A 51,980-nucleotide genomic window follows, 5' to 3' on the forward strand; every position below is an offset into this window, starting at 1 on the left:
AAATCAGCAGCTTGAAAGCCATTTTGCGTTCATGGAAGATACTTTGAAAGCGACGGGTTGGTTCGTTGGCGACAGCCTCACGGGCGCTGACATTATGATGAGCTTTCCGGCTGAAGCCGCGGTTAAAATGGGCCGGGCGGCGAACTTACCGAATCTCACTGCTTTCGTCGAAAAAATCCATGCTCGCCCCGCGTATCAGGCCGCTCTGCAAAAGGGCGGACCTTATGCCTATGCGTGATAGCGACCGCAAACTGCACATCCGGCTTGCAGCACGGCGAGTCGTTCCCTAAGTCGCAGTCATTATGACCTCGACCAATGACATTCGCCGTGGCTTCCTCGATTATTTCGGTGGTGCCAATCATGACATAGTGCAGTCTGCACCGCTCGTGCCCTATAATGACCCAACATTGATGTTCGTCAATGCTGGGATGGTGCCGTTCAAGAATGTGTTCACGGGCCTGGAAAGTCGCGAAACGCCGCGTGCAGCCTCAAGCCAGAAATGTGTGCGGGCAGGGGGCAAGCATAACGACCTCGATAATGTGGGCTATACGGCGCGGCACCACACGTTTTTTGAAATGCTCGGCAATTTTTCGTTCGGCGATTATTTCAAAGAGCAGGCGATTACCCATGCATGGACATTGTTGACCAAGGAATGGGGGCTTGACCCAGCGCGGTTGACGACCACCGTCTATCATACCGATGATGAGGCGTTCGACCTGTGGCGCAAGATTGCCGGCCTGCCTGAAGAACGGATCATCCGAATTTCCACCAACGACAATTTCTGGTCGATGGGCGACACTGGGCCATGCGGACCATGCAGCGAAATATTCTACGACCATGGCGACCATATCTTCGGTGGGCCTCCCGGAAGTCCGGACGAAGATGGTGACCGTTTTGTCGAAATCTGGAACCTCGTATTCATGCAGTTTGAACGGCAGGATGACGGCACCGACGTGCCATTGCCAAAGCCGTCTATTGATACGGGCATGGGGCTAGAGCGCATTTCTGCCGTCATGCAGGGCGTAACGGACAATTACGACACCGATACGTTCAAGGCATTGATTAACGCGTCTGAGGAACTCACCAGCACAAAGGCGGTTGGCGAACAAAAAGCCAGCCATCGCGTCATCGCGGATCATCTACGTTCGACCAGCTTTCTGCTCGCCGATGGCGTGATGCCGTCGAATGAAGGTCGCGGCTATGTCTTGCGGCGGATTATGCGTCGCGCCATGCGCCATGCGCATATTCTTGGCGCGAAAGAACCGCTGATGCACCGTCTGGTCGGAAGCCTTGCCGCCGAAATGGGTGCGGCCTACCCCGAATTGCTGCGCGCGCAGCCCATGATTGAGGCGACGCTGAAGCAAGAGGAAACCCAATTCCGCCGGACGCTTGATAAGGGCATTAAGCTGCTCGACGAAGCGACCGCTGGCATGACGCCGGGCGATATTCTGGCGGGCGATACCGCGTTCAAGTTATATGACACATATGGTTTTCCCTATGACCTGACCGAAGACGCATTGCGTGCGCAAGGTTTTGGGATTGATCAGGCGGGTTTTGAAACCGCGATGAACAGTCAAAAAGCGATGGCGCGGGCCGCATGGAAGGGTTCGGGCGCGAAGGCTTCGGACGATGTGTGGTTTGACATTGCTGAACGTGTCGGCAGCACCGAGTTTACAGGCTATGCCGCGAACGAAGGCGAGGGGCAAGTTGTTGCACTCGTCAATGACGGCGTTGAGGTGCAATCGGCGGTCGCCAATGACACTATCACGGTCATTACCAACCAGACGCCATTTTATGGCGAGAGCGGCGGACAGATGGGTGACGCTGGCGTGATTTCTAGTGGTAACATGCGCGGTGAAGTGACCGACACGGCAAAGCCATTGGGCCGTTTGCACGCGCATCAAGTCACGATTGGCGCAGGCGAAATTAAAGTCGGCGATTTCGTCACGCTGAAAATCGACATCCAGCGTCGTGACGCGTTGCGCGCCAACCACAGCGCCACGCACTTGCTGCATGCGTCATTGCGCCACCGTTTAGGTGAGCATGTTAGCCAAAAGGGCAGCATGGTTGCACCAGATCGCTTGCGGTTCGACTTTTCGCATAACCAAGCGGTAACGCCGCAAGAGATTGCGATGATCGAAGCAGATGTAAATGCGCAAATCCGCGGCAATGACGCGGTGACGACGCGGTTGATGACCCCCGATGACGCCGTCGCCGCTGGCGCACTTGCCTTGTTTGGCGAAAAATATGGCGAAGAAGTTCGCGTGCTAACCATGGGCAAGAGCGAGAACACGCATTATTCGTTGGAACTGTGCGGCGGCACCCATGTCAATGCATTGGGCGACATCGCTTTGCTCACGATCATCTCCGAAGGCGCGGTGGCAAGCGGTATCCGCCGCATCGAGGCGCTGACGGGAGAGGCGGCGCGCTTATGGCTTGTTGGCCGTGAGACGCAGTTGAAAAATGTGGCCGCAATGTTGAAGACTGCTCCGGACGAAGTAAGCGTGCGTATCGAAACGCTGATTAACGATCGCAAGCGGTTGGAGAAGGAGCTTTCCGAAGCCAAGACCGCGCTCGCTTTGTCAGGTGGCGGTGGTCCAAAGGCAGAGGCCGAACACATCGGTGATATCACCTTCATGGGGCAAGTTATCGCGGGCATTGAGCCAAAAATGCTGCGCGGCCTTGCCGATGACCAAATGAAGGCCATTGGCACGGGTATCGTGGCCATCATCGCTGCGAATGAAAACAGCAACACGGTGGTGGTTGCCGTTTCGCCTGCCTTGCATGGCACCATAAATGCGCCTGACCTTGTGCGGGCGGCAACAGAGGCCATGGGCGCGCAAGGCGGCGGTGGACGCCCTGACATGGCGCAAGGCGGCGGTCCTGCAGGTGCCGAATTGGCACAGGCGGCGTTGGATGCGATTAAGGCGAAGATTGCTGGTTAAGAGGTAAGTTTCAGCTTGGGGGCCTCATCAAGGCCTCCGGCTTCCTTAATCTGACGCCGGAACTCATCGCGCTTTTCGTGAATCGACGCGATCACTGGGCCCATGGGAACGCCCAAGTCCACCAGAACCGCTTCGGATAACTGGAGCGAGCTTTCCAGCGTTTCGGGTACGGCGTCGGTCGCGCCTGCTTGATAGAGCCGCGCGGCATGATCTGGATCACGGGCGCGCGCCACAATTGTGATATCGGGCAACCATTTACGAACGCGCTTGACGATATGTTCGGCCAATACCGGCTGGTCCATTGTCAGGATCAGCGCCTTGGCATGGCCCAAGTTCAATTTATCCAACGTCTCGGGCCGTGAGATGTCACCATAAACCACCTTGTACCCCGCACGCCGCGCGTCTGTTACTACGTCGACATTGGATTCCACGGCGATATATGGTTGGCCATGCATCGTCAGCATGTCCGCCACCAGTTTTCCTACCCGGCCAAAGCCGATCACGACCGTTCGTGGTTCCTGCGACGTGTCTTGTTCTTGCACCTCTTCATCGCTCTCGCGTAATTCCAGACGGCGGGCCATATCATGACCGATACGCGCCAAAATCGGCGTGATCGTTAGACCAATTGCAGTGGCCACTTGCCAGAAATTAACGGTAGCAGTGTCGATGATCTGCGCTGCGCCCGCGACGCCCAAGACGATGAGGGTCGTTTCGGACGGGCTGCCCATAAGGACGCCTGTTTCGGCCGCGGTGCCGGTGCGTGCCCCGTTCAACTTCAACAAACTTGCGGTCACAGCGGCTTTAACAAGCACCACAGCCGCCACAGCGCCAACCAGAGCGGCCCAATTGGCGGCGACGAAACGCAAGTCGACCTGCATCCCAATGCTGATGAGAAAGACACCCAGCGCCAGCCCTTTGAAGGGTGCAGTCATAACCTCAACTTCTGCATGATAATCGGTCTCGGCGATTAACAGGCCAGCGATCATTGCGCCCACGATGGGCGAAAGGCCGACCGCGCCCGTCGCCAGACTTGCAACAATGACAACGAGCAAGCTGACCGATACAAATAACTCAGGGCTTTTTGTGCGTGCGGCTTGTCCGAATAAGCGGGGCAGGAAGAATCGGCCAAGCACAAGCATGGCGACGATGACAAGGCCACCTTGCCACAATATAGCGACGAGACCTGACCATGAATCCGCGCCGGCTTGTGGCGCCAACGCCCCCAAAACGAATATTATCGGCACAATGGCCAAATCTTCGAACAGCAACATGGCCAAAGCCGACTTACCCACGGCGGAATGCGTGCCGGATATGGGGAGTACCAAAGCCGTCGACGAGAGCGCTAATGCAACCCCAATGCCGATGGCGGCGGTTGCGTCATATCCGAAGGCATACAAACCAGCCGCAATAATCAGGCCAGCGCCAAATAACTGTGCCGCACCGACGCCGAACACCAAGCGTCGCATCTTCCATAATCTGCGGAAGGATAGCTCAAGACCGATGGAGAACAGCAACAATATAATGCCATATTCGCCTATGGGTTGAATAGCCTCCGGATTGGTGATGGTCACCCATTCGAGCATTGGGTAAACTGGCACCAAGGATCCAAGCCCCATCGGGCCAACCATTATCCCGACCAATATAAAACCGATGATAGGCGTGATGCGAAGCCTGGCAAAAGCAGGGATGACTATTCCCGCTGCACCCAAAATGACGAGCAGATCGCTCATGCCTTCGGTTTGTAGTTCACCTGCCATGACCTGCATTTACGCACAGGCGACAGGAGAAAGAAAGGGTAGGGCAATAAAAAAGCGCGGGAGTTGCCCCCCGCGCTCTCACTTATTCAAATGTGTTGGAGTTACATCCAGCTACCCATTTTGACTTCGAGATTGGCACGAACCTGCTCAAAAAACTGTTCTGTGGTCATCCAAGCCTGATCTGGGCCGATGAGGATCGCGAGGTCCTTGGTCATATGGCCATCTTCAACGGTTTGAATGCAGACTTCTTCAAGCGTTTCAGCAAAACGCGTGACGTCGGGCGTATCGTCAAACTTCCCACGGAATTTGAGGCCGCCCGTCCATGCGAAAATGGACGCAATCGGGTTGGTTGAGGTTGCCTTACCTTGCTGATGCTGGCGATAATGGCGCGTAACCGTGCCGTGCGCGGCCTCGGCTTCAACGGTCTTGCCATCTGGTGTCATCAGGATGGAGGTCATCAGGCCAAGCGAGCCAAAACCCTGCGCAACCTGATCAGACTGCACATCGCCGTCATAATTCTTACATGCCCAAATGAACTTGCCCGACCATTTCAACGCCGATGCGACCATGTCGTCGATCAAACGGTGCTCATAGACAATGCCGAGTTCCTTGAACTTTGCGGCAAATTCAGCTTCGTACACTTCTTGGAATAGATCCTTGAAACGGCCGTCGTAATATTTGAGGATCGTGTTCTTGGTCGACAGATAGACTGGCCATTCGCGCGTTACGCCATAGTTCAACGACGCACGGGCAAAGTCGCGGATGGAATCGTCGAGATTGTACATCGCGAGCGCCACGCCGGGTGAAGGGTAACGGAAAACCTCTTCGTCAATTTTCTGGCCATCATCGCCATCCCATACGAGACGCAGTGTTCCGGGACCGGGCACCAAGAAATCCGTAGCGCGATATTGGTCACCAAAAGCATGACGACCGATGACGATGGGGTCCGTCCAGCCCGGAATCAAGCGCGGTACGTTGTCGATGACGATTGGCTCGCGGAAAACTACGCCGCCCAAAATGTTGCGGATGGTGCCATTGGGCGACTTCCACATTTTCTGCAGGCCGAACTCTTCGACGCGCGCTTCATCTGGCGTAATCGTGGCGCACTTTACGCCGACGCCGAATTCGCGGATGGCGTTAGCGGAATCGACAGTGACCTTATCATTGGTCTTGTCGCGATACTCCATCCCAAGGTCGTAATATTTGAGATCGATATCCAAATATGGCAAAATGAGTCGCTCACGGATCCATTCCCAGATGATCCGTGTCATTTCGTCGCCATCAAGCTCGACGACTGGGTTTTTGACCTTAATTTTTGCCATGGCAGAAAGCACTTTCCATTAGGGAGATGGGATGTTTAGCGGTGCCATAGCAAAGTCTGCCATATGTTCAACTGCATCCCCAATATTGTCTGAAAATGGCTGAAATGGCATCTTAGGTTGTAAGATGGTGTCGCATCCCCTAGCTAGACCGGATGAGCAGACAAGAATTGACAAACCGGGGCACCGGGGTTGCGAAATGGTCCTTTCCACCCATCCATCCTGAGGGCCGCAAGTTCGGCCTTATCGCCGCAGGCATAACCCTGTTTTTCGCCTTTATGGCATGGGAAACGCTGGCTTGGCCTATGGCAGCCGTCACCGTGTGGACATTGGCCTTCTTTCGCGATCCTGTGCGTGCGACGCCGATCGACGAGCGATTTATCGTGGCACCTGCCGACGGGCTTGTCACGTTGATCGAACAAGTCCTTCCGCCACTGGAATTGCGCGGACCTGATGGCTTGGGTGACCAGCCCATGACGCGCGTGTCGATTTTCATGAGCGTGTTTGACGTGCACATCAACCGGACACCTATTCGCGGCACTATTAAGCGCGTCGTGTATATCGCGGGCAAATTCCTCAACGCCGACCTTGATAAGGCTAGCGAAGAAAATGAACGCCAACATTTTCTCGTGGAACGCAGCGATGGCGTGCGCATTGGCTTTACGCAAATCGCTGGCTTGGTGGCGCGCCGTATCGTTGCTTTTGTTAAAGAAGGCGACAATGTTGCCAATGGGCAGCGCGTGGGCCTGATCCGCTTTGGCAGCCGCGTTGATGTTTATTTGCCGCATGGCACGTCGTCGCGAGTCATCAAGGGCCAGCGTTGCGTTGCAGGGGAAACGGTTCTCGCCGAAATCGGCGTTGATCAGGACCTGATCGCCGTCGCGCATTGATGGACGCGCATCCCTCCCGTCCCGGCATATCCTTGCGCGCGCTTGCGCCGAACGCGGTCACCGCGCTTGCTTTGTGTACGGGATTGTCGGGTGCGTGGTTTGCCATGCAGGGCCGTTGGGAAAATGCCGTTGCCGCAATTGTTATTGCCGGCGTGCTCGATGCCATAGATGGTCGCATCGCGCGAATGCTGAAGGGGGAAAGCCGGTTCGGTGCTGAACTGGACTCGCTGTCGGATGTGATTGCTTTCGGGGCGACGCCTGCTTTGATAATATATATCTGGGTCATGCAGGATATGCCGCGTTTTGGCTGGACCATATCGGTATTCTTTGTGCTGTGTGCAGCATTACGTCTGGCCAGGTTTAACGCACAGATTGATACCGAGAACCAGCCACATAAATCGGCTGGATTTAATACAGGTGTTCCATCGCCAGCGGGCGCGGCGCTGGCTTTATTGCCCATGATGATCTGGTTTGAAACCGGCGCGGATTGGGTGCGCGATTATCGCTTTCTTGCGCCATGGCTGCTGCTGTGTGCGCTGTTAATGATTTCCAATGTCGCGACGTATAGCTGGTCTTCGATCAAGGTGCGCCGCCGCCTGCGCTTCATGGCGCTGGCGGGCGTGGGTCTGTTTACCGCAACCTTAGTTGCGGCGCCGTGGGTTGCACTCATCGGTGTCGGCGTCATTTATATTGCCCTGCTTCCGCTGAGCATGATGAGCTACGCCCGGGTTACGAAGTCGCGCCGGAGCTTTGCCGAAGCTACTTGACCTCCGCCCAGCATGGGCTATGTTCTATTTTCGTTCTAATTTGGGAGGTGGCCGTTGGAGCCGTTGATTGTCATTGTCGTGGTGATTTTTGCCTTGTTGGGCGGACTAGCGCTTGGCTGGTTGGCGGGCAGCCGCGCTGGCAAAGCAGGGCAGGAAACGACCACACAGTTGCGGGCTATGCTCGATCAGGTGGTGCTCGAACGCGATGGTGCCAAGGACCGCTTGGCGCGGCTTGAAACCAGTTTGGAAGAACGCGAGCGGAGCTTTGCAGAACAGATCGCGGCGTTGGGCGATGCGAAGGAAAACCTGTCCGCCCAATTTGGTGAGATTGGGCAGAAATTATTGGGCGAAGCGCAGGCGGCGTTCCTGCAACGTGCCGATGAACGCTTCCACCAAGCCGGTGAGAAGAATGAGGAGCGGCTGAAGCAATTGCTTGGCCCTGTAGGCGAAAAGCTGAAAGCCTATGAAGAGCAGGTCGGCAAGATCGAGAAGGACCGGACCGAAGCCTATGGCGACCTGAAGGGGTTAATCGGCGAAATGCGATTGGGTCAGGAACGCGTATCGAGCGTCGCGTCGGGCCTGATGAACTCGTTGCGTAATGCGCCCAAGGCGCGGGGTCGCTGGGGTGAGCAGCAGTTGAAAAATGTACTCGAAAGCTGCGGCCTTTCTGAACATGTCGATTTTGATCTGGAAACCAGTATCGATGTTGGCGATGGCTTACGACTGCGGCCCGACGCGGTCATCCATGTCCCCGGCGGCAGGACGTTGGTGATCGACGCAAAAGTGTCGTTGAACGACTATCAGGACGCATTTGATTCGGTGGACGATGATGTGCGTGGGGTTGCCATGGCGCGCCACACGCAATCGATGAAAAACCATATCGATGGCTTGTCACGCAAAGCTTATTGGGATCAATTTTCCGAAGCGCCCGATTATGTCATCATGTTTGTGCCGGGCGAGCATTTCCTCGCGGCCGCGCTGGAGCATGAGCCGCAATTGTGGGACTTTGCCTTTGACAAAAAGGTGTTGTTGGCAACGCCGACAAACTTGGTGGCCATCGCCCGCACTGTTGCCAGCGTCTGGCGGCAAGAAGGGCTAGCGCGCGAGGCGAAGCAAATCGGGGCACTTGGTAAGGAAATGTATGACCGTATTGCTGTTGCAGCACAGCATCTGAAATCGGTCGGCAGCGGTCTGTCGTCGGCGGTGAATAACTATAATAAATTCGTCGGCAGCTTCGAACGCAATGTCATTTCAACGGGCCGAAAATTTGCCGATCTGAACATCGAAACCGGCAAGCGTGAATTGGAAGACATTCCTATGGTCGAGGCTTTGCCCCGTTATGGCGAAGGTGAGACGCCGTCGCCACCGATTGAGGATCAACGCGAAGCTACTGTCTGAGGCCTAGCGGGCTTCGGAATGCCTAAACTGGTTCAGGACCTCATAAGCCATAACGGCGGTCGCGACAGCCGCGTTTAAGCTGTCCGCCTTGCCACGCATCGGCATTTTGACGCGTAGGTCGCATTCGGCTTCATAATCGTCGGGCAGGCCCTGCGCCTCATTCCCAGTCAGGATGAAGCATGGCGCGCTGTAGCGGGCGGCTTGATAGTCGGTATCGGTTTGCAGGCTGGTGCCGACCAATTGCCCTTCGCCCGCCCGCAACCATGCGGTGAATTCCTCCCACCGGCATTGCACGACCTTTTGCGTGAAAATGGCCCCCATGCTCGCGCGGACGGACTCAACAGAAAATGGATCCGTGCAATCATCAATCAGGATCAGCCCGCCAGCCCCCACCGCATCGCCGGTGCGCAGCATCGTACCAAGATTACCCGGATCACGCATGGATTGTGCTACAAGCCAGATCGGCGCTGCCGTGCGGTCCACGTCCGCCAAAGCAGTTCCATGGTCCCGATAGACGCCAACTACGGTCTGGGCGTTGTCCTTGCCCGACAGTTTCGCCATAATCTCGGCGCTGGTTTCGATAACGTCGCCACCATGCGCCAGAACATCGGCCTCTAAAGCCACCTCAAGCTCGTGTAAGGGCCGATCTTTAACGCGGAACAGCATTTCGGGAAGAAATCCCGCCTCACGCGCTTCGGTCATGATGCGCAGCCCTTCGGCAAGGAACATCTCGGCGCGCTTTCGGAGCTTCTTTTCACGAAGCCCGCGTATTTCCTTTAGCAGCGGATTGGAAAATCCGGTGATTTCACGGCGCATCAATCTTCGCCAAAACCGTCGACAACCAACCCGACCAGCTTTTCAATGGCGAGTTCGGCCTGTTCACCTTCGGCATGAATGATGATTTCGCTACCCTTGGCCGCGCCCAGCATCATGAGGCCCATGATGGACGTGCCAGCCACGGATTGACCATCTTTCTCGACTTCAACTTTGCCCCCTTCGGGCAAGCGGGACACGAACGTCACAAATTTGGCGCTGGCGCGGGCGTGGAGGCCCTTTACGTTTACTATCGTGACGGTGCGGCTAATCCGCGTCATCGTGAAGCTTCAAGCACTTCAGAAGCAACGCTGATATATTTGCGTCCAGCTTCACGCGCAGCAGCGACCGCCTCTTTCACGTCTAGGTTTTTGCGCGCGCTATCAAGCCGGATGAGCATGGGTAGGTTGACGCCCGCGATCACCTCGACACGCCCGCTGTCGAGTAAGGAAATGGACAGATTTGACGGCGTTCCACCGAACAGATCGGATAAGATGATGACGCCTTTGCCGGTATCGACCTTTTTGATGGCAGCCGCGATTTCATTGCGTCGCGCTTCCATATCATCATGCGGACCGATGCAGATGGTCGCAACGTCCTTTTGTGGCCCCACAACATGTTCAAGCGCAACAAGAAACTCGTTCGCCAGCTTGCCATGGGTGACTAAAATCAAACCGATCATGTGATATTGCTGCCCTGTCGCGACGTTAAACTGTCTGCGCCGTTAGCAGGCTCTTCCAGCGCGTCAATTGGTCTTGATGCCAGATCGCGATGTGCAACCGTTAAGGCAAAGCCATCTGCACGCAACCAAGTGCCAAAAGTTTCCGCAACATGCACAGACCGGTGATGCCCACCCGTGCACCCAAAGGCGATGTTGATATACGCCTTTCCCTGCGCGTCGTAGAGTGGCACTAGGAACCGCAGCAGGTCGCGGATTTTCTGCATGGCTTCATCATATTTCGGATCGGCGGCAACATAATCGGCAACCGCCATATCCAACCCCGTCATGGGCCGTAAATTGCTGTCCCAATGCGGGTTCCGTAAAAAACGCACGTCGAATACCAGGTCGGCATTGTGCGGGACTCCGCGCGAAAAGCCAAAGCTTGATACCGTGATATTAGCGTGCGGTGACGTATCGCTGCTGAACCGTTCGCGGATGACAACTTGCAAATCATGCGCGGACAGCTTGCTTGTATCAATCACGGCCTCCGCCCATCGCCGAAATGGCTCCATCACAGCCCGGTCAATGGCGATGCCGTCCAGCGCGGGCCGGTCTTGGGCCATGGGGTGACGGCGGCGGGTTTCCGCGTAGCGACGTTCAATTTCGGCGCCCGCGCAATCCAAAAACAGCGTCATTATTTCGAGATTAGGTTGGGTCTGCAGTTTCCTGATTTGCCGAATCAGCGCCTCGGCATCAAAACCGCGTGTCCGGCTATCAAAGCCCAGCGCCAGCGGAATATTGGGCCCATTCTCACCACCCGACGCAGGAATTTTAAGTAACTGGCCCGCCAGCTTAATCGGAAAATTGTCGACCGTTTCCCAGCCGAGGTCTTCAAGCGTTTTCAGCGCGGTTGTCTTTCCGGCCCCAGACACACCGGTAATAAGCAGAATTTTCTGAGGTTCGGATGCTGTGTTCTGGGTCACATTGTTACGCTTTCATTAGACGCGGCAATCGGGTTTGCCACTGGGTGCAATGCAGCGTCAATCACCGAGCGGAGCGCCCATTCCACCTTTAATGCACTGCTCGCCTGAAATGGGTCCAGCTTGAACATGGGCACCGAGAAACGAGCTATGGTCATGCTCTGATGCTCCGGCGGCATGCGCTCTACATCTTGCGCCAATTGCACTACAAGGCGCAGCGGTGCGGATTGGACGAAATCGATTGGGCATATCCCAATGCCACGCACTTCTATTTTTCCGGCTATATTCGGCGCAATGGTCAGTTGCGGCAGGCCATATCCGTTTTCGATGTTTAATATGTCGTCGCAAATAAGCTTTGCTCCGCGGTCAATCAGGCGAAGCGCTAGGTCCGATTTTCCACTGCCGGACGGCCCAAGCAACAGCACCCCATTCCCGTCAATTGCAACGGCGCTACCATGCACGATGTCCGACATTAGCGTGTTACCGCAGCAGCGCAGGGCAGCGCGATTTCGAAGCATGCCCCGCCTTTGCCATCGACGCGGTCGCGAACCCCAATACGTCCATGATGCCCCTCGATAATGGTTCGCGCTATGGCGAGGCCAAGCCCGCTATGCTTCCCAAAATTTTCGGTCGCTGGCCGTTCGCTGTGGAATCGTCGGAAAATGGCCTCCCGCTCTTGTGGGGGCACCCCGGGGCCTTCATCGCTGATCCGGATTATGACGTCATCATCGGCAAGCGTCGCGGATATTTCGACGACTGCCCCCGGTGGGGAGAAGGACACTGCATTGTCGATCAAGTTGGTCAACATCCGTTCAAGACGGACATCTTCACCCATAACTGTCGCGATTTTACGGCGTGGCCGCGCAAAAGCAATGTTGACGTTTTTGTCGCTACCCCGGTCATCGCGTGCCTGAAGCAATTGTTCGATCATGTCGCCAAGGTCGATGGGTTCAAACTTCGCTTTGGCCAGTTGCGAATCCACACGGCTGGCGTCCGAGATATCGCTGATTAGGCGATCCATGCGCTGGACGTCGGCCTTTGCAACATCCATCAATTGTTTGCGCAATTTGGGGTCTTCAATCCGTTCTGCGCCATCAAGTGCGGAACGCAAAGATGCCAGCGGATTTTTAATTTCATGCGCGACATCGGCGGCAAAGGCTTCGGTGGCATCGATCCGTTGACGCAGCGCTATGCTCATATCCGAAAGCGCGCGCGCCAGCATGCCGATTTCGTCGCGGCGCGAGGGCAGGCGAGGAACGGTAACCTCTTGCGCGCGGCCAAGCCGAACCTTTACGGCGGCACGGGCCAGATGGCGCAACGGACGGACGATAGTGCGGGCGAGAAATACAGAAAGCAGAACGCCGATGCCAAGCACAAAAAGGAAAAACATGCCGACGTTGAAGCGCTCTGCTCGGACGAACAAGCGGATATCGCGTTCATTGGCGGTGGTCAGAACAATAAGGCCACTGTCGCGCGCTGTTGAGGCTGCGCTAATCATATGCGTGAGGTCGGGCGCAAAACGCACCATCGAGGCGGCTTTGGAAGGCGTTGCCGCGCGAATTTCTGGCCATGCGGAAGGGATGTCTTCTGCGGGTTCAACATAGCGTTCCAGCTTGGCCGCGCCGACGAGGAAATCGAACAGGACGTCGATCCAGCGTGCCGCAATTTTAGGCCAAGGTTCGCGGTCGGCGTCACGAAAGACATAAGTGGGTTGTCGGCCCGCAAAGCTGTCTAATAATTTCGTGCCATCTTGGTCGTAAACGCGGATTCGCGCCAGGTTCAATTGACCGAATCTGGCGATATAATCGTCCCGCTTTTCCGTGGCGATAAATGGCAGGCTGGATACCAAGAAGCTGGCCTGAACACGGGCTGCGTTTTCGCGCTCTGCAATTAACCGGACGCGATAGCTGTCGAGGAAGAACAGACCGGCGCCCAGCAGAGCAACTACGAAGATGTTGACGGCAAGTATTCGGGCGGTCAGCGATAACCCCCGGCTCCATCCCAGCTGAAGATTCGCTGGCTCAGCTGTCTGCAAAGCGATATCCGGCCCCATAAAGCGTATCAATAGCGGTGAATTCAGGGTCAATTTCACGGAACTTGCGCCTGAGCCTTTTGATATGGCTGTCAATGGTCCGGTCATCCACATAGACATCGTCCTGATACGCCGCATCCATCAGTTGATCACGGGTACGAACGACGCCAGGGCGATTGGCCAGCGCCTCAAGTATCATGAATTCTGTCACCGTAAGTGTAAGCGACCTGCCGTCCCATTTGACGTGATGCCGTGCCGGATCCATTTCTAGCTTGCCGCGCACCATGGGTTCTGGTTCCGGCTCCGCCTCGCCATTGCCAGCGACCTTGTCGTAGGTTGCGCGCCGCAAAATTGCTTTTACGCGCGCAATCAACAGGCGTTGCGAAAATGGTTTGGTTATATAATCATCAGCACCCATGGCGAGGCCAAGTGCCTCATCCAGCTCCTCATCCTTTGAGGTCAAGAAGATGACGGGCATATCGCTTTTTTCGCGCAGCCGGCGCAGCAATTCAAGCCCGTCCATACGCGGCATTTTAATGTCGAAAATACCCAAGTCTGCCGGATTTTCGAACAAAGCCTTTAGCGCGGTTTCGCCGTCCGAATAAATCCGCGTCACATATCCTTCCGCCTGCATCGCAATCGATACAGAGGTCAGGATGTTCCGATCGTCATCAACCAAGGCGATATTGGCGCTCATCCTCTGACTATAGGGTGGCAATGTCGGGGGTTCAATCTATTGCTCATTCTATACAAAGTCTGTCGTGGATAACCTTTGTCCCTTGGGGTCCTGACCCTAGATGATGTTGCCTCTATTTGACCTTCTATGACGCATCGTATACCGGCAGCGCCACAAAAGTGCATACGTATGCACTAGATTCGCAATTTTTGCCGGAGCATTTAATGTCGACACCACTGAATATCTCACTCTCGCAACAGGGTTTCGGGACGGATGCCACACTGTTTTGCAACCTTGGAACTGCGCCATTGATAGAGGCGGCTCTGGCCAATGACGAAGGCATATTGGCCAAGGATGGCCCGCTTGTTGTCAAAACGGGCACGCATACTGGCCGCTCGGCGAAGGATAAATATATTGTTCGCGATGCCGAAACTGAAAACAGCATCTGGTGGGGCAAGACCAATGTCGCAATGGATCCCGCGCATTTCGCCGCGCTGAAGGAAGATTTCATTGCGGCGCTTGGCGGTAAAGACAAGTTATACGTCGCTGACCTGTTCGGCGGGTCCCAACCAGAGCATCGCGTCAATGTGCGCGTTATCAACGAATTTGCGTGGCATAACCTGTTTATTCGCACCCTGCTGGTGCGCCCGTCGCCGCAGGAATTGGCCAGCTTCGTTCCCGAATACACCATCATCGACCTGCCAAGCTTCCGCGCTGATCCTGCGCGCCATGGGTGCCGCAGTGAAACTGTGGTTGCGGTAAACTTCACTGAAAAGCTGATCCTGATTGGTGGTACCGCTTATGCTGGTGAAATGAAGAAGTCGGTGTTCGGCATCCTCAATTATTTGCTGCCGGTAAAGGGCGTCATGCCCATGCATTGCTCCGCCAATATTGGCGCGGATGGTCATACCGCTGTGTTCTTTGGCTTGTCAGGCACCGGAAAGACCACCTTGTCGGCCGATGCCAGCCGAACATTGATTGGCGATGATGAGCATGGCTGGTCCGACACCGCCGTTTTCAACTTTGAAGGTGGTTGCTACGCCAAAATGATCCGCCTGTCGCCCGAAGCCGAGCCGGAGATTTTCGCCACGACCAAGCGTTTTGGCACCGTTCTGGAAAATGTGGTGATTGATCCGGAAACACGGGAATTGGATTTCGACGATAATAGCCTCGCCGAAAACAGCCGTGGTTCTTACCCCATCGAATTCATTCCGAACACTTCGGAAAAGAATATGGGCCCTGTGCCTAACACGATTATCTTCCTGACCGCTGATGCCTATGGCGTATTGCCCCCTATCGCGCGGTTAACCCCCGATCAGGCGATGTATCACTTCCTTTCGGGCTATACGGCGCGCGTTGCCGGGACCGAAATTGGCGTGACCGAGCCGGAGGCGACATTCTCCACCTGCTTTGGCGCGCCATTCATGCCGCGTCACCCAAGCGTTTATGGCAATTTGTTGAAAGAGCGTATTGCCAAGGGCAATGTCCAATGCTGGTTGGTCAACACCGGCTGGACCGGCGGTAAGGCAACGATGCCCGGCATCAGCCGCATGCCGATCAAGGCCACGCGCGCGCTGTTGAACGCGGCGTTGGATGGCAGCCTGAACAATGCAGAATTCCGCAAGGATCCCAATTTTGGCTTTGAATTTCCGGTTGCAGTGTCGGGCGTCGATAGCGGTATTCTTGACCCGCGTGCGGCATGGTCGGACAGCGCGGAATATGATGTGACCGCGCAAAAGCTGGCGCAACAATTCATTGATAATTTCGCGCAATTTGCCGATCATGTTGATGAAGGCGTAAGACAGTCGGCACCTCAGGTTCGTTAACCCGTCCGGATAGGCCGGACCCGTTAGGGGGTCCGGTATCCGGTCATTTCAGGATGACGCGCCTCTGCTGCCTAAAATGCCGACGCCGCGATCTTTGCATTGGGCGTCTCCGGTTTCAATGCGTCTTTACTGCTGAAATTTTTTGCCGGCAAAGACCGTCAAGACGGACAATATGACGAACATTGCGACTTGATAGGCAAGGGTGATGGGTAGGAAATAGTCCGCTACCCCAATTATCAACGCTGCAAAACCGACCCACATCAGGTAGCGTCCCCGCGCAACAAATTCGGCCACCACAAAGACGAGCCCAAGCGCGAGCCAGAACCAATGCGTTGATATTGTATCGAGCCATGCAGCCATTTTGTTATTCCCAAAGCTAAGATGCGTTATCATAGTTATTTGTGACTCCCGCGAAAGCCGCAATCTGTGGTGTTGCACGTCTGTCTTAACTTATTCGCAGAAAATTGCGGCGAGTTGAGGCGCGTGTCGATCATTTAAGGGTCGCATCAATGCATTGATGGATGTAGGGCGTGCCGTTGACGACAGAGCGTTCCCGACATGCGACGGGGGACGTCTATTCTTAGTCTGGAGCGAACCCTAATGCGTCTTGTCCATTCGCCAATATTCCTCGGTCTTGTAGTCTTGGCGGCAAGCCCATCTTTTTCCAAGGCGGTGACCGAAGCGGATTTGCGCGGTCATATTGAAATACTTGCAAGCGACGCATTTGAAGGCCGCAAGCCTGGCACTGCGGGCGAGGCAAAGACGGTCAAATATATCGCCGAAGCATGGGCTAAAGCGGGGCTGAAGCCGGCTGCTGCGGATGGTGGCTGGTTTGACCCAGTGCCTCTTATTCAACGTGGGCGGGCCGGTTCTACTTATACTTTTACCGCAAAGGGCCGCAAATTGCGGATCGTTTCGGACGATATCATTCTGATTGGTCAGCAAGCGGCTTATGCGCGCAGCAACTTGCCATTGATATTCACAGGAGCGGGCGTGACATCGGACGGTAAGGTAGCCGCTGACGTCAAGGGTAAGGCGGCTCTTGTGCTGTCTGCTGCAGACAATGTGCCGGACAATATGAAATCACCCCGGGCGCGGCGCGAAGCGTTGATTGCGGCGGGTGCCGAGGCCGTGATTTTTGTGGGCGATAGTCAAGGCAATTGGCCGACATTGCGCCGTCAGCTTTTGTCGCGACCCATCGCGCTGGAAAGTCGCGAAAAGCGCGCGCCATTGGAGGGCGCCATCAGTACCGAGTTCATGGTCGGTTTGGTGACAGCGGCTGGACAGGATTGGGACAAGTTGCGCGCCAACGCCAAACAGGCCGATTATGCGGGCGAAGCGCTTGGCATTGACGCAGATCTGGATGTGAAAACAGACCTCTATCGTTTCAACAGTTCAAACGTCATCGGCAAGATTGCTGGGCGCAAAAAAAACAGCGGTGCGTTGTTGTTCATGGGGCATTGGGACCATCTGGGCATTTGCGCCCCCGAAGGCGCGCCCGACCGTATCTGTAATGGCGCAGTCGATAATGCCAGCGGCATTGCGGTGATGAACGAAGTTGCCGAAGCTTTGGCAAAGAAGAAGCATGACCGCGATATCTATTTTCTGGCGACCACAGCAGAGGAAAGCGGTTTGCTGGGCGCTTATGCCTTTGCGGATAAGCCTGTGCTGCCTTTGGACCAGATCATATTGTCGTTAAATGTCGACACCATCGCAATTGCACCGCGCGGGTCGAAGGTGGCGATTATTGGTCGGGGAACAACACCGCTCGATGCCGAGGTTGAAGCCGTGGCAAAGAAGACGGGCCGTGCGATTGACAGCACAAAAGATGCGAATGCCTTCCTTCAACGGCAGGACGGATGGGCGCTGACGCAAAAGGGTGTTCCTGCGTTGATGGTGGGCGGTTCATTTGCCGATCTAAACCTTTTGCAGAAGTTTTTGGGTAGTGACTATCATGGCCCAAATGACCAGTTGACCGATAGGACGGAATTGGGCGGTGCAGCCGAAGATACCGACCTGCACATTGCGCTTGGCCGCCACTTTGCCGACACGCGAAAATATAAATCGAAGAAGGCTGGCGAATAAAAGGGTTACTGTTTACATGGGCCGCCACGAATCAAAGCTTAAAGCGGTGGCCCCATGAAAGAAATTCCCCTCGGTCTGACATTTGACGACGTGCTGTTGCAGCCCGGTGCGTCCGACATTTTGCCCAGCCAAGCGGACACGCGGACGCGGCTGACCAAAAGCATTGCGTTGAATATTCCCGTTTTGTCATCCGCCATGGATACGGTGACCGAAGCGCGTATGGCCATCGTCATGGCGCAGTTGGGCGGCATTGGCGTTTTACACCGCAATCTCAGCATCGAAGAACAATGCGCAGCGGTGCGTCAGGTAAAGCGTTTTGAAAGCGGCATGGTCGTCAATCCCATCACCATTGCGCCAGATGCAACTTTGGCGGAAGCGCAGGCGTTGATGTTGGCAAATGCCATATCTGGCATTCCGGTGGTCGAAGCGAGCGGCAAGCTTGCGGGCATATTGACCAACCGCGACGTTCGCTTTGCGGAAAATCCGGCGCAGCCTGTGTCCGAGCTGATGACGCACGAAAATTTGGCGACGGTGTCGGCGTCGGTCACACAAGAAGAAGCCCGCCGTTTGCTGCATCATCGGCGGATTGAGAAGTTGTTGGTTGTCGACGATGCCTATCATTGCATTGGGCTGATTACGGTCAAGGATATCGAGAAGGCCGTACTCTACCCCAATGCCACCAAAGATAGCTCCGGACGGTTGCGCGTCGCCGCAGCGACCACCGTGGGTGAAAAGGGCTTGGCCTATACAAAGGCGTTAATTGACGCGGAATGTGACCTGATCGTCGTTGACACCGCGCATGGTCACAGCGCGATGGTTGCCGCTGCGGTTGCCGAAATCAAGCGTATGGCGCCAGAGGTTCAGATTGTTGCTGGCAATGTCGCAACCGCCGCTGCCACCCGCGCCTTAATTGATGCGGGCGCGGATGGCATCAAGGTTGGCATTGGCCCCGGGTCAATCTGCACCACCCGCGTGGTTGCAGGCGTTGGCGTGCCGCAATTGACGGCGATTATGGAATCGGCAGCAGAAGCCGCAAAATCCGGGATACCGGTGATCGCCGATGGTGGTTTGCGGACATCAGGCGATGTTGCCAAGGCGCTTGCGGCGGGTGCATCGTCGGTGATGGTCGGATCTTTGCTGGCGGGCACCGAAGAGGCACCGGGCGAAACATTCCTGTATCAAGGCCGCACCTATAAAAGCTATCGCGGCATGGGCAGCGTCGGGGCGATGGCGCGCGGATCCGCAGACCGCTATTTTCAGCAAGATATTAAGGATCAGCTTAAGCTTGTTCCCGAAGGCATTGAAGGGCAAGTACCCTTTAAAGGGCCCGCACGTGATGTCATTCATCAGCTTGTCGGCGGCGTAAAGGCTGCGATGGGTTATACAGGTTCGCGCACGATCGCTGACCTTCAGGAACGCGCGCAATTTGTGCGCATCACCAATGCCGGATTACGGGAAAGCCATGTTCATGACGTTACCATCACACGCGAAGCACCTAATTACCCGACGCGTTAAGATATGAGGCCCGCTGCGCGCCTACAATCGGCGATTGAGCTGGTGGACCAAATCATCCTTGCGGCCCGCGATGGCGGTGCCTCTGCAGACCAGATTGCCAAACGCTTTTTTGCCGAGCGGCGCTATGCGGGGTCAAAGGACCGCCGCGCTGTGCGTGATTTGGCATGGGGTGTTATCCGGCGCTTTGGCAAGCGCCCTGCGACCGCGCGCTCGGCCTTCGCCGCAATGGCGGATGTGGATCCGGAAATTGCCGATTTGTTCGATGGCAGCGATTATGGCCCGGCAGTTATTGACCCGGCGGAGGCGCGATCAACGGGCGGCGCTTTGCCCAAATGGATAAAGCCTTTATTCTCCGCAGTTGTCGATGAAGCGGAGCAAGCATCCTTGCTGGACCGCGCGCCGATGGACCTGCGCGTTAATGCGTTAAAGGCCCGCCGCGCGGAAGTTGCAGCTTTGTTACCGGAAGCGGAGATATTGCCAGCACTCGACTTTGCGCTGCGCTTACCCGGCGGCACCGCGATCGACAGCCATCCCGCGGTCGAAAATGGACAGGTCGAAATTCAGGATTTGGGCAGTCAACTCATTGTCGAGGCGTGTCAGGCCAAGGGGCTTGGCACGGTGCTTGACCTTTGCGCTGGTGCAGGCGGCAAGACGCTTGCCTTGGCCGCGGCGATGCGCAACGCGGGGCGTCTGATTGCCACTGACACCAACCGCAATCGTCTGGACCAGCTAAAACCGCGTGCCGCACGGGCAGGGGCGACGAATGTCGAAACACGGTTGCTGAACCCAAATAAAGAGAAGGATATGTTGTCCGACCTTAAGGGCGGCTGCGACCTTGTGCTGATCGACGCGCCTTGTTCTGGTAGTGGCACTTGGCGGCGGAATCCCGAAACGCGCTGGCGTTTGGATGCTGCACGGTTGAAGCGTGTGGTCGATGAACAGGCCAAGCTGATGGACATTGGGTCGGAAATGGTCGCGCGCGGCGGGCATTTGGTATATGCTGTATGTTCGCTCATCGAAAATGAGGGCAAGGGACAAGTGGCAGCGTTTTTGAAATCGCATAATGGCTGGCGGGCGGTGGAAACTGGCGTTTCCATGGGCCGTGCCGATGGCGATGGTGTGCTGCTGACGCCTTTACATGACACTAGTGACGGATTTTTCTTCGCGAGGCTTCAAAAGCTGTGATAGCGAAGCGCACCGAAAATTTTTGGATAAATTGTATGCGTTTTTCACCCGCGGCTATTGCCCTGTCACTCACGCTCGCTGTTATGTCGAGCGCCAGCATTAGCGGACGGGCGGATAAAGATATTGATTCGCGTTCAATCGCTCTGGTGAAAACTGGCGACGAAGAAGCCAGCGCTGGCCGAGTCGATAGTGCCATCGGCTGGTATGAAAGCGCGCTTGCCGTCGATCCGCGCAACCGCGCCGCTTATGTCGCCATGGCACGCGCCGTAAAGGCCCAAGGGTTGACCGGTAAGGCTATTGGTTTTTATAAAGAAGCGCTTGAGATCAATCCCAACGACCAGGTCGCTTTGTCGGAGCAGGCTGATGCCTTTATTGCAAAAGGCGCGCTGGAACAGGCACGCAAGAATATGGCCCGTCTGACCAATGTGTGCCGCACCGATTGCGCCTCCGTAGACAGGCTTTCGCTCGCCATCGACGCGGCGTCACGCAAAGAACAAGCGCAGGCAAGTGCGGTTGACCTGAAAGCGAAATTGGGCGCAGTGCCCGAGCCAAAGGCGAATTAATTGACTAAGGTCCTGACCCTAAATCAGGTCGGAAAATTCAGCGAGAATATTTTCGTACAACCGCTTTTTAAACGGCACGATAAGTTGCGGCAAACGGGGAGCATCCACCCATTGCCAACTACTAAACTCCTGATGCTCGGTTTCAATGTTGATATCGCCGTCTGTACCCTTGAACCGCATGAGAAACCACATTTGCCGCTGACCGCGATATTTGCCCTTCCAAATCCGCCCAATCATATCTTCGGGTAGGTCGTAGAAATGCTCATCCTTGCTGCGGGCAAGTATATCCACCAAATCAGCGCGCACGCCAGTCTCTTCGAATAATTCCCGCAATGCGGCGGCTTCGGCGTCTTCGCCGTCGTCAATACCGCCCTGCGGCATTTGCCATGCGTCGGTGCCTTCGGGCTCGTCCATGCGTTGCCCCACGAATATCTTACCTTGCATATTCGCAAGCATGATGCCCGCGCAAGGGCGGTAGGGAAGATCATCAAATATAGCGGTCATGCCGCGAGCGTTACTTCAGCGAGCATGATTTTCAAAGCCTTGATATAGCCGTCAACATCATTTTGAACCGAAGGAATGGCTTGGCGAATGTTGATATGGCCGTGGATATTGCCATCGGCGCTGATATGTTGAACGCGCACACCCGCTTGTTTCAGCTTTTCGACATAAGCGAGGCCCTGATCCCGCAAGGGGTCAAGGCTGGCTGTGGTCACCAGGCTGGGCGGCATACCTTCTTGGGAGAAGTTTAGCGGTTCGGAGCGATAGTCACCCGGCACCGCTGCATGGCCTTGGCCGAAATAGGTCATGGCTTCTTCAGTCAGCAAATAGCCATTAGAAAATTCGCGCATGCTTGGCCAGTCGGGGTCAAGCGTGACGACAGGGTAAATGGGAAACTGCACCAGCACCGGAACAGCAGCAGGTTTATCGCGCAGGGCCATAGTGGTCACAATGGTCAGGTTGCCACCCGCGCTATCGCCTGATGTGATGAGGCCAGTTACCGTTAGGCCCAATTCTGCGGGACTGGATGCTATCCACCGGGTCGCCGCTTCGCAGTCTTCTGCAGGGGCGGGAAAGGGATATTCTGGCGATAGACGATAATCGATGGAGATGACGGGTAGGTCAAGCAAGCGCGCGACTTCGGCGCAATAAGGCGCATAGGTATATAGGCTGCCGATCACAAAGCCGCCGCCATGGTAAAACACCATGACAGGGCCAGGGCCACGGTCGGGGCGGCTGTCATAAACTTGGGCCGGGATCGTTCCTGCGGGACCGGGAATATTTATATCGCGCATGACGGCAAGTTCACCCACGGGCGCATCGGCGACATCGCGCATCGCAGATGTAATCGCGCGGGCTTCATCCGCAGGAACCTCCCAAAATTTAGGACCGGGAACCGCATTCAAAAACTGCAGGAACAAGGCCACATCTGGGCGGACAAAGGGCGTGGTTTCAGGCATTTATATCTCCATGTTCAAAGCCTAATAGGTCGGCTGGCGAAGCAGGTCCAGCATATTGGGTCGTGCGGCGATTTGGTGCGCACGAATACACGCAGAATACAAGAAGTGGCACACGCCTGAGCGGCGCGTAAACTTGATATGGCCGTTTACCGTGCGTCATCCAAGCATTCGCTGAAATGACGAGCTAGGGCAATTTGCTCAAACTTGTTTATTTTGCTTCTCCGCGTCCTCTGCGCCTCTGCGTGAGTCCATTTTTTGCACGCAGAGGCGCAGAGGACGCGGAGGTCAAAAAAACAACAACATAAACCGTTCATGTCGAATGGATCGATGCGACGGGGTATTTGAGGATATCGCTTTCCCACACCACCACCACTTAGCGTGCACAAAATCAGCATAGCGATAACGCCGTATTGCCATTCCGACACCATTCCGCCAGCAGCGGGGTTATGGATAATCTCACACATAGCCTTGTAGGCGCGCTCATTGGGCAAATGGGGTTCAAGCGGAAAACCGGGCTTGCGATGCCGACGCTTATCATCGCGGCGAACATCCCAGATATTGACGCCGTGGCGACCTTGCTTGGCGGGCAACAGCATCTCGCGCTGCGCCGGGGGTTGACGCATGGGCCAATTGCGATGCTGGTCTTGCCATTGTTGCTGTGGGGAATCATGCTCTGGTTTGACAAGTGGCAGAAAAAACGCGGCAAGCGGCCGGAAAAGCGATTAGCGTTGGATAAGGGCTGGCTGCTGGCGCTCGCCTATATCGGTTGCCTCAGCCACCCCTTGTTCGACTGGTTCAACAGCTATGGCATCCGCTTGCTGGAGCCATTTTCCAGCCAGTGGTTCTATGGCGATACTTTGTTCATTATCGATATCTGGCTTTGGGCCGCGCTGATTGCGGGTGTCGGGATGTCGCAACGTCGTGAACGTCTTGGCGCAAACTGGCGCGCGCCGGCGTTGGTGAGCTTCACGGCTATCTGCGCGTATATTCTGGCCAATGGCCTGATAAGCGGTCGCGCGGAACAATTGACCAGAAAGGCCGTGCAGCAAAAACATGATCTTGTGCCCACCCTCATCGTTGCAAACCCGGTACCCGTCCAATTTTGGAAGCGTGAGATGCTATGGCGTGACGACAGATATTATGGGCAGGGCAGTTACATAGCGTTCGATGATATCCGCATCGACGACACTGCGCGCCCGCATTATATGGGCGTGGAAGATAAAAAGGCGTTTGCGGCGAATGTTACCGCGCAATCGCCATTTTTATTCTGGGCACGCATGCCCGTGGCGCAGATTATCGATGAAAGCGACAAGAAGGGTTTGAAAGTCTTCGACCAACGCTTTGTCGATCCGATGGTTGGCGACCGATTTTCCGTGACCTTTCCGATCGGAGAAGAGCGTAAATGACCGCCCCAGTCATTCTCTGGTTCCGTCGCGACCTGCGGCTGGCCGATCAGCCAGCATTGGCGGCTGCGGTTGCCAGCGGCGCGCCAGTCATTCCGCTCTACATTCTCGACGACGACACGCCAAAGCATCGCAAGATGGGCGCGGCTTCGCGTTGGTGGTTGCACCATAGCCTGATGGCGCTGGATGCAGATTTACGGGCGCTTGGTTCAAGGCTCATCCTGCGGGCGGGCAAATCCGACGAGATTTTGGGCGCATTGGCCGAAGAGACCAAGGCTGCGGCGATTCATTGCATCCGCCATTATGAACCCTGGTGGCGTAATGCCGAGAAGGCTGTTGCGCACGGATTGCATGAAAGCTGTTCTCTCATCTGCTATGATGGTAATTATTTGCTGCCCGCAGGGGCCGTGACGACGGGTAGCGGCGGGCAGTATAAAATCTACACGCCGTTCATGCGCGCTTTGTGGAAGCATATGCCGCCGCCAGCGCCATTGGCACCGCCCACGCAACTCGCTGCGCCGCAAGAATGGCCAGTGAGCGAGGATATCGGTGCATGGAATTTGCTACCGACAAAGCCCGATTGGTCAAGCAACATGGTAAGCATGTGGACGCCCGGTGCGGCGGGGGCCGAAAAGCGGCTGGAGGATTTTGTCGACAAGGCAAAATTCTATGATGAGAAACGCAACCTGCCGTCGGTCGAGGGCTCCTCCTTTCTGTCCGCGCATTTGCACTTTGGCGAGATTTCGCCTGCGGCTTGCTGGCATGCAACCATGCAGGCGGGCGGTTCGGTCGATGTGTTCCTCAAAGAACTGGTCTGGCGGGATTATGCGCAGAATGTCATTGTCCAGATGCCGGAATATGGAACCAAGAACGCGCGCGATGCATTCGACAAGCTGCCTTGGCGCGATCTATCCGATCCAGCGGTGAATGCGGACTTTGTCGCGTGGACCAAGGGGCGGACGGGCTATCCCATCGTCGATGCCGGAATGCGGCAATTATGGGCAACAGGTTGGATGCACAACCGCGTGCGCATGATTGCGGCATCGTTTCTGGTCAAACATCTGCTGATTGACTGGCGCGAAGGCGAAAAGTGGTTTTGGGATACTTTGGTCGATGCCGATTATGGTAGCAATAGCGTCAATTGGCAGTGGACCGCTGGCACCGGTGTCGACAGCAACATGTTTGTGCGCATCATGGCACCATTGTCGCAATCGGAGAAATTCGATGCCGCACGCTATATTCGTGAATGGGTGCCTGAATTGGCGGAGCTGCGCGAGCCTTATATCCACGACCCCGATGAATATGGCGCGCGCCCGAAAAATTACCCACGCAAGATTATCGGGCATAAAGCGGGGCGGGAACGGGTGTTGGCAGCATTTACTGCAACGAAAAATTAATCGAGCCAAATCCCTTGTCATTCCCGCGAAAGCGGGAATCCATGACGGAAGCTGTTCGCGAAAACCGCACCCTTGGTCTAAACTGGGTCCTCAGCCTATGGATTCCCGCTTTCGCGGGAATGACAAATTTTGATTTGGTAAAGCTAACCCGCGACCACCAACCTGTGCCCGGTCGTGAACTCGCTCGTCAGCAACGTGCAAATCGCATCCGCCACAACCGAGGGTTCTTTGACCGTTGATGGGTCTTCGCCCGGATAGGCCGAAGCGCGCATTTTGGTGCGTGTGCGGCCTGGGTCGACGATGGCTGTACGGACTTGCGACAGGTTCTTGACCTCATCGCCATAGCATTCGACCAGATTTTCCAAAGCCGCTTTTGATGCCCCATAGGCGCCCCAAAACGCCCGCGGGCTTGCGCCAACGGAGGAGGTTAGCGCCACTAACCGGCCTGCTTCGCTTTTGCGTAATAAGGCATCAAATGACGCGATCATCACTTGCTGTGCCATGACGTTCAATGTGAATAATCGCGCAAATTCCGCGCCATCAATCGCGGGCACCGGGGTTAAGGTCCCAAGCATTGCCGCGTTCAAGACAAGGATATCGAGCTTGCCCCAGCGTTCGGTGACGGCCGCAGCAAGACGGGCAATGCTGTCACCATCTGTCAAGTCTAAGGGCGCTATTGTGGCACTGCCGCCGGCGTTAAAAATTGCGTCTTCGACAGCCTCAAGGTCTTTTGCCGTCCGCGCGGTCAAAATTACATGTGCGCCATGCGCCGCCAGCGCCGTCGCCGTCGCCGCGCCAATCCCGCGACTTGCACCGGTTACCAGCACAATCTTGCCTGCAAATGCGTTCGTCATGGTTATACCCGTTTTTGGTCGCCAAGCATCATGAGGTCACTTGCCTCATGCTCCTCATGGTCGGTCAGGGTGGTGGGATAATCGCCCGTGAAGCACGCATCGCAATATTGCGGTCTGTCCGCATGGCGCGAATCTTCGCCAAGCGCGCGATAGAGGCCGTCAATGGACAAGAATGCGAGGCTGTCGGCCTGAATAAAATGTCGCATTTCTTCGACATCCATGTGGCTGGCGAGCAGTTTCGAGCGCTCCGGGGTATCCACGCCATAAAAGCAGCTGTTCATGGTTGGAGGACTTGCAATGCGCATATGCACTTCAGCAGCACCTGCTTCACGCATCATCTGCACGATTTTCAAAGATGTTGTGCCGCGCACGATGGAATCGTCGATCAGGACAATGCGTTTGCCCGCGACGAGATTACGGTTTGCGTTATGCTTTAACTTCACACCCAAATGGCGGACGCCGTCGCCGGGCTGAATGAAGGTGCGGCCGACATAATGCGAACGGATAATGCCAAGTTCAAACGGAATTTTGGCAGCTTCGGCATAGCCAATGGCCGCAGGCGTGCCGCTATCGGGCACGGGAATGACATAGTCTACATCAATGCCATTTTCGCGCGCAAGTTCAGCGCCAATCGCCTTGCGGACCGAATAGACGCTGATGCCTTCGACGATCGAGTCAGGTCGTGAGAAATAGACATGCTCAAAGATGCAGGGGCGTTGTGAAATGGGGATGAACGGCTTGTGCGAGTGGATTTCCGTTCCACGTACGACAACCAGTTCGCCCGGTTCTACCGAGCGGATAAATTCCGCGCCAACAATATCAAACGCAACGGTTTCCGAAGCAAAGATGATGGTGTCGCCAAGCTTGCCCATAACCAACGGCCGAATGCCCAACGGGTCGCGGCAGGCAATCATGCCCTCTGTCGTCAGGCACAGGAGCGAATAGGCGCCCTCAACCCGCTTCAGCGCGTCAATCAGTCGGTCAAGCAACGTCCGGTAACCGGAGGTCGCGACCAGATGGATGATGACTTCGGTGTCGGACGTGGACTGGAAAATTGAACCACGACGCACAAGGTCGCGGCGCAGGGTAATCGCGTTCGAGATATTGCCATTGTGCGCAATAGCAAATCCGCCGGTGGCAAGATCGGCATATAAAGGCTGCACATTGCGCAGTGATGTTTCGCCAGTCGTTGAATAACGCACATGGCCAATGGCGCATCGCCCGACCAAGCCGCCGATGATTTCTTCACGGTCAAAATTGCCCGCGACATGGCCCATCGCCCGATGCGTGTGGAAATCATGCTCATCAAAGCTGGTGATGCCCGCTGCTTCTTGGCCGCGATGCTGCAGCGCGTGAAGGCCGAGCGCCACCATCGCAGAAGCACCTTCCGTGTCGTAGACACCGAAAATCCCGCACTCCTCACGCAGTTTGTCATCATCAAAAGGGTCGGTGGTCAGCATATATCGAATCCCGCTGCGCTTCGCTGCGTCGCCTATAGGCATGGCTGTTACAATTGTCTCCCCCTTGTCGTATGATTGTAACAAAGAAAATGTTGGCGAGGCAAAGATGGTTGGGTTACGAACCCAATATGACCGACGAACGAGAGAGCGGATGGACGCTTGACCCCAAATATGACACCAATGGATTGGTGACTGCCGTCATCACGGATGAAGCCGATGGCACAGTGTTAATGGTCGGGCATATGAATGCAGAGGCGCTTGCGAAAAGCATAGAAAGCCAATGCGTTACATTCTTTTCGCGCAGCCGCCAGCAGCTATGGCAAAAGGGTGAAAGCAGCGGCAATGTCTTGCATATTGTCGAAATGCGTATCGATTGCGATCAAGACGCCTTATGGATAATCGCCCGGCCGCAAGGTCCGACCTGCCATACTGGAGCAAGAAGCTGTTTTTATCGCAAGGTGACCGATGGGGGCTTGGAGCCTGTTTGAAAGCGGCGGCGATGCTGTGGGCGCGGCACTGGGTGCCTAAGCCTAGATAAGCTTCCCGCCCTTTAACATGTGCCGAACGCGGCCTTGAACGGGCAAGCGGTCGAAGGGTGTGTTGCCGGCCAGCGCGGCCATGCGATCACCATCGACCTGCCATGGTGCATCCGGATCGATCAGAATCAGGTCCGCCTCTTGTCCTTCCAATATTTGGCCTGCGTTTAATCCCAATATTTTCGCGGGGTTCGACGCGAGTAATTCAAACATACGGCCCATCGAAATCACATTATCGCGCACGAGGTTGAGCGACAGCGCCAGCAATGTTTCTGCCCCCGCCATGCCGGGTGCGCTTTCGGAAAAAGGCAGGCGCTTGTCCTCTGGTCCGCGCGGGTCATGGCCCGACGCAATAACGTCAATCGTGCCATCGGCAATCGCGGCGATAGTTGCCAGCCGGTCGCTTTCGGACCGCAGCGGCGGCGAAAGCCGCGCAAAGGTGCGGAAATCGGAAATGGCGTTGTCGGACAGGAACACATGCGCGGGCGTGATTCCGCAGGTGACGCGCAGGCCCTTCGCCTTTGCCGCACGCATAAGATCAAGGCCGCGCGCGGTGGTGACTTGCCGGAAATGGACATGCGCGCCGCTTTCTTCCGCCAACATCAGGTCGCGGGCGATGGCAAGTGTTTCGGCAATGATTGGCGCGCTTGAAAGGCCAAGCAAAGTGGCCGTTTCGCCCGCCGTAGCTACCGCATGGCCGGCTACTCCTGAATCCTCATTATGCAAGATGACGGGAAGGTCTAAAGCGGCGCAATAATGCATGATACGGAGCATGACGCCGCTGTCGGATATCCATCTGCGGCCCGTCGCCACACCCACAGCGCCCGCCTCTTTCATCAGCGCAATTTCCGCCATATGAAGCCCGTCAAGGCCTTGAGTTGCGGCGGCAAGCGGATGAACCCATAGATCGGGCTTACCCTTCAATGCGGCAAAGCGGACGGTCGCTGGATCGTCATGCACAGGCGACTGATCGGGCATCAATGCCGCGCGGGTTATCCCGCCAAATCTGAATGCCGGTTTATCGGTTTTGAACACACCCAAATCAATGATGCCTGGGGCAATGATCAACCCGCTGGCGTCGATATTTTCCGCCATCGGTGCCGCTTTGCCGACCGAGGCAATTTTGCCGTCCTCAATATGCACATGCAGTGGCTCTGCTCTATCCGCGCCGGGCAGGATGACATTGCCTTGAATGATGTTCACGCCGGTCATGCCCAGCCCTCCTGACCGCGCGCCTTGCGGGTCAATATGTCGAGACAGGCCATTCGCACTGCAACGCCCATTTCGACTTGCTCGGTAATGGCCGAGCGCTCGACATGGTCAGCGACGCTGCTGGCAATTTCGACGCCGCGGTTCATGGGGCCGGGGTGCATGACAAGCGCGTCGGGCTTGGCCAACGCTAACCGACGCTCATCAAGGCCATATAAATGGAAGTATTCACGTGGCGACGGGATGAAATCGCCCTGCATCCGCTCGCTTTGTAGGCGCAGCATCATAATGACATCGGCCCCGTTCAGTGCCGCGTCGAAATTGCTAAAGGGAATGGCACCAAATGCCTCAATCGCATTGGGCATGAGGGCAGGGGGCGCAACCACACGCACGTCCGCGCCAAGCGATTTGAGGCAAAACAGATTGGATCTTGCCACACGGCTGTGCAGAACGTCGCCGCAAATGACGACGGTTTGACCTTCGACCTTGCCCTTGCGGCGCAGGATGGTCAGCGCGTCTAGCAAGGCTTGCGTCGGATGCTCATGGCTGCCGTCGCCAGCGTTGAGGACGGGGCAGTCGACCTTGCTTGAGATTAATTGGACCGCACCGGAACTGCCGTGGCGAATCACAATGGCGTCGGCGCGCATGGCGTTCAGCGTCATGGCCGTGTCGATAAGGGTTTCACCCTTTTTCACGCTCGATTGCGCCGCGTGCATATTCACCACGTCGGCGCCAAGCCGCTTTCCGGCGATTTCAAACGACAACAATGTGCGCGTTGAATTTTCGAAAAAGGCGTTGATAATGGTCAGGCCGGACAGCGTATCAGCATGTTTTGCCGCGCCTGATCGGTTGAGGGCAACCCATTGCTCAGCCTCCTTGAGGATATAGAGAAGTTCCCACGACTGAAGTCCAGCGATGCCGAGCAAATGCTTGTGCGGAAAGGCATCCGACCCGCTTGGAAAGCTGTCGGATACGAAGGGCGTTGTCCATGTCATTAAAGCGATGCCCTTAATGGGAATTGGGCTGAGACTCAAATGATTTGTCGGGTGGGGGTTTGGGCGCGCCGTGCAGCGCGGTTCTAAAAAAATTATCTGTCACCCTGAACTTGTTTCAGGGTCCATTTAGCCTCTCTAGCTCTGGGCGTGCTGCGCGATAGACCCTGAACCAAGTTCAGGGTGACGGCATTGCTTCTAGGGTGACGGGGTGATTTAAGGGAAGTGGGAAAAATTATGGCGATCAATAGTGCCTTAGCCAACCAACATCACCCACTCGTCAGTGCATCAATCGCGCCTTGCAGGATGAACGCAGCTGCGCCGCTGTCGATTTTTTCGGCGCGTTTGGCGCGGCTCATGTCGGCGGCGATCATGTCGCGTTCGACAGCTTGGGTCGACCAACGTTCGTCACGCAGCAAAATTGGAAGGCCCAGATCTTCGATATTTTTCGCAAAGGCCCGGCTGGACTGGCTGCGCGGGCTTTCGCTACCATCCATATTTAACGGCAAGCCAATCACAATCCCGCGCGTGGGCCGCGTCGCGATAGTGGCCTTCAGTTCGAACTTATCCTTGGTAAATTTGGCGCGTTTGATGAGGTCCGCGGGCGAGGCAAAGGTCCAGCCAGCATCGCAAAAGGCCGTGCCAATGGTTTTGCTGCCAACATCAAGCCCGATTAAAACACCGCCGTCAAGCAGTTGATCGCGAAAGCTGGCAACCGATTCAAAAATCATTTCTGCAGATATTTCTGCACGCGCCATGTTGCATCCGCCCGCACATTGGCCCAAAATAAGGGAAAGTCATATACATGGTAATTGTTGCCGGGCAGGACATAGGGGCCAATTTCCGGTGGATCGCCAATCAGCAGGAACCCCTTGTCATCGCATCGTGCTGGCACCGCACCAACAATCATTTCGCCAGTTTTCAATTCATCATCGGGCTTTAACGTACCCAAATTCGCCTCCATCAACGTGGCAAGTTCTGCACCGCCATTCAACGGGTTGGTGCATAGCATTGGCGTGTCCTTGCGCGGCGTACCGTCAAATCCGGTTGTGGCGTTGTAGACTTTGACGATCCGGTCATATTCGGCAGGCTCGGCGAAGCTTTGCCACGCCATGATGCAGCCGGTGTCATCGGGACCCGTACATGCGGGTAAGCCAATTTGTGGCATATCAGCGGTTATCGATATCGGCCAACCAACGGCATAGACCGCGACAATGCGTTTGGCGATTGGCTTGCCCGCCACGCGGTCCTTGAGCAAATGTGTGAGGTGCAGCGCGCCTTGGCTATGCCCGGCCAATATGATCGGGCGGTCTTTTTGGACCTTTGCCGCAAATTCATCAAAGGCCAGAAGAACGTCTTGATAAGCAGCATCCAACGCTTGCTGGCCCTCTGGCTTAGTGGTCAGGAACGCGCCAATCGCCGCCTGACGGTACCGCGGGGCCCACATCTCGCCTGCACTCGCCAGTGGCGAAGCAAGGCCGCGTAGGAACATGCGCGCGCGGTCCTGTGATTCTGCGTCATTTAGGGGGGCGTTCCAATAATCCCTGCCAATGTAAGATGTAGGATGCACAAAAAATATCGCAGCAGAACCGGGCATTTCCGCCTTCGCTGCGCCCATCGGCAACCAATCGGCAGGATTGCCTGTTTTGCCGGGGCGCGCAAACCACATGTCATTGCCTGCATATTTGCTGGGTTCAAAGGCCGGTTGCTGTTCAAACTTGGCCGTCGGGACAAAGGCAAGCTCCGTCAACTCGCTTTCATAGATACGAATGACAAAGCCGCCCGCAATAACGAGGACGATAAGCGCTGCGACGATATAGAGAAATTTGCGTGCCAATTTTACATCCTGAGATTTTGTTGCGATTTACCCGATTAGATAGAAATAGCATCGGAAAATTGAATGGGGCCTGAAAGATTAGCATCAGGACCACTTAAATCTGCCATTTTGCGCATAAAGTCTTTGGCAAGCTTCGACGTGAAAGCGCCTTTCTTGTCCGTTTAATTGCGGCACTTGCCAATCGCCACAGCCGGTCTTGCAATTCGATAAGGTCGCGGCCATATGCGGCGTGGGAGTCGGATGGACGTGGCACTCGCCAACCTGGTCAGATCCTGACGGAAGCAGCCACAACGAATTCGCTGCGGGTCATTCGGCTCCTACTTTTCCCCATATTCCGGTGGAGAAGACTTCGACAAAGGTCGGTGATGCCTCTATTATGATGATAATGCCCGACTCCGACAGCCCAGATTTCGCGCCGCGCGACCCGGATATGCCCGATGATGCGTTGGGACTGGGGCTGAATTTGCCACCAACTGCCCCGTCACCAGTGGCTTCCGCGCCCGTCCCGACCGGCGGCGCGGCCTATCGCGTTCTGGCACGCAAATACCGGCCACAGACCTTTGCTGAACTTATCGGGCAGGACGCCATGGTGCAGACGCTGGGCAACGCCATTAAGCGGGACCGGCTGGCGCATGCATTTTTGATGACTGGCGTGCGCGGGGTAGGAAAAACATCTACCGCGCGGCTGATCGCTAAGGCGCTGAACTGCATTGGAACCGACGGGCAGGGTGGGCCAACTATCGACCCGTGCGGCCTATGTGAGCCTTGCGTTGCTATCGCCGAGGGCCGGCACATTGATGTCATCGAAATGGACGCCGCAAGCCACACGGGCGTTGACGATGTGCGGGAGATTATTGAGGCGGTGCGCTATTCAGCCGTTTCCGCGCGCTACAAAATTTACATCATCGACGAAGTGCACATGCTGTCGAAAAACGCATTCAACGCGCTTTTGAAAACGCTTGAAGAACCGCCGGGGCATGTGAAGTTCCTGTTTGCCACGACTGAGGTGAACAAGGTTCCGATCACCGTCTTGTCACGGTGCCAGCGTTTTGATTTGAAACGTATTTCCACCGAGAAGCTTTCAGCGCATTTTGCGGAAATCTCCGCGAAGGAAGCCGTTGCCGCCGAAGCAGAGGCGCTGACCCTGATCGCGCAAGCGGCGGAAGGTTCGGTTCGTGATGGCCTCTCGATCCTCGATCAAGCCATTGCCCATGCCGATATGGAAGGCGATGGCCAGGTCACCGCCACGCAGGTGCGCGACATGTTGGGGCTTTCTGACCGTGGCGCAATCCGCCGTCTGTTTGGGCTTATTCTTAAAGGCGACGCGCCGGCAATGCTGGCGGAGGCGAAGAACCAATATAATTTAGGCGTTGAACCGCTGGCGATGTTTGCCGGGCTTTTGTCCGAGGTCCATCGGCTCACGCTCGCAAAGGTTGGTGCGCCGCGTGATAAAGCTTTGGATGCCGAGGCTGCGGCGGTGGTTGAGGATCAGGCCGACCGCTTATCCTTCCCTGTTTTGCACCGCTTGTGGCAGCTGTTGCTGAAGGGGCAAGAAGAGGTCGCCCGCGCTTCAGTTCCGCTGGATGCGGCGGACATGGCTCTGCTGCGTGTGGTTCATGCCGCAACACTGCCTGATCCTGGGGAATTGGCCAAGATGATTGGCGACGGGGCGTTCACCGCTCCAGCGCCAGCTTCTACGCCTATGGCGCGCGATGTGCCGCCAACGGCAAATGTGCAGTCATTGATGCCAGCGAATTTCAATGCATTGCTGGAACGATTAGCGCGGGATGGTTTTGTCAGCCTTGAGATGACTATGCGTGATGTGGTCCGTCTCGTGGATTACGCGCCGCCTTTGCTTGCGTACCAATTGGCCGGGCCGGTTGCGCCGACCTTCTTGGCCGAATTGCGGGATGCATTGGCCAAGGTCACGGGCACCCGCTGGGACTTAGAAGAACGCGCCGGCGAAGCGCAGCCAAGCTTGCTGGAGCAAGAACAGGCGGCAGAAGAAGCGGATAAAAAACATATATTGGAGTCACCTTTGGTCAAGGCTGCTTTTGCCGCATTTCCAGAGGCGGAGCTGCTCGACAGTGACGAGAATGACATGAAATGGAGCAAGAGCGCATGAAAAGCATGGAAGAGATGATCAAAGCGGCGCAGGAAGCCGCCCAAAACATCCAGCAGCAGATGGAGCAAGCGCAGGCGACGCTTGACATCATTCAGGTTGAAGGCGTTTCCGGAGGTGGTCTCGTGAAAGTCCGCGCGACCGCCAAAGGCCGCATTTTGAACGTTGCGATAGATGACAGCCTGATCGTGCCTGCGGACAAGGGCATGTTGGAAGACCTGATCACAGCAGCCCTCAACGATGCCCGCGAAAAAGCGGATGCCGCCAGCAACGCCGAAATGAGCAAGATGTCCAGCGGTATGGCATTGCCGCCCGGGTTCAAACTGCCGTTTTAATAAACAGAATGGCTTTGATGCCGTATTCCAATACGGCTTTTCCCCAGTTAAATGCGTTCCACCGAAGCACATGCATTGAAAGCGCGTGCAAAGCGCTCATATTAAGGGGGAACAGGTAGGTCGTCGTTTTTGGCGACTGCCAATTGGAGTATCTATGGATCTGAACCTTCCATTATTGCCTTTGCGCGACATCGTTGTTTTCCCCGGCATGATTGTGCCTTTATTTGTCGGACGCGACAAATCGGTGGTTGCACTTGAAAGGGCTATGGCCGCCAATAAAGAAATTTTTCTGGTAGCCCAGCTTGACCCTGCCGAGGATGATCCTGACAAGGATGATCTATATAATATCGGCGTGACTGCCACTATCATGCAGTTGTTGAAACTGCCCGATGGCACTGTGCGCGTGCTGGTTGAGGGCAAGCAGCGGGCGGAATTGCGCGATCTTGTCGAGCGCGGTAACGATTATGTCGAAGCCAATATCAGCCTGATCACCGAAAAGAACGCTGAAGGGCCGGAGGCCTCTGCGTTAATGCGGTCGGTTACCGAGCAATTTGAGAATTATTCGAAGCTGAATAAGAAAATGCCTGCCGAAACGGCGGTGCAATTGACCGAGATTGAGACACCCTCTGCGCTGGCGGACGCGGTCGCGGCGAACATGCAATTGAAAGTGGCGGACAAGCAGTCCTTGTTGGTCGAAGCTAACCCGCTGCGCCGCTTGGAGATGGCCTTTGCCTTCATGGAGGGCGAGCTTGGCGTTTTGCAGGTGGAGAAGAAAATTCGTGGCCGCGTGAAGCGGCAGATGGAGAAGACCCAACGCGAATATTATCTGAATGAACAGATGAAGGCTATCCAGCGCGAGCTTGGAAATGATGATGGCGAAGGCGGCGACGAGATTGCCGAGCTTCAATCCAAGATCGATACAATGAAGCTGTCCAAGGAAGCAAAGGCGAAGGCCAATGCGGAATTGAAAAAGCTGCGTAGTATGGCGCCCATGTCAGCTGAAGCGACCGTGATCCGAAATTATCTCGATACTTTGCTGGGTATACCTTGGGGCAAGAAGTCGAAGCTGAAGCGGGATATCGCCAAGGCGCAGGATGTGCTCGATGCCGACCATTTTGCGCTGGAAAAGGTGAAGGACCGGATCATCGAATATCTTGCGGTGCAAGCCCGCACGAACAAGCTGAAGGGGCCAATATTGTGCCTCGTTGGTCCTCCCGGCGTCGGCAAGACCTCGCTTGGGAAATCGATTGCCAAGGCCACCGGCCGTGAATTTATTCGCCAATCCTTGGGCGGCGTGCGTGACGAAGCGGAAATTCGGGGTCACCGCCGAACCTATATTGGTTCGATGCCCGGTAAGGTCGCGGCAAATTTGAAAAAGGCAGGCACGATGAACCCGTTGTTCCTGCTCGACGAAATCGACAAGCTTGGACAGGATTTCCGAGGCGACCCCGCGTCGGCTTTGCTGGAAGTGCTTGACCCGGAACAGAACAACAAGTTCAATGACCATTATCTGGAAATTGATCTCGATTTGTCAGACGTCATGTTTGTGACGACTGCGAACAGTTTAAACTTGCCGCAAGCCTTATTGGACCGGATGGAAATCATCCGTCTTGAAGGCTATACCGAGGACGAGAAGTTTGAGATCGCCAAGCGGCATTTGATCGAAAAGCAAATTGAAGCCCATGGCTTGAAGCAAGATGAGTTTTCCATCAGCGACGACGCCTTGCGTGACGTTATCCGTTATTACACACGTGAAGCCGGCGTCCGCACTCTGGAGCGTGAAATTGCAAAGATTGCACGCAAGGCGCTGCGCCGCATCTTAGAAGGCAAAGACAAAAGCATTGCCATTACGCCGGAAAATCTGGCGGATTTTTCGGGTGTCCGCAAATATCGCCATGACATGGGCGAGGAAGAAAACCAGATTGGCGCCGTGACAGGCCTTGCCTGGACCGAAGTGGGCGGCGAATTGCTAACGATTGAGGCGGTTACGGTGCCCGGTAAGGGGCAGATCAAAACCACGGGCAAGCTTGGCGAGGTCATGAGTGAGTCCATTCAGGCCGCCTTGAGCTATGTGAAGGCGCGCGCGCCGAGCTATGGCATCAAGCCCAGCCTGTTTGCCCGCAAGGATGTGCACATTCACCTTCCCGAAGGCGCAGTGCCAAAGGATGGCCCCTCCGCCGGTATCGGCATGGTCACCTGCATCGTGTCTACACTAACTGGAATTGCTGTGCACCGTGATGTCGCGATGACTGGTGAAGTGACCTTGCGCGGAAGAGTGCTCCCCATCGGCGGCTTGAAGGAAAAATTGTTAGCGGCCTTGCGCGGCGGGATTAAAACAGTTCTCATTCCGCAAGAGAATGAGAAGGATCTCGCAGATATTCCGGCAAATATCAAAAATGGCCTGGAAATCATTCCCGTCAGCCATGTTGACCAAGTTCTGGCGCGTGCGCTTGTGGCACCATTGGTCGCCGTTGAGTGGACTGAGGCCGATGATCTGGCTGCGGCGTTGCCAGCAGGAATCGGCGGAGAAAATGGAGCTTCGGTGACACATTAATTGGGTGATTTCTGCCTATAATTGTATCTAATAGGCAGGACACGCTGTTTTTAACAGAAAATGACGGTTTTGGGCCGATATTTCCTTTGACAGTGTCGACAATGTCCCCATTATCCGCGCACCGGTCTAGGCCGCGACTCAATTTAGCAATAAGTGAGTGCCACATAATTTTAAGAGGGGGTTCCCATATGAACAAGCAAGATCTCGTCAGTGCAGTTGCCGACGCTAGCGGTTTGACCAAGGCTGACGCCGGTAAAGCTGTTGAAGCCACATTTGAAGCCATCACTGGCGCTCTGAAGAGCGGCGGCGAAGTGCGTCTTGTTGGTTTCGGCACTTTTGGCGTTGCAAAGCGTAAGGCATCGACCGGACGTAACCCACGCACTGGTGAGCCGATGACCATTAAGGCATCGACTCAGCCAAAGTTCAAAGCTGGCAAGGCGCTCAAGGACGCTGTCAACTAAGACATAGGCCAAGAAATTGGTAAAAAGGGCGGGGCGAAAGCACCCGCCCTTTTTTGTGAATTGAGGGAATTGAGGGAAGGGACCGTATCTCTCGATATTGTGCAACTTGTCCGCACAACGCATATTGGCGATGCGCCAGCCCTTGGGGTCAGGCGGCAACTAGGTCCATTTTGATACCCATTTATATTAACGGGTGACGATGTCGCCCATGCTGCATCTGCTACGCGGCCAAACGGTCTGCGTTTTGCGCGCGGGGCGCATTTGGAAAAGCGATGATCGCAGCAGGCGCCAATCGCCGCATATCGCCGAGAATAATCCGGCGCTCTCGCTGCATCGCTGGTGCAAATTCCATATCGATAACTTCTTGGATGCGCGGCATGGCGCTGTGCATGGACAGCATGATCACGCCAATGGATGCACCCAGCGCAGTGAGGAAGAGAAGGGAAGCGATGATAGTCATGGCACTAATCCTTTTTGGTCTCCGCCCCAAATTAGGCGGAGTGTTGATTCGGGTTTTACGCCGGATTGGCATCTTTGTTCACTATTTGTTCTTACCTGTCAAGCGGCATGACGCAGCCGGAATAACGCCGGGCAAAATGGGGAATGAATATTGGGTGCATTTGGCAGGAGCAAAAATGCAGCGATGACGCTCAATTGCATTTTTATGTTGTTTTGCGGTCCATCCAATCGCCTTTATGCAGATCAAGCTAAACCTCTTATTCATGGCGCTACTGCGGGTTTTTCATCTTAAGAAAAGCATTGGCGCTTGACGAATCTAGCTATCAACGGTAACGGCGCGCTCATTCCACATGGGAAACGCACATACCGGTGCTGATCTATGCCTTTCAGGCAATAGTGACGTTCTAGTTTCCCAGAGGCTCAACCGGAAGGAGAAGTACCATGGCGGCACCTGTCGTAACCATGCAGCAATTGCTTGAAGCTGGGGCCCATTTCGGCCACCAAACACATCGTTGGAACCCGCGTATGAAGCCGTATATCTTCGGCGCGCGCAACGGCATCCACATTCTCGATCTGTCGCAGTCCGTGCCATTGTTTGCACGGGCGCTCGATTTTGTCGCGCAGAGCGTTGCGTCTGGCGGTAAGGTTTTGTTCGTTGGCACAAAGCGTCAGGCCCAAGGCCCAATCGCCGATGCAGCCCGCGCATCGGGTCAGCATTTCGTCAACCATCGCTGGTTGGGCGGCATGCTCACCAACTGGAAGACCATTTCAAACTCGATCAAGAAGCTGAAGACGCTTGAAGAGCAGCTTTCGGGCGACACGCACGGTTTCACGAAGAAGGAAATCCTTCAAATGACCCGCGAGCGCGACAAGCTTGAAATGAGCCTTGGCGGTATTCGCGACATGGGCGGTATTCCTGAGGTCATGTTCGTCATTGACGCCAACAAGGAAGAGCTTGCCATCAAGGAAGCCAATGTTTTGGGTATTCCAGTGATCGCGATCCTCGATTCAAACGTGTCGCCTGACGGCATTGCATTCCCCGTTCCTGCAAATGATGATGCCGCACGCGCCATTCGTTTATATTGCGACGCTGTTGCCACTGCGGCAACAAAGGGCAATGTAAACGCTAAGGTTGCCAAGGGCATCGACCTTGGTGCGGAAGTTGAGCCAGCGGCTGAACCAGCCTTGGTTGAAGAAGCTGCGCCAGTAGCCGAAGAAGCAGCGCCTGTTGAAGAAGCAGCGCCTATTGCCGAAGCTGCTCCAGCCGAAGCATCTGCCGCAGAAGCGCCTGCCGCCGAAGCGTAATTAATCTGTCGTCACCCCCGCGTATGCGGGGGCCCAACTCCGGACGTTCATCAATAAGGTGAGCGTAGGTGTTGGATCCCCGCTTTCGCGGGGATGACGAACTTAAATGAGGTCTGTTGGCCTCCTGCACATTTCGAAAGGACACATTTATGTCTGCAATTACCGCTTCAGCCGTCAAGGAACTGCGTGAGCTTTCCGGCGCTGGCATGATGGATGCCAAAAAGGCGCTTGAAGAAACCAATGGCGATATCGAAGCCGCCGTTGATTTGCTGCGCGCTAAGGGCCTTGCAACCGCTGCCAAGAAATCCAGCCGCACTGCGGCCGAAGGTCTTGTCGGTGTTGCTGTAATCGGCACCAAGGGCACGGCTATTGAAGTAAACAGCCAGACCGACTTCGTCGCCAAGAACGAACAGTTTCAGGAATTCGTTGCTGCCGTTAGCCAAGTTGCCCTTGGCTTGGCTGCTAACGAAGCCGAGGCCGTTTTGGCTGCGCCTTATAACGGCGGCGAAACCGTTCAGGAACGTCTGACCAACAACATTGCAACCATCGGTGAAAACCAGGTTATCCGCCGCGTTAAGTCACTTTCGGTTAGCAATGGCCGTGTGGTTTCTTATGTGCATAACGCTGCGGCGCCCGGCATGGGCGGCATTGGCGTTCTCGTGGCGCTTGAGAGCGAAGCCGACGCAGCCACGCTGGATGGCCTTGGTAAGCAATTGGCGATGCACATTGCGGCTGCATTCCCGCTGTCACTTGATGAAACCGGCCTTGACGCTGACACGCTTGAGCGTGAGCGCGGCATTGCCCGTGAAAAGGCATCAGAAAGCGGCAAGCCTGCCGATATCGTCGAAAAGATGGTTGAAGGTGCTGTGAAGAAGTTCGCCAAGGAAAATGCATTGTTGAGCCAGCCATTTGTCATGGACGGCAAGACACCCATTTCAGACGTGGTTGCCGCCGCTGCTAAAGAAGCGGGCAAACCGATCGTGCTGAAGGACTATGTCCGTTTTCAGCTTGGTGAGGGTATTGAAAAGGAAGTATCCGACTTTGCGGCTGAAGTAGCTGCGGCGGTTGGCGCATAAGAACAAAAGTGCCGTTCGCATCTCGAGTAAGCGGGGCGCGCGCGGAGTTTATGCGCCGTCATTTAATTACGGCATAAGCACTTGGCGATGTGGCGCGCGGCTTCTATAGCTGGGCGCCATTATCGTATTAGGGTGAGGGACATTATGGGCGCGCACGGCTATCGTCGCATTCTACTGAAATTATCAGGTGAAGTGCTTATGGGCGACCAAGCCTATGGCATTGACCCCGACACGGTCGCGCGCGTTGCCGAAGAGGTAAAGGCGGCGCAGGATACGGGCCTCCAATTATGCTTGGTCATCGGCGGGGGTAATATCTTCCGTGGGATGGCCGGCGCTGCGAAAGGCATGGATCGCGCGCAGGCTGACTATATGGGCATGCTTGCGACCGTTATGAACGCGCTCGCGATGCAAAATGCGCTGGAACAGCTTGGCGTACCGACCCGCGTCCAATCCGCGATTGAGATGGATAAGGTTTGCGAACCGGTCATTCGCCGCCGTGCGGAACGGCATCTTGAAAAAGGGCGCATTGTCATTTTCGCCGCTGGCGTTGGCGCACCGTTCTTCACCACGGATAGCGGCGCCGCGTTGCGCGCGGCCGAAATGCAATGCGATGCCTTGTTTAAGGGGACCTCGGTTGATGGCGTCTATGACGCTGATCCTAAAAAAGTCTCAACAGCAAAACGTTACGAAACATTAAGTTACAACCGTGTCTTGGCAGATAATCTGAAGGTTATGGATGCCAGCGCGGTATCTTTGTGCCGTGATAACAACATTCCAATTGTGGTGTTCTCTATCCGTGAGCAGGGCAATTTATTGAAAGTGCTCGACGGAAGCGGCACTTCAACTGTGGTAACAAGCGAAGGAAATTAACCCATGCCGCAATATGACAAAACCGATGTAGAGCGCCGCATGAAGGGCGCCGTCGATTCATTGAAAAGCGATCTTTCAGGCTTGCGGACGGGCCGCGCCAACGTGACCTTGCTCGATCCGGTGGTGGTTGAAGTCTATGGATCGCACATGCCGTTGAGCCAAGTTGCCACCGTCAGCGCGCCAGAACCGCGTCTGTTGTCGGTTCAGGTATGGGACCGGTCAAATGTGACCCCAGTGGAAAAAGCCATTCGTTCGGCAGGCCTGGGCCTAAACCCGATCACCGATGGCCAGACGCTGCGCCTGCCAATCCCCGACCTTACCGAAGAACGTCGCAAGGAACTTGCAAAGCTCGCGGGCCAATATGCGGAAAAAGCCAAAATCGCGATCCGCAACGTCCGCCGCGATGCCAATGACGCGCTAAAGACCGATGAGAACAAGAAGGAAATCAGCGAAGACGACCGCAAAAGGTTGGAAACTGAAGTCCAGAAAATGACCGATGACATGATAAAGGCGGTCGATGATGCGGCCGCGCACAAAGAAAAGGAAATCCTGAGCCAGTGATTTTGGCCAGTCCTGTAACTGCATCGGGTTTAGCTAACTGATGGCTGTCGCTGACGCTCAAGAGCGCATTGCCGCCGGAACGGGCAAAATGCCGCGTCATGTTGCTATCATCATGGATGGCAATGGCCGTTGGGCGAAAAAGCGCATGTTACCGCGGGCGATGGGGCATAAGCGGGGTGTGGAGACTGTCCGGAATATCGTCCGTGCGGCGGGTGAGCTTGGGCTGGAAACGTTGAGCCTATACGCCTTCTCCAGCGAAAATTGGAAACGGCCCAAGGATGAGATCAGTGATCTCATGGGCATCATGCGCGATTTTATCAAATCTGACCTTGATGAGTTCGCTGCGAACGATGTGCGCCTTAAAATTATTGGTAATTATAAAGCATTAGCGCCAGACATTGTGGACATGCTTGAAGAATCCATTGCGCGGACGTCGCAGAACAGCCGCACGACTTTGGCGGTTGCCTTAAACTATGGATCGCAAGATGAGATGGTCCGCGCGGCCCGCGCTGCCGCTGCGCAGGGCGAAATAAATGCGGCGGGCATTGAGGCTAATCTCGACACGGCTGGCTTGCCGCCGCTGGATTTGCTTATCCGCACGTCAGGGGAGCAACGGCTGTCTAATTTCATGCTGTGGCAGGCGGCTTATGCCGAATTGTGGTTTACCGAAACTTTATGGCCGGATTTTAGCAAGGACGAACTCGCGGCTGCCCTCAACGAATTTGCGCGGCGTGAACGGCGCTATGGTGGTCGATGAACGATAAGGTCGCGCCGCTGCTAAAACCCCGATCGGACCTGGGCATACGGACATTGTCGAGCGTTGCTATGATGTCGGTTGCAATCATTGCGATCTGGCTGGGCGGCTATGTCTTTATGGGCCTCGTTATTGCCGTTGGCCTTGGCGTGTTTTATGAATTTACCAAATTGGTGCTTGGTTTCACACACAGTCGCCAGGCGCGGATATTGTGGCTATTGGGCGGCCTTGCCTATGTCGGCTTGGCATGTTTCACTTTAATTCTGTTCAGCGCGCCTTTCTTTGGCATGACGCCCGCAATCCTATTGATCGCAGGTGTCATCGGCACGGATGTCGGTGCATATTTTGCCGGACGAAGTATCGGCGGAGCCAAGATCGCGCCACGCATTAGCCCGTCCAAAACATGGTCCGGCCTTTTTGGCGGCATGATTGGCGCGGGTCTTATGATGGTTTTTATGCAAGCAGGCATCTACGCCTTCAGGAGCGGTGAAGCTGGCGATGGCGATGTTTATCTGGCTTATGGCTGGTTTCGCCTCCTGCTGACGGGGGGCGCGCTCGCGGTGGTCGCGCAAATGGGCGATTTTTTCGAAAGCGGGATGAAGCGGCGGGCAGGGGTAAAAGATTCCGGCCGATTGATTCCGGGCCATGGCGGGTTATTTGACCGGACGGATGGCCTGATTGCTGTCGCTTTTGCCGCCGGTGTTATCATGGTCTTTCAAACTGTAGCGGGAAGCTGACCCCATGACCCGCAGCGTTTCCATCTTTGGCGCAACAGGTTCGGTCGGGTTATCGACACTGGACCTCATTCGGCAGCATCGCAGCCAATATCGCGTTGTCGCGCTAACCGCGAATGGCAATGCTGCTGCCATAGCGCAGCTGGCGCGGGAATTTGATGCCGAATTGGCGGTCGTTGCGGATGAAACGGCCTATGCCGATCTCAAGGACGCATTGGCAGGGACAGGCATAGAAGCCGCATCAGGCGCAGACGCGCTTGTGGAGGCCGCTAGACGCAATGCCGATTGGACCATGGCCTCGATAGTGGGATGTGCGGGATTGCCCCCCACGATGGCTGCAATCGAGGCTGGGAAGACCGTTGCTTTGGCCAATAAGGAAGCCTTGGTCTCCGCAGGTGCATTGATGATGGCTGCGGTACGCCGGTCGGGCGCCGCTTTGCTGCCCGTCGACAGCGAACATAATGCAATATTCCAGTGCCTTGCGGGCGGAAAAATTGACCAAGTACGCAAGATCACGCTGACCGCAAGCGGTGGGCCGTTTCGTTCTTTCTCGCTTGAGGCAATGCGCGGCGTAACGCCAGCGCAGGCCGTGGCGCATCCCAATTGGGACATGGGCGCGAAGATCAGCATCGATTCCGCGACCATGATGAACAAGGGCCTTGAACTGATTGAGGCCTATCATTTGTTTCCGGTGGGCTTGGATAAAATCGAAATCCTTGTGCATCCACAATCGGTCATTCATTCGATGGTCGAATATGTAGATTGTTCGACTTTGGCGCAGCTTGGATCGCCAGATATGCGTATTCCCATTGCCAGCGCATTGGCATGGCCGGAGCGCATAATGACAACGTGCAAGCCGCTGGATCTAGCGACCATTGGGCAGTTGACGTTTGAGCAGCCGGACATCGCGCGGTTTCCAGCATTACGACTTGCCCGCGCGGCGATATCCGAAGGCGGCGCAAAGCCGGCAATCATGAACGCGGCCAATGAAGTTGCCGTGGCGGCGTTCTTGAATGGCCAAATCGGTTTTCTCGATATCGCAGCTTTGGTGGAAGATACGCTCTGCGGTTATGCACCGAACAACCTGCCAACCTGCATCGATGACTTGTTCAGCATAGATGCAGCCGCGCGCCGTTATGCGCAGACGCTCATACAAAAGGTCACCTAATGCCCATGGAATCGCCAAATATTGTTGTGACTGTCCTCGCGTTTCTTGCGTTGATCGGCAGTCTGGTTGTTGTTCACGAACTTGGCCATTATTTCGTCGGCCGCTGGTTTGGCGTGAAGGCGGAGAAATTCTCGATTGGCTTTGGCCCTCAAATTTGGGGCCGGGTAGACAAGCGCGGAACGCTATGGCGCATTGGCCTGCTGCCTTTGGGCGGCTTTGTCCAATTCGCAGGCGATATGAATCCCGCCAGCCAAGCCGACGAAGGCTGGAAGCAGTTGCCAGATGAGGAGCGCAACCAGACGTTCCAGTCCAAGACATTGTGGCAACGTGCGTTGATTGTCTTTGCCGGGCCAGCGGTCAATTTCATCTTGGCCATCCTGATCGCGATGGGTTTCCTGTTGGCGTTTGGGAAATCGGTGACGCCACCTGTAGTTGACGTTGTGCAGCCCAATAGTGCGGCTGCGGTGGCGGGCCTGATGGAAGGAGACCGCATCCTCACTTTGAATGGCCGGACCATCGAGACATTCGACCAAATGGCGCAAGAAATTGTGATGATCCCCAACGAACAGGTTGTGATAGAAATCGAACGCGACGGCGCAGCCATGACAAAGCAGGCCAAGGTCGCTGCGGCTATCGAAGTTGATCGTTTCGGCAATGAATATCGTATTGGTCGGCTCGGCGTTGGGGCCAGTAAATTGGAAGTCCGCGAAGTGGGCCTGCTTGAGGCACCTTGGGCTGCGGTTGTTCAAACGGGCAATATCTTGCGGCAGCAGGTGATTGGCCTTGGTCAGATTATTTCAGGTCGTCGGCCAATTTCCGAACTTGGCGGTCCGTTGAAAATCGCAAAAGTATCTGGTGAGGCGATGAGCCTTGGTATTTTAACATTCATTAGCCTTGCTGCGTTGATCTCGATTAACTTGGGGTTCATCAATCTGCTGCCAATCCCGATGCTCGATGGAGGGCATTTGTTGCTCTACGCCGTGGAAGCTGTGCGTCGGCGTCCAGCCACGCCAGTTGTGCAGGAGTGGGCTTTTCGTGCAGGATTTGCGATGCTGGCGGCATTTATGATAATGGTAACATTCAACGACCTTGCCTCTTTCGGTCTTTTCGAAAGCGGTTGAGGGCATTGCATACTTGATTGCGCGCGCTGCATGGGGCAGGGACGCAAAACTATTCTATCGGCAATATGCCATCGCCCAGTGGGGGCGGACATCAGATCGGATGACAATGAAAAGTAGACCTCGCGGCAACTTCAAAAGCTTTGGCATATATTTGTTGGGCTCGACGGCGCTTGCCGCGACGGGTTCCATGACTCCCGCTTTGGCGCAGACCGCAACGGCGACGCCCGCTGCGCAGTCTGAGGCAGCTGCACCCGCTGAAACCATTCAATCCATCACTGTTGTTGGCACGCAACGACTCGAAGCCGATACCGTTCGATCATATATCCGCTTACGCACGGGGCAGCCATGGACGCAGGTCTCTGCTGACCAAGCGTTGAAGGATCTGTATGCGACCGAATTGTTCGCGGATGTTGCTGTCCGCAATAACGCTGGCGCAGTTGTTATTGAGGTGCGCGAAAACCCAGTGGTGAACCGCATCATTCTTGAAGGCAATAAGCGCATCAAGAATGACAAAATTGAACCAGAAATCAAACTTGCGCCGCGCCAGATTTATTCGCGATCCAAAGTGCGCGCCGATGTTGCGCGCATTGTTGAACTCTACAAGCGTCAGGGGCGATTTGCGGCGGTCGTTGAGCCTAAATTGGTTCAGCTCGACCAAAACCGCGTAGACATTGTTTTCGAAATTACCGAAGGGCCAAAGTCCAAGGTTCAGCAGATCAACATCATCGGCAACGACAAGTTTTCCGATGGCCAGCTGCGTGGCGAGATGGTCACGAAGCAGGCGCGTTTCTACCGGTTTTTCAGCTCCGGCACCAGCTATGACCCGGACCGCTTGGCGTTCGACCAACAAAAGCTGCGTCAATTTTACCTGACACAAGGCTATGCCGATTTCCGCGTTGTTTCCGCAGTCGCCGAACTGACGCCTGATAAGCAGGACTTCATCATCACTTATGTGGTGGAAGAGGGTGACCGGTATAAATTTGGTGACGTCAAGGTTGATAGCCAAATTCGCGATTTTGATTCAGAGCGGCTGACGACGACTTTGCGCATGAAAAAAGGCGACTGGTATGACGCCAAGATGGTGGAAGACACCGTCGAAAGCCTCTCGGAAACCGCAGGTTTGTTTGGCTATGCCTTTGCCGACGTAAACCCTGATTTCCAGCGGGATAAAGATACGCTGACTATGGGCATTACGTTCAACGTGGCGGAATCTCCGCGCGTGTTTGTGGAACGGATCGACATTAACGGCAACACGCTGACGCATGATAAGGTTGTCCGCCGCGAATTCCGCCTGAACGAAGGTGATGCGTTTAATAGCATTCAGGTAAAGCGGACCGCAGAACGTATTAAATCGCTCGGATATTTTCAGGAAGACCTTGAAGTCGAACAGGCGCAGGGCAGTGCGCCCGACCGCATCATCCTGTCCACCAATGTCGAGGAAAAAGCGACGGGCGAATTGTCCTTGTCCGCAGGTTTCTCCTCGATTGAAAACTTCATTTTCCAAGGTTCGATCAAGCAACGCAACTTCCGCGGCTTGGGTCAAGAATTGCGGACGAATATTTCGTATTCATCTTATTCAAAATCAGCGGAAATTGGCTTTACCGAACCTTATTTGTTTGATCGTTCGATTGCCGTTTCGGGCGACATTTTCCGTCGGGATTTAAACAGCTTCAACTTCTTCAACAACCAACGCAACACGACCTATGAGCAAGCCACAACAGGTTTGCAGGTGCGCGTTGGTGTGCCCGTCAATGAATTCATTTATTTTCAGGTGCGTTACGGCTTGAGCCAAGATGATATTTCACTTGATGAGAACACCTTCTTCTCTGACCCGGATGGCTTCGGCCCGCTTCCACCGTCGTGCGACCCGATCATTGCCGGACGTTTTCTGTGCGATGCGCTGGGTAAGCGTTTGACGTCCTCCATTGGTTACACGTTGCTTTATGATGATCGTGACAACCGCATCCGCCCGACACGCGGCCAAAGCATCGGCTTAAGCCAAGACATTGCCGGGCTTGGCGGTGATGTTAAGTATATTAAAACGCGCATTAACGCAGACAAATTTTGGAAGCCCTTCGGTAATTTCATTTTCGGATTGTCGTTTGAAGGTGGCTATATCCACTCGTTGGAAGACCGCGGTTTGACCTCTCAGGGTATTGACGATGTTCGACTGACCGACCGTTTCTATCTGGGTGAGCCGCAAATGCGCGGGTTCGACATTCGCGGCATCGGCCCACGTGTGCAGCGTGTGTTCTTCGAAGGTCAGGTCGTAAACGGGTTGGCCGTTAATACGCCACTGACGGATCGCAACCAGATCCAGGATGATGCTATTGGCGGACGTTTCTATTATCTTGGCCGTGCCGAACTACAAATTCCGCTGGGCAGCGGCGCAAGAGAGCTGGGCTTACGTCCTTCCTTGTTCGTCGATGTGGGTTCTGTGTTTGATGTGACACGTCCCATTTTACAGACGGTGGCGCAGCGCGAAGTGCTGGCGAACGGCACGCAAGGCGCTCCATTATATTATTTTGTGGATTCCGCTGGCGCGCTTCAAACATCCACCACGGCTATCAATGCCGATGGCTCGACCCGGGTTGCCGCGCTGCGTTTCGAAGAGCGCTTTTTCGGCGACAGTTGGAAACCGCGCTTGTCGGTTGGCTTTGGCGTCAACTGGAATTCACCTTTTGGTCCGTTCAGAATCGATATAGCCCGCGCTCTGCTCAAGCAGGAGGGTGACGACACCAAATTATTTACATTCAACGTAGGAACGCAATTCTAATGAAAATTCGTAAAAACATTCTAGCCGCAGCCTTTTTGTCAGTAGCTGCCATTTCGGCACCAGCGTCTGCCCAAGTTGCAGGCATCGCTACCGCTGACACGGCAGTTGCAATCACCCGTTCAAAGGCGCTTGGCACAGCCTATCAGCAAATCGGCACGCAATACGCCCCCGTGGCGCAGCAGTTGCAAGCCAAGCGGGTAGAGATCAACAATCTGAACGCGCAGCTTGATATCAACAAGGACAAGGAACTGACGCAGGCCGAGATTGACGTCGCGATTAAGGCGAATAGCCCCTTGCTGAAGCAGATCGACACAAAGCAGATGGAACTGAACACACTTCAGGATCCTATCGTGCTTGCGCAGCTTTATGCCGTTGAACAGATTGCGTTGAAATATGACGCTGCACAGCAAGCCGTCATTACCGCCAAGAAAATCAATGTCATCCTTGCGCCCGATGCGTTTGTGTGGGCTCCAGATGCCGTCGATGTGACTGCCGCGATCACGGCTGAATTGGACAAGGCCGTTCCATCAGCGACGATCACGCCGCCCGCCGGCTGGCGTCCGTCGCGCCAGATTGGCGCCTTATATCAGCAGATTCAGCAGTTGATTAACGCCGCAACGCAGCAGGCCCAAGCGGCTGCGGCTGCGGCTGCGCAGGCACGTCCAGCTGCGGCACCAGCAGCGCAGCCTGAAAGCCGCTAGACTTTATGTCCGGGGGCGATTTCAGCAATTTTGACGTACGCCGGGTCATGGCGGTGCTTCCGCACCGTTACCCCATGCTTTTGGTCGACCGCGTAGAGGAGCTTGTCGTTGACGAGCGTATTTGCGCGGTCAAGGCCGTGACCATGAATGAAGGGTTTTTTCAGGGGCACTTTCCGGGAAGACCCATCATGCCGGGTGTTATGATTGTCGAGGCACTGGCCCAAGCGGCTGGCGTGTTGGCGATGGAAAGCCTTGGGTTGATCGGTTCGGGCAAGCTTGTGTATTTCATGTCGATTGACAATGCCAAATTCCGTGCGCCCGTTGAGCCAGGATGCTTGTTGCATTTGCACGTTGAATTTGTGCAGAAACGTGCCCGGGTATGCAAATTTGCCGGACGCGCCATGGTTGGCGACCAAATCGCTGCTGAGGCCGAATTTATGGCAATGATTGCCGAGCCACCTGCTTGATGAGGCATAAGGGTAAATAGCACAGAGTTGTTAATCCGCCACACCCGCGTTCTGCAATATTTCCATGTTGCTATCGCGCCCGCTCCCCGCTATGCGCGGCGCTTCCGAATTTAGGGTTACCGGTCGGAAACCGGTGACTGAACAAAGGATTTATGTATGAAAGCCGACATTCACCCCGATTATCACATGATCAAGGTGCAGATGACCGATGGCACCATCTTCGAAACGCGCTCCACTTGGGGCAAGGAAGGTGACACCCTCGCTCTGGATATCGATCCGACATCGCACCCTGCATGGACCGGCGGTTCGGGCCGTATGCTTGACACTGGTGGCCGCGTTGCTCAGTTTAACAAGCGTTTTGGCGGCCTCAGCCTCAAAAAATAAGATTTTCCATGTGCCGGGCGAAGGCTCGGCACATGACAAATTTACGGTCTAAGATGAGACCGAAAAACGGGATCGCGCCTGCCTCAGTGGCGCTATGGCGACCGTAGCTCAGTTGGTTAGAGCGCTGGTTTGTGGTACCAGAGGTCGGGGGTTCAAGACCCCTCGGTCGCCCCATTTCTCCCACGCCAAAATCTATGTGACATTTGCGAGGCGTAATATTATTACGCCTGCACGTAATATGATTCCGAACGCCGAAGGGCGATTTGTCGCACAAGGATATATACCATGCCCGCCATTTGGGACCTGCCTGATTTTGATTCGCACGAGGCTGTGCACGTCTTTGACGACCGCGTGACTGGGCTAAGGGCGGTTATCGCTGTGCATTCTACTCATTTGGGGCCAGCAGCAGGCGGAACGCGTTTTTGGCATTATGCCGATTCTCAGGCCGCGATTACAGATGCGCTGCGTCTGTCGCGCGGCATGAGCTACAAAAACGCACTGGCGGGGCTTTCTGCCGGCGGTGGCAAAGCGGTCATTCTTGCGAACCCGCAGCGCACCAAAAAGCAGGATATGCTCGACGCATTTGCTCGCGCGGTGGACTCGCTCGGCGGGCAATATATCACGGCGCAGGATGTCGGCATGTCAGAGGCAGACATGGTTTCTTTGTCGAAGGTTACGCCGCACGTTGCCGGATTGCCGGAGCAAGGCGGCGATCCGGGTCCTTATACAGCGCGCGGTGTGTATCTTGGCGTTCAGGCCGCGGCAAAGCATGCACTTGGTGCCGACAGATTGTCTGGTGTCCATGTCGCCATTCAGGGCGTTGGCAGCGTTGGCGGCGGTCTGGCGCGTTATTTGGCGCAGCAAGGGGCCAAGCTCACATTGGCCGATGTCGATGCGCAACGTGCCGCCGATCTGGCTGCGGAACTTGGCGGCAATAGCGTCCCTGCCGACGCGATCATGACCGTCGATGCAGACATCTTCAGTCCCTGCGCTTTGGGGGCCATACTTACGCTAGCCAGCGTGCACGCCTTAAAAGTGCGCGCGGTTGCTGGCGGGGCGAACAACCAATTGGCCTTAGGGCCCGAGGGCCGACTGCTGGCGGATAGGGGCATCCTTTACGCGCCTGATTATGTCATCAACGCAGGCGGCATTATCAACGTGTTACGCCATATCGAAAATGCCGATGATGCGGAAATCAACCGTCGCATTGATGCCATTCCGGATCGTCTTTCCGCCATCTGGACTGAAAGCGATTCGACCAACAGAACGCCAGCCGAAGTTGCCGACAATATGGCACAAAAGCTTATTGGCAGATGATCGCAAATCCGTTGGCGTAAGGCTTTTGCGGTGCTAAAGGCGCTGCTTAATGATGCATCTCTTTGCCAATCCTGCCCGATTCTTGCGTATCGCAAAGCCGCTCACCCCAGCATTATTTTGGCCAGGGATCATGCTCGTGCTCGGCGCTTGCATTTGGGGTGTGTTTTTTACGCCAACAGAACGTCTCATGGGCGATACTGTTAAGATCATCTTCGTACATGTTCCCGCCGCTTGGCTGGGCATGGGGGGGTGGAC

General features: G+C 55.4%; 49 protein-coding genes, 1 tRNA gene, 1 other RNA gene and 1 pseudogene (1 of these 52 running past the window's edge). 33 read left to right on the forward strand and 19 right to left on the reverse strand.

Annotated features, from left to right (window positions below; genetic code table 11):
- Both Q0O07_RS05315 and alaS read left to right on the forward strand, forming a co-directional pair.
- Positions 1-238 carry the 3' portion of a glutathione S-transferase gene (locus Q0O07_RS05315; protein WP_295491247.1) on the forward strand. 389 nt of this gene lie to the left of the window's left edge, so the window shows 238 of its 627 coding nt (coding positions 390-627); the start codon falls outside the window, past its left edge; its stop codon occupies positions 236-238.
- Positions 239-302: 64 nt separating this feature from the next.
- Positions 303-2,945 carry an alanine--tRNA ligase gene (gene alaS / locus Q0O07_RS05320; RefSeq protein ID WP_295491249.1) on the forward strand — a complete coding sequence of 881 codons (2,643 nt, stop codon included), beginning with the start codon at positions 303-305 and terminating at the stop codon, positions 2,943-2,945.
- Here the strand turns inward: alaS and Q0O07_RS05325 are convergent.
- Both Q0O07_RS05325 and Q0O07_RS05330 read right to left on the reverse strand, forming a co-directional pair.
- Positions 2,942-4,702, reverse strand: a complete 1,761-nt coding sequence (locus Q0O07_RS05325) for a cation:proton antiporter (protein ID WP_295491251.1) — start codon at positions 4,700-4,702, stop codon at positions 2,942-2,944. The genes alaS and Q0O07_RS05325 overlap by 4 nt on opposite strands.
- 101 nt (positions 4,703-4,803) lie before the next feature.
- Positions 4,804-6,024: an NADP-dependent isocitrate dehydrogenase gene (locus Q0O07_RS05330; protein WP_295491253.1), complete on the reverse strand. Its 1,221-nt coding sequence runs from the start codon at positions 6,022-6,024 to the stop codon at positions 4,804-4,806.
- Between the two features lie 152 nt (positions 6,025-6,176).
- Here Q0O07_RS05330 and Q0O07_RS05335 point away from each other — a divergent pair, with 152 nt between their 5' ends.
- From Q0O07_RS05335 to Q0O07_RS05345, 3 genes are all read left to right on the forward strand, one after another.
- Complete coding sequence (locus Q0O07_RS05335) at positions 6,177-6,911, forward strand: phosphatidylserine decarboxylase (protein WP_295491255.1); 735 nt, start codon at positions 6,177-6,179, stop codon at positions 6,909-6,911.
- Entirely contained in the window at positions 6,911-7,678 is a 768-nt protein-coding gene (locus Q0O07_RS05340; protein WP_295491257.1) for a phosphatidylcholine/phosphatidylserine synthase, read from the forward strand. Before Q0O07_RS05335 ends, Q0O07_RS05340 begins: the two co-directional genes overlap by 1 nt.
- A 63-nt stretch (positions 7,679-7,741) precedes the next feature.
- Positions 7,742-9,076, forward strand: a complete 1,335-nt coding sequence (locus Q0O07_RS05345) for a DNA recombination protein RmuC (RefSeq protein WP_295491364.1) — start codon at positions 7,742-7,744, stop codon at positions 9,074-9,076.
- Between the two features lie 3 nt (positions 9,077-9,079).
- Here the strand turns inward: Q0O07_RS05345 and Q0O07_RS05350 are convergent, their stop codons facing one another.
- From Q0O07_RS05350 to Q0O07_RS05380, 7 genes are read right to left on the reverse strand one after another with little or no spacing between them, the layout of a single operon-like run.
- Positions 9,080-9,892, reverse strand: a complete 813-nt coding sequence (locus Q0O07_RS05350) for an RNA methyltransferase (RefSeq protein ID WP_295491259.1) — start codon at positions 9,890-9,892, stop codon at positions 9,080-9,082.
- On the reverse strand, positions 9,892-10,170 hold the full coding sequence (locus tag Q0O07_RS05355; protein WP_295491262.1) for an HPr family phosphocarrier protein: 279 nt from the start codon (positions 10,168-10,170) through the stop codon (positions 9,892-9,894). Before Q0O07_RS05355 ends, Q0O07_RS05350 begins: the two co-directional genes overlap by 1 nt.
- Positions 10,167-10,571, reverse strand: coding sequence for a PTS sugar transporter subunit IIA (locus tag Q0O07_RS05360; RefSeq protein WP_295491264.1), 405 nt, complete (start codon positions 10,569-10,571; stop codon positions 10,167-10,169). The genes Q0O07_RS05355 and Q0O07_RS05360 overlap by 4 nt, the downstream gene beginning before the upstream one ends.
- Complete coding sequence (gene rapZ, locus Q0O07_RS05365; protein ID WP_295491265.1) at positions 10,568-11,533, reverse strand: RNase adapter RapZ; 966 nt, start codon at positions 11,531-11,533, stop codon at positions 10,568-10,570. The genes Q0O07_RS05360 and rapZ overlap by 4 nt, the downstream gene beginning before the upstream one ends.
- Complete coding sequence (locus tag Q0O07_RS05370) at positions 11,530-12,003, reverse strand: HPr kinase/phosphorylase (RefSeq protein ID WP_295491266.1); 474 nt, start codon at positions 12,001-12,003, stop codon at positions 11,530-11,532. Before Q0O07_RS05370 ends, rapZ begins: the two co-directional genes overlap by 4 nt.
- The gene (locus tag Q0O07_RS05375; protein WP_295491269.1) at positions 12,003-13,583 is read right to left on the reverse strand and encodes an ATP-binding protein; all 1,581 of its coding nucleotides are present in this window, start codon (positions 13,581-13,583) and stop codon (positions 12,003-12,005) included. Before Q0O07_RS05375 ends, Q0O07_RS05370 begins: the two co-directional genes overlap by 1 nt.
- Positions 13,552-14,259, reverse strand: coding sequence for a response regulator transcription factor (locus tag Q0O07_RS05380; RefSeq protein WP_295491272.1), 708 nt, complete (start codon positions 14,257-14,259; stop codon positions 13,552-13,554). The genes Q0O07_RS05375 and Q0O07_RS05380 overlap by 32 nt, the downstream gene beginning before the upstream one ends.
- A gap of 203 nt (positions 14,260-14,462) precedes the next feature.
- On the opposite strand from Q0O07_RS05380, the gene Q0O07_RS05385 reads away from it, so the two are divergent.
- Positions 14,463-16,064 (forward strand): phosphoenolpyruvate carboxykinase, encoded by a 1,602-nt coding sequence (locus Q0O07_RS05385; protein WP_295491275.1) that lies wholly within the window; start codon positions 14,463-14,465, stop codon positions 16,062-16,064.
- A 126-nt stretch (positions 16,065-16,190) separates the two neighbouring features.
- Here the strand turns inward: Q0O07_RS05385 and Q0O07_RS05390 are convergent, their stop codons facing one another.
- Positions 16,191-16,457 (reverse strand): NfeD family protein, encoded by a 267-nt coding sequence (locus tag Q0O07_RS05390; protein ID WP_295491278.1) that lies wholly within the window; start codon positions 16,455-16,457, stop codon positions 16,191-16,193.
- 207 nt (positions 16,458-16,664) lie between these two features.
- Between Q0O07_RS05390 and Q0O07_RS05395 the strand changes: the two genes are divergently transcribed.
- Genes Q0O07_RS05395 through Q0O07_RS05410 form a run of 4 tightly spaced genes read left to right on the forward strand, consistent with a single transcriptional unit; the run spans position 16,665 to position 21,412 of the window.
- Positions 16,665-18,149, forward strand: coding sequence for a M28 family peptidase (locus Q0O07_RS05395; protein WP_295491281.1), 1,485 nt, complete (start codon positions 16,665-16,667; stop codon positions 18,147-18,149).
- Positions 18,150-18,203: 54 nt separating this feature from the next.
- A complete protein-coding gene (gene guaB, locus Q0O07_RS05400; protein ID WP_295491283.1) occupies positions 18,204-19,664 on the forward strand; it encodes an IMP dehydrogenase in 1,461 nt (486 codons plus the stop codon).
- A 3-nt stretch (positions 19,665-19,667) separates the two neighbouring features.
- Entirely contained in the window at positions 19,668-20,849 is a 1,182-nt protein-coding gene (locus tag Q0O07_RS05405) for an RsmB/NOP family class I SAM-dependent RNA methyltransferase (protein ID WP_295491286.1), read from the forward strand.
- A 35-nt stretch (positions 20,850-20,884) separates the two neighbouring features.
- Positions 20,885-21,412 carry a hypothetical protein gene (locus Q0O07_RS05410; protein ID WP_295491289.1) on the forward strand — a complete coding sequence of 176 codons (528 nt, stop codon included), beginning with the start codon at positions 20,885-20,887 and terminating at the stop codon, positions 21,410-21,412.
- An 18-nt stretch (positions 21,413-21,430) separates the two neighbouring features.
- Here Q0O07_RS05410 and Q0O07_RS05415 read toward each other — a convergent pair whose 3' ends face one another.
- Positions 21,431-21,916, reverse strand: coding sequence for an RNA pyrophosphohydrolase (locus Q0O07_RS05415; RefSeq protein WP_295491292.1), 486 nt, complete (start codon positions 21,914-21,916; stop codon positions 21,431-21,433).
- Positions 21,913-22,872 (reverse strand): alpha/beta hydrolase, encoded by a 960-nt coding sequence (locus tag Q0O07_RS05420; protein WP_295491294.1) that lies wholly within the window; start codon positions 22,870-22,872, stop codon positions 21,913-21,915. Before Q0O07_RS05420 ends, Q0O07_RS05415 begins: the two co-directional genes overlap by 4 nt.
- Before the next feature lie 446 nt (positions 22,873-23,318).
- Here Q0O07_RS05420 and Q0O07_RS05425 point away from each other — a divergent pair, with 446 nt between their 5' ends.
- The gene (locus Q0O07_RS05425; protein ID WP_295491297.1) at positions 23,319-24,278 is read left to right on the forward strand and encodes a metal-dependent hydrolase; all 960 of its coding nucleotides are present in this window, start codon (positions 23,319-23,321) and stop codon (positions 24,276-24,278) included.
- Positions 24,275-25,672, forward strand: a complete 1,398-nt coding sequence (locus Q0O07_RS05430; protein WP_295491300.1) for a deoxyribodipyrimidine photo-lyase — start codon at positions 24,275-24,277, stop codon at positions 25,670-25,672. Before Q0O07_RS05425 ends, Q0O07_RS05430 begins: the two co-directional genes overlap by 4 nt.
- A 143-nt stretch (positions 25,673-25,815) precedes the next feature.
- Here the strand turns inward: Q0O07_RS05430 and Q0O07_RS05435 are convergent, their stop codons facing one another.
- The gene (locus tag Q0O07_RS05435; RefSeq protein WP_295491303.1) at positions 25,816-26,526 is read right to left on the reverse strand and encodes an SDR family NAD(P)-dependent oxidoreductase; all 711 of its coding nucleotides are present in this window, start codon (positions 26,524-26,526) and stop codon (positions 25,816-25,818) included.
- Positions 26,527-26,528: 2 nt separating this feature from the next.
- Complete coding sequence (gene purF / locus Q0O07_RS05440) at positions 26,529-27,986, reverse strand: amidophosphoribosyltransferase (RefSeq protein ID WP_295491306.1); 1,458 nt, start codon at positions 27,984-27,986, stop codon at positions 26,529-26,531.
- 128 nt (positions 27,987-28,114) lie between these two features.
- Here purF and hisI point away from each other — a divergent pair, with 128 nt between their 5' ends.
- Positions 28,115-28,474, forward strand: a complete 360-nt coding sequence (gene hisI / locus Q0O07_RS05445; protein ID WP_295491309.1) for a phosphoribosyl-AMP cyclohydrolase — start codon at positions 28,115-28,117, stop codon at positions 28,472-28,474.
- 42 nt (positions 28,475-28,516) lie between these two features.
- Here hisI and Q0O07_RS05450 read toward each other — a convergent pair whose 3' ends face one another.
- The 4 genes from Q0O07_RS05450 to Q0O07_RS05465 all read right to left on the reverse strand — a co-directional run bounded on the left by Q0O07_RS05450 (position 28,517) and on the right by Q0O07_RS05465 (position 32,560).
- Positions 28,517-29,734 carry a dihydroorotase family protein gene (locus Q0O07_RS05450; RefSeq protein ID WP_295491312.1) on the reverse strand — a complete coding sequence of 406 codons (1,218 nt, stop codon included), beginning with the start codon at positions 29,732-29,734 and terminating at the stop codon, positions 28,517-28,519.
- Entirely contained in the window at positions 29,731-30,726 is a 996-nt protein-coding gene (locus tag Q0O07_RS05455) for an aspartate carbamoyltransferase catalytic subunit (RefSeq protein WP_295491314.1), read from the reverse strand. The genes Q0O07_RS05450 and Q0O07_RS05455 overlap by 4 nt, the downstream gene beginning before the upstream one ends.
- Before the next feature lie 266 nt (positions 30,727-30,992).
- Positions 30,993-31,454: a Holliday junction resolvase RuvX gene (ruvX, locus tag Q0O07_RS05460; RefSeq protein WP_295491367.1), complete on the reverse strand. Its 462-nt coding sequence runs from the start codon at positions 31,452-31,454 to the stop codon at positions 30,993-30,995.
- Positions 31,451-32,560: a DUF3089 domain-containing protein gene (locus tag Q0O07_RS05465; protein WP_295491316.1), complete on the reverse strand. Its 1,110-nt coding sequence runs from the start codon at positions 32,558-32,560 to the stop codon at positions 31,451-31,453. Before Q0O07_RS05465 ends, ruvX begins: the two co-directional genes overlap by 4 nt.
- Positions 32,561-32,789: 229 nt before the next feature.
- On the opposite strand from Q0O07_RS05465, the gene ffs reads away from it, so the two are divergent.
- From ffs to Q0O07_RS05490, 5 genes are all read left to right on the forward strand, one after another.
- Positions 32,790-32,884: signal recognition particle sRNA small type (gene ffs / locus Q0O07_RS05470), an RNA gene on the forward strand.
- Positions 32,885-32,936: 52 nt separating this feature from the next.
- The gene (locus tag Q0O07_RS05475) at positions 32,937-34,685 is read left to right on the forward strand and encodes a DNA polymerase III subunit gamma/tau (protein ID WP_295491319.1); all 1,749 of its coding nucleotides are present in this window, start codon (positions 32,937-32,939) and stop codon (positions 34,683-34,685) included.
- A complete protein-coding gene (locus tag Q0O07_RS05480) occupies positions 34,682-35,017 on the forward strand; it encodes a YbaB/EbfC family nucleoid-associated protein (RefSeq protein ID WP_295491322.1) in 336 nt (111 codons plus the stop codon). Before Q0O07_RS05475 ends, Q0O07_RS05480 begins: the two co-directional genes overlap by 4 nt.
- 154 nt (positions 35,018-35,171) lie before the next feature.
- Positions 35,172-37,571 carry an endopeptidase La gene (lon, locus tag Q0O07_RS05485; protein ID WP_295491325.1) on the forward strand — a complete coding sequence of 800 codons (2,400 nt, stop codon included), beginning with the start codon at positions 35,172-35,174 and terminating at the stop codon, positions 37,569-37,571.
- A gap of 188 nt (positions 37,572-37,759) precedes the next feature.
- Positions 37,760-38,032, forward strand: coding sequence for an HU family DNA-binding protein (locus Q0O07_RS05490; protein ID WP_295443736.1), 273 nt, complete (start codon positions 37,760-37,762; stop codon positions 38,030-38,032).
- A 220-nt stretch (positions 38,033-38,252) separates the two neighbouring features.
- Here the strand turns inward: Q0O07_RS05490 and Q0O07_RS05495 are convergent, their stop codons facing one another.
- The gene (locus Q0O07_RS05495; RefSeq protein ID WP_295491329.1) at positions 38,253-38,492 is read right to left on the reverse strand and encodes a hypothetical protein; all 240 of its coding nucleotides are present in this window, start codon (positions 38,490-38,492) and stop codon (positions 38,253-38,255) included.
- Positions 38,493-38,932: 440 nt separating this feature from the next.
- Here Q0O07_RS05495 and rpsB point away from each other — a divergent pair, with 440 nt between their 5' ends.
- The 15 genes and pseudogenes from rpsB to Q0O07_RS05570 form a co-directional block, all read left to right on the forward strand.
- Positions 38,933-39,796 carry a 30S ribosomal protein S2 gene (rpsB, locus tag Q0O07_RS05500; protein WP_295491332.1) on the forward strand — a complete coding sequence of 288 codons (864 nt, stop codon included), beginning with the start codon at positions 38,933-38,935 and terminating at the stop codon, positions 39,794-39,796.
- Between the two features lie 149 nt (positions 39,797-39,945).
- Positions 39,946-40,872 (forward strand): translation elongation factor Ts, encoded by a 927-nt coding sequence (gene tsf / locus Q0O07_RS05505; protein WP_295491335.1) that lies wholly within the window; start codon positions 39,946-39,948, stop codon positions 40,870-40,872.
- Positions 40,873-41,016: 144 nt separating this feature from the next.
- Positions 41,017-41,742, forward strand: coding sequence for a UMP kinase (gene pyrH, locus Q0O07_RS05510; protein ID WP_295491370.1), 726 nt, complete (start codon positions 41,017-41,019; stop codon positions 41,740-41,742).
- A 3-nt stretch (positions 41,743-41,745) separates the two neighbouring features.
- Positions 41,746-42,303 carry a ribosome recycling factor gene (frr, locus tag Q0O07_RS05515; RefSeq protein WP_295491338.1) on the forward strand — a complete coding sequence of 186 codons (558 nt, stop codon included), beginning with the start codon at positions 41,746-41,748 and terminating at the stop codon, positions 42,301-42,303.
- Positions 42,304-42,343: 40 nt separating this feature from the next.
- Positions 42,344-43,060 carry a polyprenyl diphosphate synthase gene (uppS, locus tag Q0O07_RS05520; protein WP_295491340.1) on the forward strand — a complete coding sequence of 239 codons (717 nt, stop codon included), beginning with the start codon at positions 42,344-42,346 and terminating at the stop codon, positions 43,058-43,060.
- The gene (locus Q0O07_RS05525) at positions 43,057-43,794 is read left to right on the forward strand and encodes a phosphatidate cytidylyltransferase (protein WP_295491343.1); all 738 of its coding nucleotides are present in this window, start codon (positions 43,057-43,059) and stop codon (positions 43,792-43,794) included. The genes uppS and Q0O07_RS05525 overlap by 4 nt, the downstream gene beginning before the upstream one ends.
- A 4-nt stretch (positions 43,795-43,798) precedes the next feature.
- The gene (locus tag Q0O07_RS05530) at positions 43,799-44,959 is read left to right on the forward strand and encodes a 1-deoxy-D-xylulose-5-phosphate reductoisomerase (protein ID WP_295491345.1); all 1,161 of its coding nucleotides are present in this window, start codon (positions 43,799-43,801) and stop codon (positions 44,957-44,959) included.
- Positions 44,959-46,080 carry an RIP metalloprotease RseP gene (gene rseP, locus Q0O07_RS05535; RefSeq protein WP_295491347.1) on the forward strand — a complete coding sequence of 374 codons (1,122 nt, stop codon included), beginning with the start codon at positions 44,959-44,961 and terminating at the stop codon, positions 46,078-46,080. Before Q0O07_RS05530 ends, rseP begins: the two co-directional genes overlap by 1 nt.
- A 106-nt stretch (positions 46,081-46,186) precedes the next feature.
- Complete coding sequence (gene bamA / locus Q0O07_RS05540) at positions 46,187-48,856, forward strand: outer membrane protein assembly factor BamA (RefSeq protein WP_295491350.1); 2,670 nt, start codon at positions 46,187-46,189, stop codon at positions 48,854-48,856.
- Positions 48,856-49,557 carry an OmpH family outer membrane protein gene (locus Q0O07_RS05545; RefSeq protein ID WP_295491352.1) on the forward strand — a complete coding sequence of 234 codons (702 nt, stop codon included), beginning with the start codon at positions 48,856-48,858 and terminating at the stop codon, positions 49,555-49,557. The genes bamA and Q0O07_RS05545 overlap by 1 nt, the downstream gene beginning before the upstream one ends.
- A 5-nt stretch (positions 49,558-49,562) precedes the next feature.
- Positions 49,563-50,024, forward strand: a complete 462-nt coding sequence (fabZ, locus tag Q0O07_RS05550) for a 3-hydroxyacyl-ACP dehydratase FabZ (RefSeq protein ID WP_295491354.1) — start codon at positions 49,563-49,565, stop codon at positions 50,022-50,024.
- A 156-nt stretch (positions 50,025-50,180) separates the two neighbouring features.
- On the forward strand, positions 50,181-50,408 hold the full coding sequence (rpmE, locus tag Q0O07_RS05555; RefSeq protein WP_295443769.1) for a 50S ribosomal protein L31: 228 nt from the start codon (positions 50,181-50,183) through the stop codon (positions 50,406-50,408).
- Positions 50,409-50,505: 97 nt separating this feature from the next.
- Positions 50,506-50,582: transfer RNA gene (locus Q0O07_RS05560), tRNA-His, on the forward strand.
- A gap of 111 nt (positions 50,583-50,693) precedes the next feature.
- Positions 50,694-51,725, forward strand: a complete 1,032-nt coding sequence (locus tag Q0O07_RS05565) for a Glu/Leu/Phe/Val dehydrogenase dimerization domain-containing protein (protein WP_295491357.1) — start codon at positions 50,694-50,696, stop codon at positions 51,723-51,725.
- A gap of 52 nt (positions 51,726-51,777) precedes the next feature.
- Positions 51,778-51,980, forward strand: a pseudogene (locus tag Q0O07_RS05570) (heme ABC transporter permease); the annotation flags it as partial.

The sequence above is a fragment of the Sphingorhabdus sp. EL138 genome (assembly GCF_945890115.1).
Lineage (GTDB): Bacteria > Pseudomonadota > Alphaproteobacteria > Sphingomonadales > Sphingomonadaceae > Sphingorhabdus_B.

Excerpts from the sequence above, each read along its gene's own strand:
- alaS (WP_295491249.1), top strand. The coding sequence starts at position 303 with ATGACCTCGACCAATGACATTCGCCGTGGCTTCCTCGATTATTTCGGT.
- Q0O07_RS05325 (WP_295491251.1), bottom strand. The coding sequence starts at position 4,702 with ATGGCAGGTGAACTACAAACCGAAGGCATGAGCGATCTGCTCGTCATT.
- Q0O07_RS05330 (WP_295491253.1), bottom strand. The coding sequence starts at position 6,024 with ATGGCAAAAATTAAGGTCAAAAACCCAGTCGTCGAGCTTGATGGCGAC.
- Q0O07_RS05335 (WP_295491255.1), top strand. The coding sequence starts at position 6,177 with ATGAGCAGACAAGAATTGACAAACCGGGGCACCGGGGTTGCGAAATGG.
- Q0O07_RS05340 (WP_295491257.1), top strand. The coding sequence starts at position 6,911 with ATGGACGCGCATCCCTCCCGTCCCGGCATATCCTTGCGCGCGCTTGCG.
- Q0O07_RS05350 (WP_295491259.1), bottom strand. The coding sequence starts at position 9,892 with ATGCGCCGTGAAATCACCGGATTTTCCAATCCGCTGCTAAAGGAAATA.
- Q0O07_RS05355 (WP_295491262.1), bottom strand. The coding sequence starts at position 10,170 with ATGACGCGGATTAGCCGCACCGTCACGATAGTAAACGTAAAGGGCCTC.
- Q0O07_RS05360 (WP_295491264.1), bottom strand. The coding sequence starts at position 10,571 with ATGATCGGTTTGATTTTAGTCACCCATGGCAAGCTGGCGAACGAGTTT.
- Q0O07_RS05370 (WP_295491266.1), bottom strand. The coding sequence starts at position 12,003 with ATGTCGGACATCGTGCATGGTAGCGCCGTTGCAATTGACGGGAATGGG.
- Q0O07_RS05375 (WP_295491269.1), bottom strand. The coding sequence starts at position 13,583 with ATGGGGCCGGATATCGCTTTGCAGACAGCTGAGCCAGCGAATCTTCAG.
- Q0O07_RS05380 (WP_295491272.1), bottom strand. The coding sequence starts at position 14,259 with ATGAGCGCCAATATCGCCTTGGTTGATGACGATCGGAACATCCTGACC.
- Q0O07_RS05385 (WP_295491275.1), top strand. The coding sequence starts at position 14,463 with ATGTCGACACCACTGAATATCTCACTCTCGCAACAGGGTTTCGGGACG.
- Q0O07_RS05390 (WP_295491278.1), bottom strand. The coding sequence starts at position 16,457 with ATGATAACGCATCTTAGCTTTGGGAATAACAAAATGGCTGCATGGCTC.
- Q0O07_RS05395 (WP_295491281.1), top strand. The coding sequence starts at position 16,665 with ATGCGTCTTGTCCATTCGCCAATATTCCTCGGTCTTGTAGTCTTGGCG.
- guaB (WP_295491283.1), top strand. The coding sequence starts at position 18,204 with ATGAAAGAAATTCCCCTCGGTCTGACATTTGACGACGTGCTGTTGCAG.
- Q0O07_RS05405 (WP_295491286.1), top strand. The coding sequence starts at position 19,668 with ATGAGGCCCGCTGCGCGCCTACAATCGGCGATTGAGCTGGTGGACCAA.
- Q0O07_RS05410 (WP_295491289.1), top strand. The coding sequence starts at position 20,885 with ATGCGTTTTTCACCCGCGGCTATTGCCCTGTCACTCACGCTCGCTGTT.
- Q0O07_RS05415 (WP_295491292.1), bottom strand. The coding sequence starts at position 21,916 with ATGACCGCTATATTTGATGATCTTCCCTACCGCCCTTGCGCGGGCATC.
- Q0O07_RS05420 (WP_295491294.1), bottom strand. The coding sequence starts at position 22,872 with ATGCCTGAAACCACGCCCTTTGTCCGCCCAGATGTGGCCTTGTTCCTG.
- Q0O07_RS05425 (WP_295491297.1), top strand. The coding sequence starts at position 23,319 with ATGGATAATCTCACACATAGCCTTGTAGGCGCGCTCATTGGGCAAATG.
- Q0O07_RS05430 (WP_295491300.1), top strand. The coding sequence starts at position 24,275 with ATGACCGCCCCAGTCATTCTCTGGTTCCGTCGCGACCTGCGGCTGGCC.
- Q0O07_RS05435 (WP_295491303.1), bottom strand. The coding sequence starts at position 26,526 with ATGACGAACGCATTTGCAGGCAAGATTGTGCTGGTAACCGGTGCAAGT.
- purF (WP_295491306.1), bottom strand. The coding sequence starts at position 27,986 with ATGCTGACCACCGACCCTTTTGATGATGACAAACTGCGTGAGGAGTGC.
- hisI (WP_295491309.1), top strand. The coding sequence starts at position 28,115 with ATGACCGACGAACGAGAGAGCGGATGGACGCTTGACCCCAAATATGAC.
- Q0O07_RS05450 (WP_295491312.1), bottom strand. The coding sequence starts at position 29,734 with ATGACCGGCGTGAACATCATTCAAGGCAATGTCATCCTGCCCGGCGCG.
- Q0O07_RS05455 (WP_295491314.1), bottom strand. The coding sequence starts at position 30,726 with ATGACATGGACAACGCCCTTCGTATCCGACAGCTTTCCAAGCGGGTCG.
- ruvX (WP_295491367.1), bottom strand. The coding sequence starts at position 31,454 with ATGATTTTTGAATCGGTTGCCAGCTTTCGCGATCAACTGCTTGACGGC.
- Q0O07_RS05475 (WP_295491319.1), top strand. The coding sequence starts at position 32,937 with ATGATGATAATGCCCGACTCCGACAGCCCAGATTTCGCGCCGCGCGAC.
- Q0O07_RS05480 (WP_295491322.1), top strand. The coding sequence starts at position 34,682 with ATGAAAAGCATGGAAGAGATGATCAAAGCGGCGCAGGAAGCCGCCCAA.
- lon (WP_295491325.1), top strand. The coding sequence starts at position 35,172 with ATGGATCTGAACCTTCCATTATTGCCTTTGCGCGACATCGTTGTTTTC.
- Q0O07_RS05490 (WP_295443736.1), top strand. The coding sequence starts at position 37,760 with ATGAACAAGCAAGATCTCGTCAGTGCAGTTGCCGACGCTAGCGGTTTG.
- Q0O07_RS05495 (WP_295491329.1), bottom strand. The coding sequence starts at position 38,492 with ATGACTATCATCGCTTCCCTTCTCTTCCTCACTGCGCTGGGTGCATCC.
- rpsB (WP_295491332.1), top strand. The coding sequence starts at position 38,933 with ATGGCGGCACCTGTCGTAACCATGCAGCAATTGCTTGAAGCTGGGGCC.
- tsf (WP_295491335.1), top strand. The coding sequence starts at position 39,946 with ATGTCTGCAATTACCGCTTCAGCCGTCAAGGAACTGCGTGAGCTTTCC.
- pyrH (WP_295491370.1), top strand. The coding sequence starts at position 41,017 with ATGGGCGCGCACGGCTATCGTCGCATTCTACTGAAATTATCAGGTGAA.
- frr (WP_295491338.1), top strand. The coding sequence starts at position 41,746 with ATGCCGCAATATGACAAAACCGATGTAGAGCGCCGCATGAAGGGCGCC.
- uppS (WP_295491340.1), top strand. The coding sequence starts at position 42,344 with ATGGCTGTCGCTGACGCTCAAGAGCGCATTGCCGCCGGAACGGGCAAA.
- Q0O07_RS05525 (WP_295491343.1), top strand. The coding sequence starts at position 43,057 with ATGAACGATAAGGTCGCGCCGCTGCTAAAACCCCGATCGGACCTGGGC.
- Q0O07_RS05530 (WP_295491345.1), top strand. The coding sequence starts at position 43,799 with ATGACCCGCAGCGTTTCCATCTTTGGCGCAACAGGTTCGGTCGGGTTA.
- rseP (WP_295491347.1), top strand. The coding sequence starts at position 44,959 with ATGCCCATGGAATCGCCAAATATTGTTGTGACTGTCCTCGCGTTTCTT.
- bamA (WP_295491350.1), top strand. The coding sequence starts at position 46,187 with ATGAAAAGTAGACCTCGCGGCAACTTCAAAAGCTTTGGCATATATTTG.
- Q0O07_RS05545 (WP_295491352.1), top strand. The coding sequence starts at position 48,856 with ATGAAAATTCGTAAAAACATTCTAGCCGCAGCCTTTTTGTCAGTAGCT.
- fabZ (WP_295491354.1), top strand. The coding sequence starts at position 49,563 with ATGTCCGGGGGCGATTTCAGCAATTTTGACGTACGCCGGGTCATGGCG.
- rpmE (WP_295443769.1), top strand. The coding sequence starts at position 50,181 with ATGAAAGCCGACATTCACCCCGATTATCACATGATCAAGGTGCAGATG.
- Q0O07_RS05565 (WP_295491357.1), top strand. The coding sequence starts at position 50,694 with ATGCCCGCCATTTGGGACCTGCCTGATTTTGATTCGCACGAGGCTGTG.